A 43649-nucleotide genomic window follows, 5' to 3' on the forward strand; every position below is an offset into this window, starting at 1 on the left:
CGCGGCGGGTGCATGGCTCGAAGGCGCAGGCGAGGCCGACGCCATGGCGCTCGCGGGGCACGCGGAGGAAGGCGGAGACCTCGCGCGGGCCGCGCGGTTTTACGCAAATGCGGCCGCGGAGTCGCTCGGGCGGAACGATCTCCGGGAAGCGGCGCAACGCGCGTCGAAAGGGCTCGCCTGCGGGGCGGAGGGCCTTCTCCGCGGGGAGCTCCTCGCGGTCCTCGCTATCGCAAAATTCGGCCTGGGGGTGTGGCCGGAGTCGACCTCGCCGGGGCTCGAAGCGCTCTCGATCCTGCCGAAAGGGAGCTCGTGGTGGTGCCGGACGGCGGAGCGGATGATCCACGCCTTGCCGCAGATGAAGGCCCTCGATCCTTTCTTCAAGCTCGCGGAGGATGTGTGTCAGGTCGAGCCTCCTCCCGACGCGCTCCCCGCATTCGTGTGTGCGACCGCCAATTTGCTCTACATCGCCACGGCGCTTTTTCCGGTCACGCTCATCGAGGTACGTCGAAAGACCCGCGCGCGCCTCGGGCAGCTCCCGGCGCTCGAAGAACCCCGGGCGCGCGGCCTCGCGCTCATGTGGCAGGCACTCGCCGCGATGTACGTGGAGCCCTATCTGGAGCAGAACCGAGCGCTCGCCGCCCGGGGTGTGGAGGTGCTCGCCGAGGGGAGAGTATTTCACGAGCTCTGCATGGCGCACGTCCTCCACGGCCTCGCGGCGCGGGAGATGGGCGATCGGGATGCCGCCGAGGCGTATACGCGAGAGGCCCTCTCCATCGCCGAGCGAATCCAGGACGGGTATCAGATCGCGAACGCGGCATTTTATATGAGCGAGACCTTGCTCGAATGGGACGGCCCGTCGCGCCTGGAAGAGAGCGAGGCGTTCGCGCGGAGGGCGCTCGGCGCCCACGTGGGTGCGTTCTACGAGGCTGCCAGCTTTCGTGTCCTTGCGGAAATCGCGCTCTCTCGGGGCCAGGCGTCGCTCGCCGAGGCGCACGCGCGGCGGGCCGTCACCGCCGTGGGAGACGCGGGAAGCATGCTCATGTACTGGCACGGAGGCACACACCTGCGCGCGCTCGTCGCCTGCGGCCGCGTGGACGAGGCCCTCGCGACCGTGGAAAAGCGCCTGCCATCGTTTCTCGCGCTCGACGGGGCCGGCTATTTCGACGTCCCCTTCCGCCTCGCCGTCGCCGAGACATTGTTCGCCGCCGGGGACCCCGCGGCCGGCAGGGACGCCCTCGACGAGACGCGGAGGCAGATCACGCTTCGCGCCGAGAACATCCACGACCCCACGAGCCGCTCGCGTTACCTCGCCAAAAAGGATAACGTTCGTGTGTTCGCGCTCGCCCGCGAGTGGAGACGAAAATGAGCGGTCACCTCTTCATCGTGCACGGCGATCTCACGCTGCTCTCCTGCGACGCGTGGCTCGTGCCCTGCGACATCGACGCGATGCCGTCGCGGAGCTGGACACGTTCGTTCAGCCATCTCCAGGGTGGGTCCTTGCGCTGGGCCCAGCCGACAGAGGAATGGCGGCGCGGAACGCAACGCGTGCTCAAGGTGGTCGAATGGGAAGACCACCTACCACGCCCGTGGGTCGGCAACGTCGGGGCCGTCCCGAGCACGGACGTCTCGTGGTTCGTCGCGGGCGCCGAGGAGTTCATCGAGCGCGTGACGGACGACCTGCGCGCGAACGGGTCGCCTCCGCGCAATGGGCGGGCCAAGCATCTGCTCGCGCTGCCCGTCATCGGCACGCGGTACGGCGGCAAGCGGCACTGGACCGGGGACATCGTGCGCGCGCTCGTCCCGGTCCTGCAGCGGCTGGCCATTGCGAAGGACGTGGACATCGCGCTCGTGAGCAACGACGAACTCACGTATGCGTCCGCGCAGGCGCAACGCGGTGCGGATCCCTCGGCCTGGCCCGATCTCGATGAACAGCTATGGCGCACGGGGGAGCGTCTCGCGCACGTGGCCGCGAACGGCGATCTCGTGCTCTTCATCGGCGCGGGCGTGAGCAAGAATGCCGGCCTGCCGGATTGGGGAGGTTTGATCCGGGATCTCGCTCGGGATGCCGGGATGAACGAGGAGGAGCTCGGCGCCTTGAAGGAACTCGGCGCGCTCGATCAGGCCCGCGCCATCGAGCTGCGCATGGAGACGGGCATGCAGCCGCAGGCGAGCAAGCGCATCCTGGGGGCGCGAATCGCGGATGCATTTGCCCGTGTCCACGGGTATGCCCTGTCGCATGCGCTGCTCGCCGCGCTCCCCGCGCGAGAGGTCATCACGACGAACTACGATACGCTGTTCGAGCGCGCCTCGAACGCGGCCGGGATGACGGTCTCGGTGCTGCCCCACGAGCCCCATTCCGGGGCTTCGCGCTGGGTGCTCAAGATGCACGGGTGCGTCACGGATCCCGACAACATCGTCCTGACGCGCGAGGATTACATGCGATACGACCTCCGCCGGCAGGCGCTCGCGGGGATCGTGCAGGCGCTGCTCCTGATGCGTCACATGCTGTTCATTGGTTTCTCCCTGCGTGACGACAATTTCCACCGGATCGCGGATGCCGTCCGGCGCGCGCGTGTGCCCGCGAAGGCGGACGCGAGCTCGCCCGTCGGTCGGTTCGGCACGGCGCTCTCGCTGTTCTGGTCGCCGCTCGAGCAAAGCCTCTGGGGGAACGATCTCGACTGGGTGAACATGCAATCGACGCCGCCCCCGGCCGGGCGAAATGAGGAGAGCGACAAGGCATGGGCCGAGGCTGCACGGCGGCTGGAGCTCTTCCTCGACAGCTTGCTCGCCCGGACGGGGACGACTGCGTACCTCTTGCACCCGCGCTTCGAGGGCGCGTTGAGTGATACCGAGCGCGGGCTCGCTGACAAGCTGCAGCGATTCCTCGACGAGGTCGATCGGGACCCGAGCGTGAAATCGGCGCCGGCGTGGAAACACCTGGAGGCGCTTTTGCACCGGCTCGGGTGGCCGCGAACGCCCTGACGAAACGATCCATGACGGAAGCCTTTTGCAAGCTCATCGCCGCGCCGCCGTGGGTGATCCAGGTCGTCTTCGATTTTTCGAGGCACCTGCTCCTGCTCGGGGCCCTGGTCGTGGTCCTCGGGATGCTCTTTTACGATCTCGGGCGAGCGTTTGGCCTGCCGTACCTGTTCCGTGGACAATCCCGCAAGGCCCAGTTCGCCATCGGGCTCTCCATGGCGCTGCTCGCGAGCGAGCTCTTTTACGTGAGCTACCTGGTCTCGCCCGACGAGCTTCATCGCTCTCGCGGGCACGGCATTCCCCTCGACGTCCTGAATTACCTCGGCGCGCTCTGGGGCGTGCTGGCGATGGTCGTCGTCGCTTCCGTCGTTTCCCGCGTCCTCTACAAATGGAACGGGGTCCCGTGGAGCGACCCCAAGCGGATCTTCGAACGTCTCGGGACGTCCGTTTATACGCTGCTGGGAGCGGAGCTCGGCCTCGTCCTCACGCTGGGCTTCATTTTCGGCGGGACGAACGGCGCGATCCTTTCGCGTGTTCAGGGCATCGGTGAGCGCATCAGGCCGTGCATCCACGGCATCGGCCATTGCCTGTCTGCGGACTTTCGAGCGGACGCGCCCCGAGAGATGCTCCACGAGCATGTGTACGCGACGGCGTTTTTCGCGCTCCTCGCTGGGATGTACGTCGTGGCGAGCTGCCTCCCGGCGAGGAAGATTCCCGCGGCCGCGGGCCTCTGCGTCCTCTTCGCGCTGCTCGGCGCGATCGATGGCTTTTTCGTGTACTGGCTCGAAAAGTGGCATTCCATGCTGCTGGTCGGCGGAGCCGTCCTTTTGCTCTACGTGCTCGGCCGGAAACGATATCGGGCCAGGTTCGCCGATTTGAAGGACGTCTATCCGGCCCTCGAACAAGAGCCTTGCGAGCGCGGGTGCAAGGCGGCCGGGCATACACACCTCGCGGACTACGAGGCGACCGGCGCGAGCGGATCGGGCCTTTTGCCGCGGTCCATGGCCGAGTTCCGCTGGACGGACGAGAGCGGCCGGAAGCGGCCCCTCGTGCTGGTCTGCACGAGCGGCGGCGGGATCCGCGCGGCGGTTTGGACCGCGGCCGTCCTCCGCGAGCTCGAAAGACAGCTCGATCTCTCGGAGCGTCGAGAATTTCCTTATCACGTCCGCATGATCAGCGGCGCCTCCGGCGGCATGGTGGGCGCATCGTACTGGGTGGCGACCCTCGAAGGCCCGACGATCACTGCGGGTTCGTCCGAGTATCACAAAGAAGCAACGGCGGGAGAAGCCGCCCCGGACGCCGAGGGATCGGACTGGCTCGTCGCCAACGTGGCCAAGGAGTGCCTGTCGCGCGTGGCCGCGGCGCTCGTGTTCAGCGAGCTGCCCGCGCGTATCTGGGAGTGGACGAAACCCCTGGGCGAACGAGAGCTCCACGACCGGGGCACGGCGCTCGAAAACGCGTTCGTGGAGAACATGCCGTCCCTCGGCACGAAGCTCTCCCTGCTCGGGCCCGACGAAAGGGCCGGGTGGCGCCCTTCGCTCGTATGGAGCCCGATGCTCGTCGAGGACGGGAAACGCTTGCTGATCTCGAATCTCTGCCTCGACGCGCTCCTCGTCCAGCACGGGCCGGCGATCGGAGAGGAGGGCCAGCGCGTCGTGTACGCGCGCTCCGGGTACGAGCTCGGGCGGCTCTTTCCGGTGCAATCGAGGGACACCTTGCGCCTCGCGACGGCGGCCCGCATGAGCGCCTCCTTCCCGTTCGTGTCCCCCGCCGCCGTGCTGCCGACCGTGCCCCGCAGGCGCGTCGTGGACGCGGGCTACTGGGACAACTATGGCGTGAACCTCGCGTGTTGTTGGTTGGACGAGCTGCTCCGGACGAGCTGGATCGAAGAGAACGTGAGCGGTATCCTGCTCGTGCAGATCCGCGACGGCATCGAGCGGCCGGAGACCGCGGGCAACGATTTCAGCGCCCGGATCGCGCGGGCCCTCGAAGGCATGACGTCCCCGATTTCGGCGGTGCTCTCGGCGCGGGAGAGCGTGATGCGCTTCCGCAACGACGAGCAGGTGGAGGCCGTGGCGCGGCGTTTCCACCTCGACAAACGGTTCGGGGGGAGTTTTTTCCAGCAGGTGACGTTCGAGTTCTCGGGCGACGCGGCCCTGAGCTGGTACCTGACGCCCGAGGAGCGAAAAGGCCTCGAAGACGCGGCCAAAACGACCGTCGGCGCGGAGGCCACTGCGCTCCGGGCGTGGTGGGACGAGCGCCGGGCCGCCACGTCGCAGACGGCGTGACGCCGCGCGATCTGATTCCCGCGCCTGCCACCACGAATCCGCCTCTCATGTAGATATCGTCCACCGCGCCCCGTCGGGCCCGTCTTCGATCTCGATACCCGCCGCCGCGAGCCCCGCGCGCAGCGCGTCGGCCCGGGCATAATCGCGGCCGGCGCGGTGGCGCGCACGCTCCTCGAGGAGCAATGCAATCACCCGGTCGAAGCGCTCCGCATCCGGCGCGTCGCGCTCCTCCGGCAGGAGCCCGAGCACGCCCTCGCCGAGCGACGACACGAGCTCGAGCGCGTGGAGGATCGTGCCCTGCGGCACGGGACCCGCGAGCGCGGCCTGGAGATCGCGGGCCAGCACGAAGAGGGTCGCGAGGGCGGCGGGCGTGTCGAAATCGTCGTCCATGGCCGCCTCGAAGGCAGCACGCGCCGCGGCGAGGCGCGCTTCGAGCGCCTCGGCATGGCCTGGAGGCCCTCCCCCGGCGCGCCGCGCGAGCTCGCGCCGGAGGTCCCGCAGCCGACGGAGGCCCGAGGTCGCCGCCTGGAGCGTCTCCGCCGATACCTCGGCCGTCGCCCGGTAATGGCTCTGCACGAAGAGAAACCGCAGGAGGAGCGGATCGTGCTTCGCGTAAAAGTCCGCGAGCGTGGTGAAATTGCCCTTCGAGCGGGACATCTTTTCTCCGTTCACAGTCAGCATGTTCCCGTGCATCCAGAGCCGCGCGAAGCGTCGGCCCGCGCCCTCGGCCTGGGCGATCTCGGCCTCGTGGTGCGGGAACTGCAAATCGAGCCCGCCCGCGTGGATGTCGAAGCCCTCGCCGAGGTATTGCAAGCCCATGGCCGAGCATTCGAGGTGCCAGCCCGGAAACCCCTCGCCCCAGGGCGACTTCCAGCGCTGCACGTGGGACGGGTCGGCCTTCTTCCACATGGCGAAATCACGCGGATCGGATTTGTTCCCGCGCACGAGATCCCGTGTCCCGATGGCCAGCTCGTCGATCACCCGCCGCGAGAGCTTTCCATAGCCGGGAAACGCCGCGACCCGAAAGTACACCGACCCGTCCGCGACGTAGGCGAGGCCGCGCGAGAGGAGCTCCTCCACGAGCTCGATCTGCTGCGGGATGTGGCCACTCGCGCGCGGCGTGACGTCGGGCCTGCGCACGTTGAGCCGGCCCATCTCGTCGAAGTATTTCCAGAAATACCGATCCGCGATCTCCATCGGCTCGACCCGCTCGAGCGCCGCGCGTTCGGCGATACGATCGCGACCTTCGTCGAGCGCGTCCTCGGTGATATGACCGACGTCGGTGACGTTCGAGACGAATCGCACGCGGTGGCCGCGGTATTCGATCCATCGCCGGACGACGTCGAATGCAACGGCGGTCTTCGCATTGCCGAGGTGCGCGTCGCCGTACACGGTGGGGCCGCACAGGTACATGCCGACGCGCTGCTGCGTGTCCGGAAAAGCCGCCTGTTTCTGTCGCGAGAGCGTATCGAAAGTCTGGATCGCCATGGAACATCCTCCTCTGGGCATCGACGTACGAAACCAAAGCGGCAGCGCCCCGCGCGCGCATCACGCCGAAATGGCCCGCATGCATGGCGCCCCTTCGGCGCGCGAGCTTTGGCGTTATGCCCTCGTGCGGCGCTCCCGCGGCCACGAGGGCGCAGAGGCGCGCCGGATCCACGGGCGGATGTCCGCCCAGCGCGACGGCGCGCGCGTGCCTCTCGTAGGCCTATCTCTCAGGAACGCTTTTCAGCGACGACAACAGCGGCCGTCGCAACGGAGTGCGAGGGCAGCGAGCGGGTACGTGCGCCGAGAGCTTCGCATGAGGGCTCTACGTTACCGCGGAACCGCGGCCGAGGCAAGCGTCGCCTGCGCTCGGCCGCCGTTCCACCCGACGCCCTTCCATGATCATCGGCACCTGGCCCCGCGGCCCCATCGTGATGCCCCGGTGCACGTGCTCGATCGGGGCCGCGCTCGCGAGCCGCAAGTGATATTCGCGCAAGAGGACGGCGAGCACGACCTTCATTTCCACCATCGCCAGTGTCGCCCCCAGACAGCGACGGGATCCCCCGCCGAACGGGATGAACTCGAACGGGGAAAAATCCCGCTCCAAAAAACGCGTGGGGCGGAATCGCGCAGGCTCGGGATAAAGATCCTCGCGTCCGTGCACGAGGAGCGGAGAGGGGACGAGCGGTTCGCCCGGGGGAATGGTGTAATCGAGGAGGGCAAACGGCTTTCGAGGCACGCGCCCGACGCTGACCACAGGCGGCACGATACGCAGCGTCTCCAGGCAGACGGCCTCCAGGTAAGGCAAGCCGAGGAATTTTTCGGCAGGCGCCTCGGGCCCGAGGGCGTCCATCTCGGCGAGCGCCCGCGCGAGCGTGTCGGGCTCGCGGTGGAGCCAAGAAAAGGCCCAGGCCAGGGTGACGGCCGTGGTTTCGTGCCCTGCAAAAAGCAAAGCGCGGAGCTGATCGAGGATCTCCTGATCGCTGAGCCCTTCGCCGCCTTCATAACGCGCTTTCAGCATGAGCCCGAGCACGTCGGACCGGTCTTCACGCGAAGCGCGCAAGGCGCGGATCTCCTCGGACAAGAGCGCGTCGAGCGCCGCCGTGGCCCGGAGCATGCGCGCCCAGGGGCCGAATCCGCCGAAGGGGCGCCGGATCGCCGGCATGATGAGGACGAGCGGATTCATCGCGTGAATGAGATCGAGCACGGCCGCGCGGACGTCGCGGATCCGCGCCTCGCCCTTCACGCCGAACACCACGCGGATGACCACGTCGAGCGCGATGGATTGCATGGCCTCGAGCATCGAGAACGGCTGGCACGGCATCCACCGCGAGGCCTCCTCCCGCGCGACCTCGGCCACGACGGTTGCGTACGATTTCGCGGCGGCCGGCGCGAACGGGGGCGCGAGCAGCTTGCGATCCCGGCGATGGCGCGGCCCGGTCGAGACCACGACCGATGTCCGCCCGAAGATGGGCTCGGTCACCTCGACCGCGAACGGCTCGAACGTCTCGGGATCGGCCGTGTAAATGGCGCGGATCGCCGCGGGGTTGCCAATGAACGTGATCGGCCCGTTGAAGGTGCCGACGCGAAAGGGATCCCCATGCTGCGCGGCGAGGCGGCGAATGACGGGGGCCGGAGCCCCGAAGCTCGAGCGAAGCGTGTCGATCAGGCCGAGGTGCTCGGGTCCGGGCGGCAGCGTATGCATGCAATCCCCTCCCGCCGAGCCATAACCGGGCCGAGAGGCGCTGTCAATCGGAGTACGCTTCGAAACCTGGGAGCGGATCGTAATCCTCGTCCGGCTCGTCCTCCGCGCCTTCCGGCCACGCCGCCTCGGCGGGCTCCTCATCGAGCAGCCCGTCGAATGGCCCCGGTAGCGGCGCATCCTCGTCCTCTTCCTCGGCGAGAATCTCGTCGAGATCGAAGACGGTCCCGTCGGCCTCGTATTGCGCCCACGCCTCGGGGTGCTCCGCGCGGAGGAGCGCTTCGAGCGCCGGGATCTTGACGCGCTGAATGGGCTGACCGTCGGTGCTGCTGCGAGGTCGAAACCGCAATTCGCGCCTCTCGTAGACCGTGAGCTCCACCGGGAAAACGTCTGCGACGTGATGGTGCACGTATTCGCGGATCTGGCCGAACTTGAAGATGCTCACCCGCTCCCGCTCGAAGCCCCACCCGAGGCCCGCGAGGTGGCGCTCGAACGCGTCCTCGTCGTCGGTGAAGACCTGGATGTCGATGTCGCTGCCGCGGCGGATGTGCCCCGTGCTGACCGATCCGATGAGGCGCGGCTCGAAGGGGCCGAGGGCGCGCATCACGCGGAGGGCGACGACACGCATGGCGAAAAGCCGGCGCGTGCGCCGTTCGCCCTCGGCGAGCTCGGCCATGGCGAGCAGCGCGTCGCGGATCTCGCCGTTCGAGGGCAAGTCCTGGGGCCGATACCGCAGGTTTTTCCCGCCCGCACGGCCGAGCAGACGCCTTGCTGCCATCCGTTTGGCCGTGAAGTATTGCTTGACGCCCTCCTCGTACATGAGGCGCGCGGCTTCCGTGGCGATCCTGCCGCGGAGCCCTCCGGTTCGTTCGCTGCTCATGTGGGGAAAGGACGCGCCACGAGCGGCGCGAGGGCGTCACGGAGCTTGCGAAGCGCGCCGCCGACGGTGCGGCCGCCGCGCCCGGCGCCATAGATACGTTTTTGCACGACCTGCTGCGTGACGCCGAGACGGCGTGCGATCTCGCCCTGGGACAGGCCTTCGAAAAAATACGCCTCGACGACCTCGCGCTGTTTGTCCGTCAAGACCGTTGCGACGGCGTCGCGCACGGCGTCGTGGAGGCGGAGGCGCGCCTCGGAAACCTCGTCGTCGTGATAGAGGTGACGAGACGCGTCGATGTGATCGAGGCTCGCGACCAAGCGGGCGCGGTGCCTTTTGCCGTCAGAACAGCTCCTTTCGTGGGTCATGGATGGGGGCGGGCTCGCCGCCGGGGTCGAGGAGGGAGAGATCTCGGCCGTCGAGGAGAATCGACAGCGCGTCTTCGGGTGACATCACGGTGGCGTGAGGGGAGCGACCGAGGACGTCCCAGCGGCGCAGGCGCTGGAGATCGGCGAGCGCGGCGGTCCCGCGTAGGCGGCGCTTGGTGGGCCCAGGGTCGTGCAAAAGGTCGAGGTGGTGGCGCACGAGCCAGACGATGCGGGGCGAGACGAGGCCGTCGAGCAGATCGGCGCCCAGCGCGTCGTGGTCAGGCGAGGATATCGCCTTTCCCACGTCGTGCAAGAGCGCCGCGGCCCAGAGCGCGCGGTCGGCGCATGCGGCGCGCGCGAGATCAAAGACCTGAAGGGAATGGTAGAGAGCGCAGCCCTCGGGGTGATACGCGGGGTTCTGGCGTATTCCGTCGAGGGCGAGTAGCAGTGGGAGGAGCTCGTCGTACATCACCGGGGCGCGGCGCTGGTGATCACGCCGCTCACCCACGGGACACGGTCACACCCACCGGCGATGGTTTTCGTAGAGCTCGTCGCGCCACTTGACGAGACGAGCATACCGCTCGGCGAGGTCCGGGTTGCTCCAGCCCGCGCGACCGCCGGGGCCCGTGGGCATGAACCGCTTGTCGACCGGGCTCACAACCTGGAGCACGAGCGCCATCGCGATGTCCGCATAGGAAAACGTGTCGCCGAGCAGATACTTCTGCCCTTCGGCGAGCGCCTTGTCGAGCGTCTCGAGCCCCTCCTCGGCCACCGCGCGGTGGGCCTCCGCGCCGTCGCGCATTCGATACTTCGCGACGAAGAGCTGCATCGCGCCGCGGCCGATCGGCATGAGCAGCGGCACGATCGCCTCCGGGGTCCCGCGCGGCAGGGCGGCCCTTCCGAACGTCGGATCGTCGACGAACTTGAGCATCATCATCGCCCGGAGCGCCGCGAGTGTCGTCTCGCTGCGGCGGTTCCAGGCCTCGACCTCGGCCTCCCGGCCCGCGGGGAAGAGCTTCGGCCCCGCGCCGACGGCGTCCGCGTGACGGGCGATGTCGAACGAATCGGTGAGGAGGGCGCCGCGATCGTCGAGGATCGGGACGGTGACGCGCCCCGTCGGTTTGCGGAGGAGGATGCGCAGCCGGAGCTCGCCCGCGAAGGGGTAGTGCTCGACTTCCTCGTACGAGATGCGGTGATGGTCGAGCGCCCAGCGGGCCTTCTCGGACCAGGGGGAGAACGAGATGCTGTAGAGCCGGGTCTTTTTGTTTTCCATTGGGATGCCGAGCATCCTACAGGTTGGGCGGGACGTCGAGCGAACGAATTGCGCTTGCGGCAAAACGACGCAGCCCGAGGCCCGGAACGAACCGACCCACGCGGAGACAGTATTCAGCGTATCGCTCGCCGTGCGTCCGGTGGAGGTAAGGTTCCTCGACGACACGCACCTGGAGCTCCACGGCCACGAAAAGGCAGATCAGGGAGACGAGCGAGAGCACGTTCGGCAGGATCAACGCGAGCCCCGTCCCCGTGACGAGCATGCACGAGAAGATGGGGTTTCGAACGATCCGGAAGGGCCCGTCGCTCACGAGCTCCGTACGCTCCGCTTCCCGGACGCCGATGCGCCACGACTTCCCCATCGCGACCTGCGAGGCATACGTGGCCAGCGTCCCGACGGCGGCCAGGGCGACGGCGCACCAGAACGCCCACGGCGGGAGCGCCACGAGGCTCCGCACGACGCCGGCGAGCTCCAGCACCGGCGCGAGCGCCCCGAGGACGAGGGCGAGCACGAAGAGCACGCCTCCGAACCACGAGGCCGAGCCGGGCCTGCCGGAAATGCCCTGGAAGCCGGACGATCCGGTCGTCCGGAGGTGCTGCAAGGTCCGGAGCCCGAAGGCGACGGTCATATAAACGACGAATAGAACCAGAGCGACGAACGCGGGTTGCATGAGCGGGCCTAGGCTTGGGGATCCATCGACGGCACGTCAAGCGAAATGACATTGACAGTCCCTCCCTTTCTTGTTTCTTTTCCCCCAATGGACCCCAACCCCACGAGCGAAGGAACCATCGTCCTCACGGGTCTCACGTCCCGCGGAGGCCTTTCGAACTGGGTCTTTTTCTTTTTCCCCGCGGAGATCGTGCAGTGTGACCTCGGCATCATGCCCGCCGTGAAGGCGGGCGCCGTGGCGGGGATCCGCGCGAACCTCGACGTCGTCGGCGAGATCGGTGAGACGACGTATGGTCCACGAGGACCGAAGGGCGGGTCGGCCGAGGCGTGGTGCGACGAGCTCGTGGGCAAAGCCAAACGTGTCGAGCGGCTTCCTTGCGAGCACGTCCGCGGCATACGCCTGCATCTCACGGCCATGGCGCACGAGCTGTACGTCACCGCGGACGAGGACAAACCACGGATGTTCAGCCTCATGAACCGGAGCGAGGCCGGAGAGGTCCGCGGCTTGCTCGAGGCTCGGTTCGGGCAGCGGTTCGTCGTGACGAAGTCTGCCGTGTTTGCCTTCTTCGAGCGGCACGCGCCGTTCCTGATGCGGTGAGCACATTTCCCGCATTGACGTCGGGTGCGGATCATGGTTTGACCAGGAACCATCGTCTCCAAGGGAGGTACGAATGAAGGTCGAACCGACGAAAGAGCATCTCTGGCTGCAAAAGCTCGTGGGCGAGTGGACGTACGAGCACGACGCGGAGATGGAGCCGGGCAAGCTCCAGAAGTTCACCGGGACCGAGGTCGTGCGGTCGATGGGCGACATCTGGGTTCTCTGTGAGGCGCGCGGCGCGGTGCCCGGCGGATCCACGAACCAGATGATGTGGACGTTCGGCTATGACCCCGCGAAAAAGGCCTTCGTGGGGACGTTCGTCGGCTCGATGATGGAATACCTGTGGGTCTATCACGACGGCTCGCTGGACGCGGAGGAGAAGGTGCTGACGCTCCACACCGAGGGCCCGGACTTCTCCGCTCCGGGCAAGATGACGCCGTACAAGGACATCATCGAGATCAAGAGCAACGACGAGCGCGTCCTCCGGTCCGAGATGATGGGCCAGGACGGGAAGTGGTCCGAGATCATGCGGCAGAACTATCGGCGGACGAAGTGAGCCGAGGGGACGATTGCGCGATCGTCCCTTACCTATCCCCGCGCACTCTGGTATCGTCCGGCGTGCCGTGAGGTTTCGGTTTTCGCATGTTGGATTTCTCGGCCTGATCTGGCTGCCCCTCGCCGCGTGCAAGCCCCAGGCAACGAGCCACGACGAGCAGGCCGCCACGACGAGCTCCGCGGCGTCGACGGCCAGCGCCGCCGCGCCTTCGCCGAGCTCTGCATCTCCCGCGCCGCCCGCGGCCGCGACTGCGGAGGGCACGGCGGCCCCGTACTTGCCACCGCCCGAGGCTTCCGCCGCCGCAGCGCCGCCCGAGGCGCCGCGCAAAACGATTGGCACGTTCGACGACTGGGTGAAGGGGTATCAGGGGATCGGCGGACCCGAGGCCCACAAGAAGCCGCCGCGGCTCGGGCTCGTCAAGGATCTCGGCCTTTCGTCCGGGCGCATCACGTTCACGCGCTCGGGTGATGTGTTCACGTATGATTTCGCGAAAGGCGCGGAGGCGCAGCTCACGCGAAAGTCACAGCGCAACGAGGCGCCCGTGTTTCTCGGGGACGGTCGCCGGATTGCGTTTCTCAGCAACCGCGACGGGATGGTCTGGCGCGTCTTCCTGATGAATGCGGATGGCACGGACCAGCGGCCGATCACCCGCAAGTTCGCCGGCGCGTACGGTTATCAGCCGTCGTTCGCGATCACCTCGGACGGCAACCGCGTCGCCTACATCGCGGCGACGAGCGGGTCGCCCGACGGGCTGTCGGAGGAGCTGCACCTCGTCGACGTGGCGAGTGGCGAGGATCATCGCGTGGGCGAGCCGGATTCTCTCGGTCATCCCGCGTTTTCCCCGAAAGGCGATATGCTCTACCTCGTCGCGGGAGTGTTCGAGGCGGAGCATCTCGCCTCCGTGGACGTCGCGACGCGGAAGTTCCGCAGTTTCTCGGACGCCGGCAATCACATGTTCAGCGGTGCCCGGCGGCTCGGGGATCGATTGCTGTTCTCGGCGAGCCCGACGGGATCGTTCTGTTGCCAGCGCTCCTCGCTCTACACGACGACCCCCGACGGCAGCGGCATTCGAGGATTCGGCTCGTTCTGGGTCGCGGGCTCGCTGCATCCGGAGGTTTCTCCGAAAGGAACGAAGGTCGCCGCTGCATGGTCCGTGCGCGAAGGCGGGTTCGGCGCCGATTACCGAATCGAGATCTCCGTGCTCGATGCGAACGGCAACGCCGAGCGCGCGCTGACCGACGCCTTCCCGCGCCCATTTTACAGCGCCCTCGAGCCCACCTGGGCGCCCGACGATCATCACCTCGCCTTCACGCTCTCGTTATGCCCATACGTGGGCTGCGAGCCGACGATCCGGAGCGTCGTCGTGGTCGACACCCGGGACACGAAAGCCGTCCCCGCCTTCATCGCGTACGGCGGCGGCGCCTCGTGGAGCCCCGTTCCCTGAGGCGCTGCGCATGGCCGGCGAAACCCTCTCGTTCCCGCGTGTGTACCTCCTGCGCGCCTCGGAAGCGCCGCGCGCGCTCGCCTTCATCACACACCGCCAGAAGTGCTGGTCGCTGCACCTTTGGGACCTCGACGCCCACCACGTCGAGCCCGGGGCCATGTTTTTCGGAACGCTCTACCCGCGACGCTGCGCTCTCTCGCCGGACGGACGCTATCTGCTTTATTTCGCGATGAAAGCGCCGGGGGATCCCGATTGGCCTCATCAATTCAGCGGCCTTTCACGCGCCCCGTGGCTCACCTGTCTGCTCGCCTGGCGCGAGGCCGGGACCTGGACGCGGGGCATGTTCTTCTCGTCCCGCGCCTCCGGCCGGCCGGAGATCCACGCTCGCCAGGACCTGCATCATGGCGCCGATGTGGCGGACCTTTGCCCGTGGAACATCGAGAGGATCGACGCCATGCAGCTCGCGGCCGAGCGGCGAATCGGGTTTGTCGAGGCCGAGGATTCACCGCCGCGGGATCCACGCGACATCTGGGACCAGCATCGCCAGGCGGTGCTCCAGAAGCGGCGCCCGGTCGGCGGCGCGCGCGAGGTGCTGCGTGTCGTGCAGGGTGGCTTCGACCAGGACGAGGGGCGGGTCGGGCGGTATCGCAACCACTATGGTCTCGTCGGGAACGATGGGCGGGAGATCCCGCTTTCGAACCACGTGTGGCTCGATTGGCTCGATCGAGATCACCTCTACGGTGCGACGCTGGACGGGCGGCTCGTGGTGTGTGCGCTGCGGAGAGGTGAGCTCGTCGAGACGTGGTCGCACGAGTTCGAGCGAATGCCGCGGCGGAAGCCGGCACCGCCTTTTGCGCGGCACTTTTGACCTCAATCCCAGCGATCGAGCTTGTACACGACGCGCATGCCGCCCTTTGAGGCCACGCGGAAACTCAGGTTCCAGGTCGATCCCTTGACCAGGCTGATCCCGCAAGCCTCGGCCGTGTCCTTGCCTTCGACGACCGCGCTCTGCGCGTACGCCTCCATCGTGGCGCGAATCTCGTGGTATTCGCTCCGCAGGTAACTCGGGAAAAACCCGGCGCCCTGCTTGTAGTCCCGATCCCGCGCGTCCTTCAGGATGAAGATCACGCCCGTACCGTGGTGCGTGAGGATCTTTTTCGGATTCCACATCCAAGGCTGCAAGGCGATGGCCGTGACCGGATGGTACACGTTGGGCTTCAGGTTCCAGCGCGCAGGCGGCGAGCCGTTCGCGTACACGTACGAGCTGACGCGGTTTCGCCGATCCTCGAAGTCCCATTGCAAGAGCGGCGGCGCGTCCGCGTGCTTGGCCGTGACCATCCCGATGTACGACTGGTTCGTCTCCGGGACGAAAAACTCGATATTCTCCGCCTCGGGGAGGACGGTCCGCGCGAATTTCTCCCACGTCATGGTGACAGGCGGGACGTCCATGTCGACGGCAAGCTTCGCCGCGGGCTTGAGGTGGTCGAAGACGCCCGGTTTTTGCCCCTTCGGCCTGGGCTCCTTTGGAACCCACAACGTCTCGATGTCGCCGAGCCGGGCGAAGCGCCGCTCCATCGCGCCAGCGCTCTTCAGCGCTTCCACGATCTTCTCGGCGCGCGCGAGGTTTCCGGTCGTCGGCGCCGCCTGCGGGCGCTGGTACTGGAGCGGGTGCATCTTCGCGGCGAACCGGCTCTTGACCTCCGCGAACGGCATGCCAGCCGCGAGGTCTTCGAGCAAGGTGCCGATCATGCTGCTGCGCACGTGGCAGAAGCCGGCCGGCGCACGGGCGACCGCGAGCCAGGTGAGATTTTCCCGCGCGCGGGCGTTTTTCGCAGCGGCACGCGTCTCGTGCAGCTCGAGCAGCCATTTCGCCACGCCGAGGACGGTCTCCGATCGATAGAGCGATTCGGTGGAGACGAGCTTGTGCGCCTGCTTGACGACGTCGATCGAGAACGCCTCGAGCCCGCGGAGAAGCGTCTCGTGATCCTGGCGCTTCTCCGCCATGATCTGCGCATTCGTCTTGATCAAGGTGGGCTTGTGGAGGAGGTCCTTCGAAGGCGTGACCGCGATGTGCTCCCACGCGCCCGTCTGCGGCGTTCCCCAAACCGTCTCGTCCGAGAGAAAAACGCCGTCGATCGGCGCCTCGGCCACAGCCTTCGCGAGCGCCCGGATCGCGCTCGTGTAGGGCTCGGGCGCAGTCTCCGGATCCCAGAGCGCAGACCGCGCCCTTCCATCGGAATCGACGACCACGATGCCACCGTACCGATTCACGAAGTGCCGGCAAGCGGCGCAGGTGTTGGTCTGCCGTAGCTCGGCCGGGACCGCGTCGAGGAAGACCTGGTAAAGCGCCGGCGTGCGCGTGGTGAACAAGCTCGGTTTGTCTTTGGTGCGTTTTCCGAAGCGCGCGCGAATCGAGGCGAGCAGGTCGTCGTAGTGGTCGTCGATCGAAGGAGCCGCAGCCGTCGGAGGAGAAGGAAGATCGGGCATGGTCGCGCTCCTGATGACACCGCGGCGCTCCGCCAATTGCAAGGGGAGAGCGCCCAGGCCGCTCGAAAGCGGCCGGCCGGTTGACGCTGCCCAAAAGGCCGCCTACCGTCGTGGTTCATGCGGTGGCCGCTCCTCTTGGCGCTCTTCCTCCTCGGCTGCGGGCCCTCCCCCGCCGCCAACGGGGCCGAATCCTACGCAGGATCGATGCCTGCCTCGGGACGCGTGATGCTCCACGGCGTGACCGTGGCCCCCTGCAAACTCGGCGGCGAGATCTGGGACGGCGTAGGGCAAATCGAGCCGAGCCAGATCGACCTCCTCGGCAATCTCCTGCGCGGGCGCGTGCCCTACGTGGAGATCGCCAAAGCCCTCGCCGCACCCGCAAACGAGGCACTCGACAAACCCGACGTGAAAGGGCGCGCAAAGATCGTCGGCCCCATGGAAAGCGCGCCCGTGCGTCTCACAGGCCAGTCCGATAGCTTCACCCCGCAATTCCAAGGGCCGCCGACATTCGAAAACGTGCCCTTCGACGGGAGCGCACGGCTCGCCGTCGAGCTGCTCGACGACGACATGGTCGACGACGACCCGATTGGCTCCTTCCAACTCGGCCCCGACGAAATGCTAGAGGCATTCCGCGCCGGAAACGTGCATCAAGTCCGCGTCGATTCACAAACGAACGGACAAGTGCTGTTCGCCGCGATTTCCGTCCTGGCCGACTGACGCGGGGCGGGGCGGAGCGGGGCGGAGCGGGGCGTCGCCCCGCACCCCAGCAGGGGGCTGTCCGCCCCCTGCACCCCGGACCAGGCACGGCCTGGACCGAGGGCCGAGAAACCGCGCGATGCGCGGTTTCTCGGACGGGCCCGGGCAAGACCACGAGCGGCGTTGCCAGCGGAAACAGCAGCGCTGCCCCAGCCTCGAGCATACACGTCGGTGCTGCTGGCAAGCCCGTCGCGGGTCTTGCCTCGGCCTGTTCGATGAATTGCGCATCGCGCAGTTCATCGACCCCGGGTCCAGCGCTTGCGCTGGTCCGGGTCCAGGGGTGGACAACCCCTGGTCGGGGTCCGGGGTGAAACCCCGGCGCAACGCCGTCGCCCTTCAAAGCGCCGCTGCGAACTCGCGACCGAACTCTATGGGGGATGGGCGCTCGGCGGGATCCCGCGTGGTGGCGGCCCGCAGGAGTTTGGCGATGGACGCGGGGAAGATGCGGAGACGCTCGGCGTCGTCGAATGGATCGAGACGCATGTGCGCGAGGATGCGGTCGCGGCCTGTGAGCTCGTCGAAAAAGGAGCGGCTCGTGGTTACGTTGTAAATGGTGCCGGCGAGCGCGTAGACGTCCGAGCGCGGGTCGAGCTCCACGGGATCCAGCACCTGCTCGGGTGCGATGTAGCCGGGCGTGCCTGCCACGAAGCGGCCTCCGACCTCGGGCGGGACGCGGATGGCCCGCACCATGCCGAAATCGATGACCACGGTCGAGAGCGGAGGCACGCGCCCGGGATCGCGGTGCTTCTCCGGGTCGAACCGTTCCCCGCCGGCGAGCGGCAGGCGCAGCCACAGGTTGGCCGGCTTGATGTCGCGATGCACGAGGCCTGCGCCATGCAGCGCTGCGAGCCCGGCGCAGGCGTCGAGCACGACCTGCCGGAGCTCGAAGAGCGTCATCGGGCGCGCTGCGGCGTATTGCTTGAGATCTGCGCCGATGAGGTATTCGAGCACGAGGAACGGCGCGCCCTCCGAGACGCCGCGATCGATGATGTTCGCGACGTTCGGGTGATACAGCCCGGCGAGCGCGTTGGCCTCCTCGACGAACGACGCGAGGATGCCGGCGCGCTCGGTCTCGTTGGCGCTGGCGAGCGCGTCGGCCTTGGGGATCTTCAGCACGAAGAGGCGGTCGGCGCCGGGCTTGCGCACGAGCCAAACCGAGCCGATCCCGCCCTCGCCGAGCGGCTTGACGAGCTCGTAGCCCTCGATGAGCTTGGGCTCTTTTTTCTTCGAGGTTGGCGGCGGCGGCGGCGTCCTGCGGATCGCGCCACGCACCGCGCCTTCGAGGAGTGCGGATGCGACGGGGCCGAGCGAGGCGAACCACACGTCGAGCATGCTGAGCTCTCGCGCGCGGATGGCGCGGGCGACGAGTGCGGCCACGCGGGGCGCGTTCTGCGTCGTGCGCGGCGGGAGCGTGTCCTCGTCGTCTTCGCTCGCTGCGTGCAGCGCCTTCACGGGATCCGCGAGCGCGGCCTGCAATCGATCGCCGGCGAGGACGAGCTTGATGCAGCGGATCTCGAGGTCGGGCTTCGGGCCCGCGGCCTCGTTGAAGTCTTCGAGCGCCATCGCGAGCTTCGTGAGCGCGCGGGAAAGCTCGGTGTCCTCGGCGTGCAGCGCGACGAGCGCTTCCTCGGCTTGGAACGGCCAGCCTGCGTCGGTCTCGGCTGACGAGACGGCCGTGCGCAGCGCCTCGGCTTGCTCGCAGCAGCGCGCGAGCGCGCTCGGGGCCATCATCGGCAGCGAGGTCGCGAGCTGACGCAGCATCGCGGGCCGATCGATGACGAGCGCCCACCACGCGGCGAACGGGCCGAGCCAACGGACGTCGTCGACCTCGCCGAGCGCCGTGCCGCGCGTCGTGTCCACGAGCCGCCAGAGCAGCGCCGACAGTGCGTTCTTCAGGGCGGGCGGGAACTCGCGCGAGCCGCTTCCGAGGCCTTCCAGTTTGCGCAGCCAGAGACAGGTGTCGTGCGCGGTTGGCCCGCGACCCGGACCGAGATCGCCGTCTTCGCCGCAAGCGTCGAGCGCGTACCCGCCGAGACGAACTGCCACGACCTCGAGCGCGAGATCCTCGTGCACGTCCGTCTTCTCGCCGCGCCGCCGCTCCGCGACGAGATCGAGGATCTCCGCGGGCGAACGGGCCAACGTCTTCCACGTCTCCTCGAGCTCGGGCTCGTCCACGGGGACGCCCGTTGGCCGCGTGGCGAGCAGCGGCCGCCAGAGGCGCACCGCGAACGCCCGCGCCGAGGATTCGAGCGCGTTCAGCGCGGCCGCACGCTGCCGAAGTCGGCCCCACCCGAGCGCGATGCGGCGCGCTTCATGGAACGTCGCCGCGAGCGAGGACGCGAACCGCGCGGCGCGCGCATCCGCCTCCTCGTCGTCGTACTGCGCGGCGAGGCGCATCAGGTTCTCCAAACCGAGCTCGAGATCGAGCGGATCTCGCTCGGCCCGGTCGATGACGTCCGTCACCGCGATGACCTCGATCCACCGGCGCGTCTCATCGATCGACGCGGCGCGCACGTATCGCGCCTTCTCGCGGAGCGCGCGGAGCGTCGTCTCGATCTCGGGTTCCTCCACGCCACGACGAAAGAGCGTCGCGAGCCCACGCGCGAGTGCGCGCGCGGCGATCGCGCCCCCGTCCCCTTCGAGCACCCGCCGGGCGAGGCGATCCCAGAGCGTCTTGCGCTCGAAGAACAGGTACGGCGTCGCCGCTGCGACCGCGGCGAGCACCCAGGCTTCCTCCTCGCGCGAGTCGAGGATGGCCACGAGCTGGCTCGCGAGGAACGCAAGCCGCTCGGCCGGCAGCGAGGCAAACGCGGTCGTCGCGCGTTGCCGGAGGACCACCGATTCTCCGAACACCCAGTCGAGCAGCGTGCCCTGGAGCTCTTCCATCACGCCCGTGAGGCGGCCGAGCGCGCGCGCCGCGTGCACCCAGACGAGCGGCTCGGGATGCAGGAGCAAAGGCTGCAGCACCTGGAGCGTGCGGCCGATGAGCTCGGGATCGGCCATCCGGGGCATGCCGCGCACGCTGATTTCGAGGCATCGCGCGGCGAGGACGCGTCCACGCAGCGCGCCGTGCGCGGGCCCGCGGACCATGAGCTCGAACGTCTCGGGTGATCCCCAGAGCCATGGCCCGAGCTCGGGAACCTCCAGCGCGCTCGCGCCGGCCTCCCAGATCAGGATCTCCAGCCGCGCGCGCACCTCGGCGTTCTCCGCCGACGCGAGCGCTTCCCCGTCGCCGAGGAGCGGCGCGCACGAGAGCGCGTCGAGCAGCGGCCCTTCGACGACCCGCGCGCGTGCGGCCTCGACGATCCGATCGCGGCCGATCGTCTCGGCGAGCGCCACGAGGATCGGGGCCATGCGTACGTCGCGCCGGAACGCGCTCGCCGCGCAGAACGAGAGCAGGACCTCGCCGGCTGGATCGCCGTAGAGCGCGGCGAGCGCGGCGATCTCCTCGGCCGAACGCGAAAGCTCCGGGAGCTCGCGCCGGAGGAGCTGCGCAGCGGCGCGCGCGTCCTGGGGCAACGCGCGTCGATCGGCCTCGCTCTCGCCTCCCGCGCGAAAGTGCGCGCGCACCGACGCCTCGAGCTCGGGGTTCGTCGCGTGGAGGCGCGTCAGGGTCGAGAGCGCGATCTGGATGTCTTCGGAGAGCATCAGCAGCCGGCAGAATACTTCTTTACGGCGTTCCGTTCAAAATACACACGGCTTGGCCGGGTGAAACCTTGTTCCAGGAGTGCGTCGTTCGGAACCAGATGCGACGGCGGGAGCGCGGAGGCGGGACGGAAGGAAGGATCATCTGGAAGGAGACCGTCGTGACGGTCATTCGCACGCGGGGCCGCCCGAAACCCTCCTACCATGCGTGGTGCTCGCAATCGATCTCGCGCTCGCCGTGATCATGTGGTCTCATCTGGGAGGCGCTTCGCTGGGGCGTTGCCCCAGGCCCCACCCGGGGCTATCCACCCCGGGACCCGGACCAGCGCAAGCACTGGACCCGGGGTCGATGAACTGCGTTTCGCGCAGTTCATCGAACAGGCCGAGTCAAGACCAGCTACGACCCTGCCAATCAAAACAGCCGCGCAGCCATTTCGACCGGCATCGCCGTCCTTGGTCTTGCCACCGGCCCGTGGAAGAACTGCGCAACGCGCAGTTCTTCCATCCCGAGTCCAGGGCTTGCCCTGGTTCGGGTCGAGGGGCGAACAGCCTCCGCGGGGCCCGGGGCGGCGCCCCGGCGCGGCGGCCCCAAGAAGAGACTCTCGCCCCAAGGCGCGCGGGGGCGAGCGCGTCTCACGCGGAGGCCACGGTCCGGCGCTTTCGCCGCGTGGGTACGACGGAGGAGCGGCACATGCAGAGGGATGCATCGAAATCGGGCGCGAGACGCAGCATGACGATCGGAGCGGCGCTGCTCGCGGCGCTCGCGCTCACGGGGTGCGGCGCAAGCGTTCCCACGGCGCCCGTGACACCCGAACCCAATCCCCTCCTCCCGCATGCCTCGAACGAATCCGCATCCCCCACGACGGCCCTCCGGTTCCGCGATGGCCTGCTCGCGCTCGCCCGACAGGACGCCACGCAGACGCGCGACGAGGCGAGCTGCAGGGCCGCCGCGGCGCATTTCACGACCGCCGCCGACAGCCGCGAGAGCGCCTCGATCCGGGCCCGCGCCCATTACAACGCGGGCGTGGCCTACCAGCGATGCAAGCTCGATCGCGAGGCGCGCGAGCAATTCGCGAAGGCGCTCGCGGCGGAGCCCACGTTCCACCGGGCGCGGGCCGAGCTCGCGCTCCTGGATTTCGCGGCGTCGGGCGGAAAAAACTTCGACGCGGCGATCGCCGAGCTGACGCGGGCCGCCGTCGTCGACGCGCAGTTCAAGGACGCGACCTCGCTCGTGCACCTCGGCGTGCTGCACCTGAAACGAGGGCGCGAGACGCCCGACGCGGACGGGCTCACCGATGCGCAGCGCGCAAAGAAATACGCGCAGAGCGCGCTCGCGGTCGATGATCGCGCCTTGCCGGCGTACAACCTCCTCGCGCTCATTCACCTCGGAACGGCCCAACGCAAAGCCGAGGCGTCGCGGACGCGTGGCTCGCTCGACAAGAAGAAGCTCGACACGCAGGTGCTCGAGCTCGCGGCGCTCGTGTGCTCGCAGGCCATTCGCAAGGATCCGCGATATGCGCCGATTCACAACACGGCCGGCATGATCCAGGTCGAGCTCGGGGATTTCACGGCGGCCGCGCGTTCGTTCGACGAGGCGCGGAGGATCGATCCGTCGTTCTTCGAGGCGCACATGAATTTCGCCGCCGTAAACCTGCGCTTCCGCGGCTTTTCGCCGGCCGAACGAGCGTACCGCGCGGCGCTCGCCTTGCGGCCAGACGATTACGACGCGCGCATCGGACTCGCCCACGCGCTCCGTGGCCAGATCGACGACGGGAACATGACGCAGAAGGTCGCCGAGGTACAGCGCGAGCTCGCGAAGGCGAAGCAAAGCGCGCCCGAGCGGCCGGAGGCCTATTACAACGAGGGGATCCTCACGCAGGAATATGCGGAGATCGCGGGCTCGGAGCAGCCTGGGCTCGCGTCACGCAAGGCCAAGGAGCTCTTCGGCGTCTTCCTCCAGAAAGCCGGGACCGATCCGACCTACGCGGACGCGGCGCGGCGCGCGCGCGAGCGAATCGAGGAGATCGAGCAGATCGAGGGCTTCATGGGGCACGATCGGAGCATGACGGCGGCCGAGCGAAAGGCCGAGGAGGCCGAGCGAAAGAATCGAATGGCCGAGGAGGAGGCGCGCGCGGGGGAGGAGGAAGCGCCGAAGCCCGCGACGAACCCGTGAGGAATCAGCCAGCGCGATCAGGTCGAAGCCGCTGCGCTGGGGCGTTGCCCCAGGCCCCACCGGGGCTATCCGCCCCTGGACCCGGACCAGCGCAAGCGCTGGACCTTTTATGGAAGAACTGCGCATCGCGCAGTTCTTCCAAGGGGCCAGGGGAACTGCGTTGCCGGCTGAAAGGCCAGCGCTGCTGTCTTGATTGGCAGGAGCGCTCGTGGTCTTGACTCGGCCTGTGCGATGAACTGCGCATCGCGCAGTTCATCGTGCCGGGTCCAGCGCTTGCGCAGGCCCCGGGTCCAGGGGCGGACAGCCCCTGGTCGGGCCCGGGGTGAAGCCCCGGCGCGGCGCTTCCAGCTCGATACGAACGGGCCCACGTTCTTGACGCCCGCTGCAAACCAGCGGATGCTTCAGAAGCCGCATCATACGAGCCCAAGGTCCACCGATGAGCACGACCATTCGCCCCGTTCGCAGCGACAATCCCGGTGGGAGCTCGGAGCTCTCCGTGGAGGAGCAAAAAGAACGGCTGCGCGGCGAGAACAAGGTCTGGCACATTGGCCGCACGGGCCGCGACGACAACGATCCGATGGCCGGCCTGAACGGGAGCAAGGTCGATTTGACGCGCGTGCTGCGGGGTCGCAGGTTGCGCGGCGACCGTCAGCGATAACCACCTTCCCAGGCCGCCGCCGCGGCTTCCGTGAGGCGCGCCGCGAGGACCTCGGCGTCGAGGCCGGCCTCGTGCTCTGTCAGGATGAACGTCTCCCCTTCCCGCGTCGTCGCGACCCAGGGGAGCTCGTCACCGCCCACCACGTCGTCGCGGCTTCGCACGAGCACGAACACGCCGCGCCCGTCGAGATCCCGCGCGAGGGCCACGCCGCGCAGGATTGACGTGGGAACGTTGACGTCACGGCCACGGACGCGCAGCGAGACGAAATCGGCGGAGATGTTTTCGAGACGAATGGGCTGATCATGGCGGACGTCCGCGACGACCCCCTTGTCGTGCACGAATCCCACCGCCGCGCCGGCCACACCGGCGCCGAAGAGCATGAACCCGAGGACCACGAGCTCCGAACCGAGCGCGCCCACGGCGATCGCCCAGACCAGGGCCACGAGGACCAGAACGAACGCAAGGACGCGGATTGCCGCGCCGAGCCGGATCCGCCGCACGGTGCCGGTCTCCTCGATGGAGAGGCCCAGCATGACGAGCCCGAGGCCCACGACGGGCAGGCCCGGCGGGGACAGGATGAACGACAAGAACCCGCCCCGAGCCGCGGAAAACGCCGTCGCCGCGAGCCCGAAGGAGGAAAACGCGTACGAGAGGGCACGCCCCTGCGAGATAAGAAAAAAACGACGCACGGCGGGCCGAAGGTATCACGGCAAAGGTAGGGGGCGCGCTGGAATCAGCCTGGTTTGCCCTCGTCCGCGGCGGCCGCGTTGCGGAGGAGCCGAATCGCCCAGAACGAGAGCGCGAGCAGCACGACCGCGAGGCCCGCGCCGAGCACCGCCCGGTGCCGCTCCGTGAATGGCAGCGGCGCCGCGCGCTCCGCTTCTCCCAAACGAGGGTTTGGCAGGACAGGCCCCATCTTCGCTTCACGCGGCGCCTCGGCGCGATCGGCGCGATCGAGGATCGCAGCGAGATCGTAATACGGCGCGGTGGCGGTCCGATCGCCGACATAAAGCCGGTGCTCGCCGGGCGTCGCCGCGCGAAAGACGATCTCGCGGGCACGCACCTCGCCACGCGCGCCGCGGATCACGAGCGGCGGCGAGTCTTCGTCGTGGATCAGGAGGCGGAAATACCGCTTGCGGGTCTCCTCGATCGGGAGCCGCATCGACTCCAACACCACGCCCGGCCGCGGCGTGATCCGATACAGCACGCCGCCGCCCACGGCCGGCCAGACCTCGCGGAAGCTCGTCGCCGTGACGTCGACGCGACGGCGGAGCTCGGTCGTCCCCACGTCGAGCGTGATCGCCTGCATCGGTACGCCCTCCGCGCCCGCGTCGAGCGTGACGATCGTGGAGCGCTCCGCCTCGTCGCGCCGGATCTCCTCGATGCCGAGCGGCACCTCGGAGAACGCATTCGCGCCGTCGTTCGCGGACGGGCAGCGGAACGAGCCCCCCGCGATCGAGAGCCGCCCGCCGGCCTCGGCCGCGTCTGCGGGCAGGAGCGTCACACGCACGAGCCGCGCTTCGGACTTCGGGTACGGGATCTCCACGTGCTCGACCGTGCCGCGCTCGTGCCGGATCCGGTACACGTACGGCCCCTCCGCGACCACGCCGAGCGCATCGCGGCTATCACCCGTCTCGACGCGCACGCGCCGGAGAAACGTCTCGCCGGTGACATCGAGCAGGAGCCGACAATGCGGTGTCGACGCGGGCAGCCGAAACGTCGCCACCGCCGCGCCGCTCTGCAACCACGCGGGATCCAGAAGCTCGCCGGGCACGTACGGCGCGAGCCGATGCATCGGGATCTCCGACACGACCCGAGGCACCTCGCGGCCGGCTTCGTCCACGAGACGCACGTCCGCGAAGAGCTCGGCGGACGTGCTCGCGCGGTAGAGCGCTTCGTCCACCACGAGCCGATGATCCCCGGCGGCGTCGATGCCCGTCACGGCGCGCATCGACGCGTACTTGCCGACCGGGAGCAGCCGCGGCGCGAGCTCCTCTGCGTCCACGCGTGAGGCGACGAGCAGGATCACAAGCGCGGAGCTGCCCGTGCGCATCAGCGCGATCAGGCGATCGCTGAAACGCGCGTAGAGAAAGCCGCCGGCGACGAGGAGCGCGCCGACGCCGGTGAGCAGGAGGATCTGGTAGATGCGCTCGACGCTCCAGACGTCCCAGACCACGAGCTTGGCGACGGCGAGGAAAAACAAGGCGAGCCCCAGGTATCGATGAAGCGCGCTGCGGGCCGCGAAGCCGAGCGCGAGCAGCGCCGCGGCCGCGACCGAGAGCACGAGCGTGGTCGTCATGGCGAGCCTGCCCTGCTGAGACTCCAGCATGGCCGTGAGGCGCGCGGCAAAGGCCGCCCACTCGGGCGCGTCGAGAGGCACGGGCGGAGGCGCGGGGAGCGTGGTCACGGCAGTGCGCACCTCCAGCACGGCGAGTGCGATCCAGAGCGCATGGCCCCCGATCGCGGCGATCCCGGCGGCGAGGTTGAGCGACGCACGCGCCTCATCGTTTGCGGCCGCTGCACGCTTGACCCCCGCGGCGAGCAGGTACGCCGCGACGAGCAGCGAGAGGCTCGTGCCCGCGAGGCCCGTGGCGCGCGGGCTCCGGAGCAAGGGCACGGAGAGCACCCCTTCCCTGCCCTGCGTCTCGAGGAACCGCTCCATGAGCGCGTGCGTGCCCCACACGTCGAGGGCGACGAGGCGAACGAAGGTCGCGAAGAACAGGAGCGACGCGACCACGAGCCACCCCCACTCTCGCGAGCGCGCCGCGATCGCCGCCGCGACGCAGCCGAGCGCGGCCCACAGCACGGTGATCGTGGCGCCTTCGAGCCCGAACGCGAGTGCCGCTGCGAAGAGGCCGAGCGCGAGCCCCGCGAGCACGGACAGGCGCACGCTCGCCTCGGGCCTTCGGCGCATGATCCACGCGGCGAGCGCGAGATCCGCGGCGCCCGCTGCCGCCGTGATCAGCGCGCGGAACGTCGGCACCTCATCGCTCGTCGAGGCGAGCGTGGCCGCGACGAACGCGAGCGTGGCGAGCGACCCCGCCAACACAGAGCTCCAGCGGACGGGCTCGGCGGCGCGGAGCGCGGCGAACCCGACGGCCACGAGGTGCACGAGCCCGAAGACCACGAGCGCGCCGAGGAACGCCGGAGACAAGGGCAGCGCGGGCACCGCCTCTCGCACGACTCCTGCGGCGATCGCGATCATGAGCGACGCGAAGCCCACGGCGGCGAGGTGCAGCGCGCCGAGGCGAGCCCGCAGCGCGAGCGCGGCGGCGGCGGCGCTTCCGATCGAGACGAGCACGACGAAGATCGCGGGCTTCGCGGGCAAGAGCTGCACCGCGGCGAGCACGACGAACAGCCCCGCGGCGACGCTGCCCGCGATCGCCGCGCCGGCCGGCAGCGGATCCTGTCGGAGGACCTTGCGCACGAAGCCCACGACGTACACGGCCGTCCACCCGCCGAAGAGCGCGACGAGCCCGAGCCTTTGATCCGCGGGGACATCCTGGCTCACGACGAGAAAGACCACGAACGCCGCGGCCATGGGCACGGCGAGCAGCTCGGTCGCGCGGAGCGCGCCGAGGAGCGCGATCGCCGCGATCCCGAGCCCGATCGCGAGGACGGAGAGCACCCACACGTGATCGTGGAGCAACATCGCCGCCCCCGCGTGCGAGAGCGTGAGCGCGGCGAGCGCGAAGAGCTTCGCATCGAGCAATCGCTGCGTGCGGCGGTCGAGGTAGAGCGCGACGGCCGACCACTGCGCGGACGCGAGTCCAACGAAGACGAGCGGCGCGAGACGCGCGGTCAGGCCGTGATAGGGCCCGAAGCGCGCTTCGGGCGGCACGTCGCTCCACGCGGGCGCCGAACCGTGGATGTCAAAGTATTTCGCGTACCAGCCAAGGAAAAGCGCGGCCGATCCCGGCACGACGAGCGCGGGCACGAGGCGGAAGCCGCCGCGCAGCGCGACCCCGAGGGCCATGGAGCCGAGGAGGAGCAGGTAGCCGAAGAGCGCCGCGGGTCGGTCCTGTCCGGTCGAGAGCACGACGGGGTTGGCGAGGCCGGCGACGAGGACGAGGACGAGCAGCGACTCGGCGCGGTGGCGGAGCGAAAGCCCGGCGCCGAGCGCGAGCACGAGGGCCACGGCGACGAACGCCGCGGCCGGCGGGGCGAGCTGGTAAAGCGCGACGCTCGCCCAGAGCGACGCGACGAGCGTGGCGAGGCCGATGCCGGAGAGGGCGTGCACGAAGGCCGGGCGGGTCTTCGGCCGGAGAAGCTCCGCGGAGGCGAGGAGCACGACGCCGAGGACGGCGCCGAGAACGACGCGGCCAGTAGGCCCGATCCAGGCGTTGTCGACGGCGTACTTGAAGAAGAACAGGGCGCCGAGGAGGAAGGCCGCTGCGCCGATACGCGTGAGCCACGTGAGGCCGAGTTGTTCTTCGAGGGAGGGCGCGGGCTCCGTGGGAGGTGCGGAGGCGGGAGCAGGAGCGGAGGCGGCTTCCCGCGAGGCATCCGTCAGTCCTGACGGGTGGGCTGCGGCTTCCCGCGAGGCATCCGTCAGTCCTGACGGGTGGGCTGCGGCTTCCCGCGAGGCATCCGTCAGTTCTGACGGGTGGGCTGCGGATTCCCGCAAGGCGTCCGTCAGGTCTGACGGGTGGGCTGCGGCTTCCCGCAAGGCGTCCGTCAGGTCTGACGGGTGGGCTGCGGCTTCTCGCAAGGCGTCCGGCAGTTCTGACGGGTGGGCTGCGACCCGGTGCTCGACCGTTTCCACCCGCGCGAGCCGCCTCTCCAGCTCCGCGACGCGCGCCTCCCGTGCGTCGAGCCTCTCTTCGAGGTCCTTCACGCGCGCCTTCGCCTGCGTGGCCAGGAGCAACGCGAGGATCGGTGTGGCCAGGAACAACCCCACCAAGCCCAGGCCGAGCAGGACGAGGAGCGCCTCCATGAAATGTCCCTACCACGCCCCCGGCGCGCGCGGGTCCACGGTCACCTTCACACGCGCTTCACGAGCCTCCGCTTGGATCCCGGAGGCTCCCGGGTCAGAATCCAAGTTCGCGCATGCGCCCTGGGGACATCATCGGTGAGCGCTTCCGTGTCGAGCGCCTGGCCGGCGTGGGCGGCATGGGGGAAGTGTATCGCGCCGAGGATCTCCAGACCGGAAACGTCGTCGCCGTGAAGCTCCTCCGTGCGTCGGAGCGCTCGAACGCCGAACGGCTCGCGCAAGAAGCCCGCGTGCTCGAGACCCTCGGCCACCCGCACATCGTGCGTTATGTCGACCACGGCGTCGCCGACACGGGCGCCCCCTGGCTCGCCATGGAGTGGCTCGAAGGCGAGAGCCTCGCCGCGCGCCTCGGCCGCAAAGGTCTGCGCCTCGAAGAGTGCATCACCCTCGCCGTGCGAGTCGCCGACGCCCTCGCCACGGCCCACGCGCGCGGCGTCGTGCACCGCGACATCAAGCCGAGCAACCTCTTCCTCGAGCGCGGCGAAATCGATCGCGTAAAAGTGCTCGACTTCGGCGTGGCGCGAGACCGAGGGCGCGGCCGCTTGACCCTCACAGGGACCATCGTGGGCACGCCGGGCTACATGGCGCCCGAGCAAGCGCGCGCCGACAAGGCCGGCGTCGACGCGCGCGCGGACGTGTTCTCCCTGGGCACCGTGCTCTTCGAGTGCCTCACCGGGCAGCCCGCATTCGATGGCGAGCACGCGTTCGCGATCCTGGCAAGCCTCCTGCTCACCGAGGCCCCGCGCGTGCGTGACCTCCGTCCCGATGTGCCCGAGGCCCTCGACGATCTCGTGGCCCGGATGCTCGCGAAGGACGTGCAAAGCCGGCCCTCCGACGCAAGCGCGGTCGCGCGCGCGCTGCTCTCGCTCGGGCCCATGGAAGGCAACGCCACGGTTGTCCACGCGACGTCGGCGGAGGTCATCACCGACAGCGAACGGCAGCTCCTCAGCATCGTCGCCGCGCTCCCGCCCTCGCTGCCCGATGGCAAGGAGGCGCCGTCGCGGTTTTTGCCGCGCGACCGCATCGCGGCCATCGAGCAGGAGATCGCGCCGCTCGGCGCCCGCGTGGAGGAGATCGAAGGCGGCGCGCTGCTCATCGGCCTCGTCGGTCGCGGCAACCCCACCGATCAAGCCGCCCGCGCGGCCCGCGCCGCGCTCCGCCTGCGCGCTCTCGCCCCCGAGGCCCGCATCGTGCTCGTCACTGGGCGCGAGGAGACCTCGCAAGGGCTCGCGCTCGGCTCGATCTCGAAACGCGCCGCCGCGCTGCTCGACCTCGGCGAAGAGGCAGGCGCCGTGCGGATCGACGCCTCGACGCAGGCCCTGCTCGACGTGCGCTTCGACGTGAGCGCGGGCGCGGACGGCATCTTCCTCCGCGGCGAGCGCGAAGTCGGCTCGGGCACGCGCACGCTGCTCGGCAAGCCGAGCCCCTACCTCGGCCGCGAGCGCGAGCTGCGCAGCGTGCGCGACTTCCTCGAAGAGGGCCTCGACGAAGGCAAGCCACGCGTCGCCCTCGTGCTCGGCCTCCCGGGCATGGGCAAGTCACGCCTGCGGCACGAGCTCGTCGAGCAGCTCCGCCGCGGCGCCGTGGAGCCCGCGGTCGCCATCGGCCGCGGCGATCCGATCGGCGCGGGCTCGGCCTTCTCCATCCTCGGCTCCGCCATCCGCACGATGGCCCAGATCGGCATCGGCGAGCCCGTCGCCTCGCGCAGGCACAAGCTCGAAGCGCTGATCGCGACGTACCTCGCCGGCGATGATCTCCCCCGCGTCACGGCGTTCCTCGGCGAGATGGTCGGCGCGCCCGCCAGCGACGACCGCCCCGACCTCCGCGCCGCGCGCCAGAACGCCGCGCTCATGGCCGATCGCATCCGCGAAGCGTGGCTCGACTTCGTGGAGGCGCTCTCGGTCGTGCGCCCGCTCGTCGTCGTCCTCGAGGATCTGCACTGGGGCGATCGCGCCTCGATCAAGCTCGTCGACGCGGCCCTCGCGATGCAGGGCGAGCGCCGCTTCGCCGTGCTCGCGCTCGCGAGGCCGGAGCTGCACGATCTCTTCCCGAAGATCTGGGCCGATCGGGAGCTGCTCGAAGTGCGCCTCGGCGAGCTCGGGCGCCGCGCGGCCGAGCGGCTCGTCCAGCATTTCCTGGGTGAAATCATCTCCGAGGAGGAGATCCAGCGCCTCGTCGATCGCGCCTCGGGCAACGCCTTCTACCTCGAAGAGCTCATCCGCGCCGTGGCCGAGGGCCGCGGCAGTGATCTGCCCGAGACCGTGCTCGGCATGGTCGAGGCGCGCCTCATGTCGCTCGACCCCGAGGCGCGGCGTGTCCTCCGCGCGGCCAGCGTCTTCGGCCAGTCGTTCTGGTGGGGCGGCGTCGCCGCGCTCATCGGCGACGCGTCCATGCCGAACGGCCGCGTCGGCTTGCTCGATCGCCTCTGCGAGCGCGAGCTCATCGTGCGCCGCCGCGAGAGCCGCTTCCTCGGCGAGGAGGAATACGCCTTCCGCCACGCGCTCGTACGCGAGGGTTCGTACGCGATGCTCACCGAGCGTGATCGCCGCCGTGGCCATGCGCTCGCCGCCGAGTGGCTGCTCGCGTCGGGCGAGACGGATCCGACGATCCTCGCCGATCACTTCGAGAGCTCCGGCGACAAGGAGCGTTCGGCCGAGTTCTTCGCGGCCGCGGCCGAGCTCGCGCTCTCGGCCGGAGATTTTTCCGCTGCCGTGAGCTTCACGGAGCGTGGCCTCGTGGCGAGTCCGCGCGCGGACGTCGTGGCCCAGCTCCGCGCGATCCGCGCCGACGCGTTGAACTGGACGAGCTCCTCCGCGACGGCCTACGAGGCGGCCATGGAGGCGCTCGACAGCGCGAGGCCCGGTACCAAGGAGTACGCCCGCGCGCTCGGGGCCGCCCTGGGCAGCGCTTTGCTCCTGCGCAAGAAGGACGCTCTCGCCTCGCTCATGGACGAGCTCTACCGCATGGAGCCCGTCGAGGACGCCGTCCCCGCGGTCTCGTTCGCCTACAGCTCCGCCGTCATCTCGCAGCTCGTCATGGGCCAGCGCGCCATGGCCGAGCGCTTCTTGCACCGCATGGAGCAAGTCTTCGGCCCCTTCTTCGCCCGCGATCCGTCCGTCGCCGGCTGCTTCGGCTACGCCCGCGGCTACTGGCACAGGGTTGCCGAGCAGGATCCGTACATCGCGCTCGGCATCGAGCGCGAGGCCATCGCGAACTTCATGGTCTCGGACGATCGCCGCTTCTTGCCGCTGCTCCGCGCCCACGTGGGCCTCGACCTCGTCCTGCTCGGCGCGTACGACGAGGCGGAACGCGAATTTGATCTCGCCCTCGCGGCCGCGCCGGCCGACAGCGTCTCCGCGCTCCTCGCCGGCTGTTTCCGCGCTGCGCTCTTCCTCGAACGTGGCCGGCTCGAAGAGACCATCACGCTCGGCACGGCCGTCGCGGACGAGGCCGCCGCGCACAGCGAAGGTGTGATCGGCGTGAGCGTGCAGTACTTCGTGCTCGAAGCGCACCTGCGTCGCGGCGACCTCGACGCGGTTCGGCGCCTCCTCACGGCCGTCGCGCCCCTCGTCGAGATCCTCCCGCTCGGGCAGATCTGGTCGCTCGCGGGCCATGCCGCGGTCGCGCTCGCCGAGGGCCGCCTCGAGAGCGCCCTCGAGCTCAGCCGAAGCGCACTCGCAAGGACGGCCGAGATCGACATGAAACACACGAGCGCCCACGCGCGCATCCTGCTCACGCGGGCCGAGGCGCTCTGGGCTGCCGGCAAGCACGGCGAGGCCCGCGCCGCCATCGAAGACGCCCGCGCCGAGCTCCTCGCCCGCGCCGCGCGCATCCCGGACCCGGCTTACGCACGCACCTTCCTGGAGGCCGTCCCGCTGCACACGCGGCTCCTCGACCTCTGGAAGGCTTGGTGCGGCGTCTAGAAACGGCGCCCGCATTGCGTCCGCACTGGCGCCCGGTACCTTCGTGGTATGCGCCGAAATCTCTTGCCCCTTCCCCTTGCTTTTGCCCTCGTCTCCCTCGCCTCGCCGGCTGCGCGCGGAGGCGAACCGCCAGGCTGGGTGCCCAGCGACACCGCCGAGGACCTCCCGCCGCCGCCGCCTGCGCCGCCGCCCCCGCGCCCGGGGCCCACGACGTACACCATCGAGCAGAGGGAGCTCTCCGAAGGTCCGACGAAAATGGCGAGCCCGCCGGCGTTTTACGTCGGGACGATCCTCGCCGGCGTGGGCCTGCTCGGCATCGTCACGGGCCTCGTGATCCGGGCGGATCTCCCGGAGACCGAATGCACGAACTGCCCCGCCGAAGAGAAACGTTCTGCCTCGCTCGGCCTGCTCATCGGCGGCGGACTCGGCATGTTGATCGGCATCCCGATCGCCGCGGTTGGCGGGCGAAAGATCCCGGACGAACCGTCGTGGGCGCGCCCGAAGGTGTTCATCTCTCCGCGCGGCGGCGCGCTCCAGTGGACGTTCTGAACGTCGCTCCGCCCTCCGATTGGTGAATTCGTCTCTACGTCTCCGCCGCACCTCGAAATGCCTTTGCACCCGGGACGTCGCGCCCCGGGACGAACCCAAATGCCCGAAAATGCCCGTCTCTCCGGGACGTCGCGGCTGGATGGGGTGTGCATGCCGTACCCACGCCGACCGATGGAATCTTGCTCGCATGCAATGCATGCACGTCGACAATCGCCTCGCACCGAATTTCCCGTCCGTCTCTTGATTTCCTGATGTCCTGATCGACGACGCTACCCGGCATGGCGCGTGCACCCGCGGGGGTGGGCGACCTAGACGCTTTGCCTGGTTGTCGAAAGGCTCTCACGTGCTTCAAGCCACGCAGGAACAAGGGATTCGATACGACATTGGTTCGAGCCGGATGTGCTTCGAGCCGCCGGATACATGCTTCGTGACCTATGTCGGGGACCTCGACGCCGACGTCGTCGCGCGGATGAACGCCGCGCTCGAGGAGACGGTGCGGCAGCGGAAGTCCGTCGATTTGCTCGTGGATCTGTCTCGTACGGGACAGGTGACGGAGCTCGTCCGGCGCCACGCCGTTGGCGGCATGCTGGCCCTGAACCCGCGCGCCACCGCCGTGTTCGGCGCCGATTTCCACCTCCGCGTGGTCGTCTCGATGATCACGAAGGCCATTCGATTGCTCCACGTGGATCTGCGCGGGCAGATCAAGTTCTTCGAGCACGAAATGGACGCGCGCGCCTGGCTTTCCGATGTCAAACGAAAAGAGCTGATGCAACGCAGCGCTTGAGCGCTTTTCGGGGAGAGCGGTCATGCTTGCAGCGATCGAACGGCCCGACGAGACCATCACGGTTTGTCCTGCCAGAGAAATCACGGCGCCTCGCGCGCCCGACCTCGCGCTCGGGATCCCGCGCCACTGGTGGCCGGATCCGCTCGTGAACGTGCACGCGGCGCGGATCGAAGAGGAGACGCTCGCGTGGTTCCGCGAGCTCGGCTTCGGCGAGCGATCGATCTGGATCGTCCGCACCTTCGCGCCGGCCGATTACGCGGGCATGCCGTTCCCGCTCGCGGAGCCGCGCGAGCTCTTGCTCCTCGCCAAGTACCTCTCGCTCTGGCTGCTCTGGGACGACGTCGACGTCGAGGGCCGCGAGCGCACCTTCCCGTTCCGCGGCCCGGCCGTCCTCGAGCCGAGCGCCTCCGGCGTCACCACCCTCTTCGGCGCCACCTGGTCGGCCCTGCTGCGCGAGCTCGCCGAGACCATGAGCCCCGGCTGGATGGAGACCGTCTGCGAGGCCATGGACACCTGGAGCACGGCCGCGCTGAAAGAAGCGCGCACCTCGAAGCAGCGCCGCGCGGGGCTCGCCCGCGTCTCGTACGAAGAAGCCCTCCGCTCGCGCATCGACACGATCGGAATGGCCGCGACGGGCTACCTCCTCGAATACGCGCGCGGCGTCGAGCTCCCACCCGACTTCCACGCGCACGAGACCGCGATCGCCTTGAAGACCCTTTCCGGCAAGATCGTCGGCCTCGGCAACGAGATCTGGAGCCTCGGCAAGGACTGGGCTTCGGGCTACGTCAACGTCATCCTCGCGCTGCGCGAGGAGCGCGGGCTCTCCATGATGGAGGCCGTGCGCCGCATCATCTGCGATCACGACGAGGCCATCGCCGAGTTCGATCGCATCGCCCGCGCGCTCCCGAGCTTCGGCGCGAACTGGGACGCGCACATCGCGACCTGGGTGCAGGACCTGCGGCACGCCTCCCTCGGCTTCACGCTCTGGGAGTCGCGCGCCCCGCGCTACGCCGCGTTCAAGATGCTCGTGAATGGCACGCCGATCGATCCCTCGTTCATCGTGCCCACGTCGCTCGCCCCGCGCGCCGCCGCAAAGGCCGCGTCCGCTTACGCTCCGCACCCTTGACGCCCCTTCGCGGCTGGCATCACGTGCGTCGCGATGCCTGCGACCTCCACGTCCACGAACCCCCTCGTCAGCGATCGATTCGTCGACTTCCTCCTCTTCGAGGTGCTCGACCTCGAAGGCTTGCTCGCCCTTCCTGATTTTGCCGAGCACACGCGCGAGACCGTGGGCATCTACCTCGGCACGGCGCGCAGGCTCGCGCGCGAGCTCCTCTTCCCGGCCTACAAGCCGATGGACGAGGCCCCGCCGCGCCTCGAAAATGGCCACGTGCGCGTCCACCGCGCCATGCACGACATCTATCCGCGCCTCGTCGAGCTCGGCGTCCTCTCGGCCACGCGCCCGCCCGAGGCGCACGGCCAGATGCTTCCGCTCACCGTCGCGAGCCTCGCCACGAGTTATCTCATGGCGGCGAACCTCTCGGCGTACGGTTATATCGGCCTCACCACGGGCGCAGCGCGCCTCCTCGAATCCTTCGGCTCGGACGAGCTCAAGGAGCGCTTCATGGGGCCCCTTTATCGGGGCGAGTGGACCGGCACCATGGCCCTCACCGAGCCCCAGGCCGGCAGCAGCCTGAGCGACGTCGAGACCCGCGCCACGCCCACGGAGCGCGGCCATTACCTCCTCAAGGGCTCGAAGATTTTCATCTCGGGCGGCGATCACGACCTCACCGAGAACATCGTCCACTTGACGCTCGCCCGCATCGACGGCGCGCCGCCCGGCATCAAAGGCGTCAGCCTCTTTGCGATCCCCAAGCTCCGCCCCGAGCGCGGCGCGCTCGTCCCGAACGACGTCGAGGTCGCGGGCGTGATCCACAAGATCGGCTGGCGCGGCCTGCCGAGCCTCGCGCTCAATTTCGGCGAGGCCGGCGATTGCCACGGTTACCTCGTCGGCGAGCCTCACCGCGGCATTTCGTACATGTTCCAGATGATGAACGAGGCCCGACTCATGGTCGGCATGAATGGCGCCGCCACCGCCTCGGTCGCGTTCCACGAATCGCTCGAATACGCCAAGACCCGGCCCCAGGGCCGCAAGCTCGGCGACAAGGATCCGCGCGCCCCGCAGATCCCCATCATCGAGCACGCCGACGTCCGCCGCATGCTGCTCCGCCAGAAGGCCATCGCGTGGGGCAGCCTCGCCCTCCTCGGCCTCACGGCACGCCTCTCCGATCTCGCCGAGCATGCCCAGGACGAGAGCTCCCGCGCGCGCGCCGCCATGCTTCTCGACCTGCTCACGCCCATCGCCAAGAGCTTCCCGGCCGAGCGTGGCTTCGAGGCCAACGCGCTCGCCGTGCAGGTCCTCGGCGGCTACGGCTACACGAGCGAGTACCTGCCCGAGGCGTGGCTCCGCGACCAGAAGCTCAACAGCATCCACGAGGGCACGACGGGCATCCAGTCGCTCGACCTGCTCGGCCGCAAGGTCCCGGCCGTGGGCGGCGCGGCGTTCGGCGCGCTGCTCGAAGAGATCGCGGCCACCTGCGACGGCGCGCGGGACGCGGGCGTGAACCCCGATCTCATCCAGCGCGTCGAGGGCGCGGCGATGGCCATGCGGCAGGTCACGCTCCACCTCGGCGCCCTCGGCGCGCAGGGTGACGTCCGAGGCATGCTCCTGCACAGCGCCGATTACCTCGACCTCGCGTCCACCATGGTCATCGGCTGGACGTGGCTCCGCCTCGCGGCCACGTCGCAAAAAAACCGCGCGGATCGCCCGCAGGATCACGATTTCTACGAGGGCATCGCGTCGGCGGCCCAGTACTGGATTCGTACCGAGCTCCCGCGCGTCGGCTACCTCGCCCAGCTCTGCCGCTCCGGCGAAGATTCATACGAACGCGTACGACCGGAGTGGTTCTGACGTGCAGGAATTCGACGACGACGGTACGTGAGCCCCGGGCCGTCCTCGGGCTCTCGGGTGAGCCCGGGATCTTGTCTGGATCACGCGGCCCATGGTAGTGTCCGCGGCAGTGCCGCGGAGTGCGGCGCGAAGGCCGACGGTGCCATGGAACTCAGACGAATCCTCCTTGCTTCAGTCGCCCTCCTCGCCGCGATGGCTCCTCGGGTCGCGAGCGCCGCGCCGGTCACGATCCCGGAAGGCGTGTCGGACCCGCTGCCCGGCCTCGGCACGGGCCTCTGCGCGGCTTCTGCGATCTCGACGAACTCCACCGCCGATTTCGGCCTGCTCAACCCGGACAACTACAACGGCGCGGTCAACTCGTTCATCGAGGCGCACGCGGTCGATCGTGTCGAGCAGACCATCCGTACGCTGCTCGACCTGTCCAACAACAACGCCTCGAACCAGGCGCTGAGCTACGGCGACTTCCTCGATGCCGCGCTCGATCAGGGGTGCAAGACCGGCGGCTGCGACTTCTTCGTGAACGACACCACGACGTCGTTCGGCAGCCGCATGCGTGGCTTCCTCAACGTCCCCGCGGAGTGGGTCAATCAGCCGATCCATTTCGGGTTTTACGCGGACGATGCCGTCAGCCTGACGATCTACGACAGCAGCGCCGCCGGCTACTCCGTGGTGTTCCGTCCTCCGGCGTTCGGCGCGCCGACGTACCGCCTGACGAACCAGGTCACCTTCCAGAAGGCCGGTCTCTATCCGATCGAGATCCTCTTCGTCGAGATCACCGAGCACGCCGCACTCGAGATGTCTTACTTCATCGGCAACTTCGCTGACTTCGAGCGTCCCGCGAACGCGCCGCCGATCGTGAAGCTCAACGACGCGGGCTTCACGCTCTTCCCCTCGACCATGTTTTTCCAGACGCTCAGCGGCACCCCCGCGTTCCCGGACCTCGGCGTCTGCAAGCAGTGCAAGCGCGAGTTCATCAACCAGCCCGGCAACAACGGCTGCGACCCGGGGTACTACTGCAACGAGGCCGCGCTCTGCGCCCCCTGCGACACCGACAATCTCTGCGGCCCGAGCTGCGTGCAGTGCGGCGGCGACACGCCCTTCTGCGTGAACATCAACGGCAACGTCCAGTGCGGCGCATGCGATACCGACGCGGACTGCGAGGGCGGCTTCACCTGCAACCCCGACACGAAGACCTGCGACGAGTGCAACGACAGCTCCGACTGCCCCAAGGGCGCGGCCTGCATCGAGAACAAGTGTGAGCCTTGCTCGACGAGCGCCGAGTGCGCCGGCGCCTCCTGCAACTGCTGTCCGGACGGCGCGAGCGGTCAGCAGATGAAGTGCGCCCCGCTCGAGCCGAACGGCAACCCGAGCTGCGTCGAGTGCACGACCGACGCCGAGTGCGGCGGCGGCATCTGCAACCTCTCCGTCGGCCGCTGCCAGGGCACGCTCCCCGAGAACAACTCGCCGACGTGTTGCGGCGACGGCTGCGTCAACTGCACCGCGCTCGAGACCATCGTCGTCAACGGCACCGCCCAGCCGCGGTATCCGTTCTGCTTGCCCGGCCCGGTCGGCACCGCGTGCGCCGAGTGCCGCCACGACATGGATTGCGGCGAAGGCGCCTTCTGCTTGAGCGGCACCTGCACCCCCTGCACCCGCGACAAACGTTGCGGCCTGCGCTGCGACAGCTGTGGCGGCAACACGCCCTTCTGCTTCGGCCAGAATGCGGCCGTCGCCGCGTGCGTGCGCTGCGTCGACGACTCGCAATGCGGCGACGGCTCCACCTGCGACACGACGACCCACACCTGCTCGGTCACCGCGGGCTGCATGATCACGTGCGCCGCCGACACGCCTTATTGCAACGGCGAGAGCTGCGTCGCTTGTTACGCCGACTCGCACTGCCCCTGCGGCGGCACCTGCAACCTCTCCACGAACACGTGCACGCCCTCGTGCAAGACCAATGTCGACTGCCTCGGCAGCGACCACTGCCGCTGGAACGAGGCCGAGACGGCGAAGGAGTGCGCGCTCGGCCCCATGCCCGACGGCGTCGATTGCGGTGGCACACTGGCCACGATATGCTCTGCAAGGCCCGGTCGACATGGAGGTGGCGCGCCCGGAGCCGCATTGCTCGTCCTCTCCGTCCTTGGCCTGCTGGGCCGCCGCCGCCTCCGTTCAATCTCCCGAGGTGAGCCGTGAAGCGATCCATCTCGTTCTTGCTCTCGCTCGCGACGCTCGCCGCAGCGCCTGCTCTCGCAGAAGCCGCCGAAGAAGGCCGCTTCGACGCGCAGACCTTCCGCCCCTCCGCGGCGCCGCGTGATCTCGTGATGATCCAGAAGTCCGAGGTCGTCGGCCACCTCTCGCCGACGTTCGGCATCTACACGGACATCGGCCTCGATCCGCTCGCCGTCGCGGCAATCACGACGGGCCAGGAGATCCGCGCCGTCGGCGCGCGCCTCCAGGTCACGGGCCTCGCGGGCATCGGCTTCTTCGACGTCTTCGACATCACGATGGCGATGCCGTTCGTCGCCTGGCAGATGTCCGACAACCTGAGGCCGCTCGGCTCCGAGGGTGAGATCTCGCCGAACGCGCTCGGCGATCTTCGTTTCAACACCAAGATTGCGATCCCGTATCTGAACCGCAAAGCCCAGATCAAAGAGGGCTTCGGCATGGCGCTCACGGGCAACTTGAACCTGCCCACGGGCGATCAGGACGCGTTCGCCGGCGACGGCGCCGTCTCCGGCGGCATGGGCCTCGTCGCGGATTACCGCTTCAACTTCGGCCTGCTCGTCACGGCAAACACCGGCATCTGGTTCCGGCCCGACCGACAGTTTGCCGGGACGAAGGTCGGCGACATGGCGAACTTCGGCATCGGCGCGGAGATGTACGTCGTGCAGCGCTGGGGTTGGTCCGTGCTCGGCGGCGTGTACGGCAGCGTCTCGCTCGTGAAGTTCCCCGACAGCCCCTCGCAGGTGCCGGCCGAGGCGCTCATGGCGATGCGCTGGCAGTGGGCGAGCGGCTTCGGGCTCACGGTCGGCGGCACGTTCGGCGCGAACTGCGGGTTCGGCGCGCCCGTCTTCCGCGCGTTCGCGGGCCTCACGTGGCAGCCTTCGAAGTCGCGCGAGCAGCAGGAGATCGATCGCTTGAAGCAGATCGACAGCGAGGATCCCGATCACGACGGCCTCATCGAAGATGCCGATCATTGCCCCGAGCTGCCCGGCGTCCCGCAGAACATGGGCTGCCCCGACTCGGACTCCGACAAGGACGGCGTCCCCGATCGCGACGACAAGTGCCCGATGATCGCGGGCGGCCGCGGCGGTTGTCCCGGCGCGTACGTCAAGAACGACGAGATCGTCATCCTCGATCAGGTCCACTTCGCGACGGACAAGGACATCATCCTCGACGATTCGAAGAAGGTGCTCGACGCGGTCGTCACGGTCCTCAGGGACAACCCCGAGATTCGCTCTGTCGAGATCGAGGGCCACACGGACGCGCGCGCGGGCGACGTGTACAACCACAACCTCTCGCAGCGCCGCGTCGAGAGCGTCCGGGAGTACATGATCCAGAAGGGGATCGATCCCTCGCGCGTCACGGCGAAGGGGTACGGTCACACCAAACCCATCTACGACGACTCGCAGTGCCTCGGGAAGGACGAGGAGCTCTCGGAAGACTGCAAGTTCATGACCGCGACGAACCGCCGCGTCGTCTTCCGCATCAAGGGCCAGGGCAGCGCGCCCGGCGCGGCCGTGGGCGGCGGCGACACGGTCCTCTCGCCAGGCGACAAGCAGCTCGACGGAGAGGGCGTGATCAACGGGAGCGGCGTGCTGAATGGCGGCAGCACCTTGCCGAGTGGCGGCATTCTGCCGAAGGGGAACGGCGTGCTCGACAAGAAGGATCCGACCCTTCCTGGCAGCACCCTCCCGCGCTCCGGCGAGCAACTGCAGCCCGAGGCGCCGAAGGAGGAAGGCGCGGACAAACCGGCCGACGGCAAGGACAAACCTGCAGACAAACCGGCCGACGGCAAGGACAAACCCAAGCCCGGCGCCGCGCCCGCGCCCACCACACAGAAGCCCGGCGCCGCGCCCGCGCCCACCACACAGAAGCCCGGCGCCGCACCCGCGCCCGCGAAGCCCACCGCGCCGCGCTGATCCCCGAGGCCTCGCTCCGACGAACGGAGCGAGGCCCGCGCCTCCCCCGCCCTCCCCTACATCCTCACGCATCGCGCGCCGCGTCTCCGCGGCCGCCGCGATTTCCTTTGGTGCACAAACGAGACGAGGCCGCGGGCGATCCTCCCCTCGCGGAGGACTCGCGCGCGACCTCGTCTCGGAACGCCCCGCGGCGGGCTACTTCTTCGTCGTGGTCTTCGTCGTGGTCTTCGTCTTCGTCGTCGACGTCGACGACGTCGTGGGCGTCGGCGCCGGCGTCGTCGTCGCCGCGGCCGTGGGCGTCGGCGCCGTCGTCGCCGCTGCGGTCGGCTGCGGCGGCGGCGACTTCACCTCGACCGCCGTGTTCAGCGGCGTCGCCTCCTTCGGCGGGTTCGGATCGGCCGCGGGCACCGGTTCCTGGGCCTTGTCCGCCTCGGTCTTGGCGCCGAGATCGAGCGGCTTGGACGAGACGCCTTCGCGCCGGATCCAGACGATCGCCGTCCCCGTGGCGACCTTGCCGTACGAGGCGTCGGGCAGGCGAATCTCCTCCTCGATCGCCTCGATCACGGCGTCGCCGCCAGCCATGCAGGCGGCCTTGCGGAGCGACCGCAGGCGCTCGGGCTCGGTGCGCGCCCCGGGCTCGCTCTGCACCGGCTCCAGGCGGTGGAACTCCCTGTCGGGCTGGGTCTTGCCCGCGAAGATGGGCATGTCCGTGCAGAACTCGCCGGACGGCGTGCGCATGTCCTGGAAACGCGGAGGAGCCGCGCAGGCAACAAAGATCGCGGCCGTCGCGGCCGAGAAGAGAACGACACGTTGCATGGCTATTTTCTTACCAGTTTCTATGCGCGTCGTGCAAACGTCGCGTCGAGGCAAAAGACACGGCGTGAACGTCCGTCCGAGGTCGGACGGTTTTCCGGCTGGCCTGCGCCCGCCCATGGGGTAGAGATGGCGCCCCCGAACGAGGACGCGCCATGACCATGCCTGCCCCGGCCGAGCTCCCCCGCGACACGATCCAGGTCCTCCTGCTCGAGAACATCCACCCGAGCGCCACGGAGACGTTCAACACCTTCCGCGAGGGGCGCTCTTACGCCATCACCCGGAAGAGCAGCGCGCTCAAGGAAGACGAGCTCATCGCGGCCCTGCCGGGCGTGCAGCTCCTCGGCATCCGCAGCAAGACCCGGATCACGGCCCGTGTCCTCGAAAACGCGCGCGACCTGCTCTCCGTCGGCTGCTTCTGCATCGGCACGAACCAGGTCGACCTCGTCGCCGCCAACGCCCGCGGCGTCCCCGTCTTCAACGCGCCGTTCAGCAACACGCGCAGCGTCGCCGAGCTGATGATCGGCGAGATCATCCTCCTCGCCCGCCAGCTCGGCGACCGCTCGCGCGAGGTCCACGCCGGCGTGTGGAAGAAGGTCGCCGCGCATTGCTACGAGGTCCGCGGCAAGGTCCTCGGTATCATCGGCTACGGGCACATCGGCCGTCAGCTCGGCGTGCTCGCGGAGGCCGTCGGCATGCGCGTGCTCTACCACGACATCGCCGCGCGCCTGCCGATGGGCAACAACCGCTCGGTCCCCTCGCTCGCGGCTCTGCTCGCCGAGTCCGACTTCGTGTCGCTGCACGTCCCCGAGACCCCGGAGACGCGCAACATGATCGGCGCGGCCGAGCTCGCAAAGATGCGCAAGGGCAGCTACCTCCTCAACGCGAGCCGCGGCACCGTCGTGGACATCGCGGCGCTCGTCGCGGCGCTGAAGAGCGGGCATCTCGCGGGTGCGGCGATCGACGTCTACCCCGAGGAGCCCGAGTCGAACACGGATCAGTTCAAGACCGATCTCCAGGGCTTGCCGAACGTCCTGCTCACGCCGCACATCGGCGGCTCGACGGAGGAGGCGCAGGAGGCCATCGGGCGCGAGGTCGCAGCGGTGCTCAGCAAATTCGCGGCAATGGGAGCGACGACGGGCTCGGTGAACTTCCCGCAGGTCGAGCTCCCGCCCGTGAAGGGCACGCACCGCATCCTGAACGTGCACAGGAACGAGCCCGGCGTGCTCCGCGACGTGAACCGCGTCGTCGCCGATCTCAACGCGAACATCGACAGCCAGTTCCTGGCAACCGAAGGCGCGATTGGTTACCTCATCATGGACCTCGAGCAGGACGTCTCCGCCGAGGTGAGCCGCCGGATCGAGGCCCTGCCCTCGAACATCCGGACGCGCGTCGTGTACTGAACCGTGGAGCCGGGGCGCTGCCCCGGACCCCGCGGGGGCTATTCGCCCCTCGACCCGAACCAGGGCAAGCCCTGGACTCGGGGTGGAAGAACTGCGCGATGCGCAGTTCTTCC

At 69.0% G+C, this 43649-nt stretch carries 30 protein-coding genes (1 of these 30 only partly in view); 18 read left to right on the forward strand and 12 right to left on the reverse strand.

The genetic code is table 11. The features are described 5' to 3' along the window. The 3 genes in view from KEG57_RS39140 to KEG57_RS39150 are tightly spaced (at most 11 nt apart) and all read left to right on the forward strand, a layout consistent with a single transcriptional unit that may run on beyond the window. On the forward strand, positions 1-1366 hold the end of the coding sequence (locus KEG57_RS39140; RefSeq protein WP_272459448.1) for a serine/threonine-protein kinase. 2531 nt of this gene lie to the left of the window's left edge; only the last 1366 of its 3897 coding nucleotides appear in the window; the start codon falls outside the window, past its left edge; its stop codon occupies positions 1364-1366. Further along, a complete protein-coding gene (locus tag KEG57_RS39145; RefSeq protein ID WP_272425233.1) occupies positions 1363-2982 on the forward strand; it encodes an SIR2 family protein in 1620 nt (539 codons plus the stop codon). Before KEG57_RS39140 ends, KEG57_RS39145 begins: the two co-directional genes overlap by 4 nt. An 11-nt stretch (positions 2983-2993) precedes the next feature. Beyond that, positions 2994-5267 carry a patatin-like phospholipase family protein gene (locus tag KEG57_RS39150; protein WP_272459449.1) on the forward strand — a complete coding sequence of 758 codons (2274 nt, stop codon included), beginning with the start codon at positions 2994-2996 and terminating at the stop codon, positions 5265-5267. 45 nt (positions 5268-5312) lie between these two features. Here KEG57_RS39150 and cysS read toward each other — a convergent pair whose 3' ends face one another. The 7 genes from cysS to KEG57_RS39185 form a co-directional block, all read right to left on the reverse strand. Continuing rightward, positions 5313-6755 carry a cysteine--tRNA ligase gene (cysS, locus tag KEG57_RS39155; RefSeq protein WP_272425227.1) on the reverse strand — a complete coding sequence of 481 codons (1443 nt, stop codon included), beginning with the start codon at positions 6753-6755 and terminating at the stop codon, positions 5313-5315. A 322-nt stretch (positions 6756-7077) separates the two neighbouring features. Next, positions 7078-8457, reverse strand: coding sequence for a cytochrome P450 (locus KEG57_RS39160; protein ID WP_272425226.1), 1380 nt, complete (start codon positions 8455-8457; stop codon positions 7078-7080). A gap of 43 nt (positions 8458-8500) precedes the next feature. Continuing rightward, complete coding sequence (locus tag KEG57_RS39165; RefSeq protein WP_272425225.1) at positions 8501-9334, reverse strand: nucleotide-binding enzyme; 834 nt, start codon at positions 9332-9334, stop codon at positions 8501-8503. Beyond that, entirely contained in the window at positions 9331-9699 is a 369-nt protein-coding gene (locus KEG57_RS39170) for an RNA polymerase sigma factor (protein ID WP_272425224.1), read from the reverse strand. The genes KEG57_RS39165 and KEG57_RS39170 overlap by 4 nt, the downstream gene beginning before the upstream one ends. Then, positions 9674-10207, reverse strand: coding sequence for an HD domain-containing protein (locus tag KEG57_RS39175; RefSeq protein WP_272459450.1), 534 nt, complete (start codon positions 10205-10207; stop codon positions 9674-9676). The genes KEG57_RS39170 and KEG57_RS39175 overlap by 26 nt, the downstream gene beginning before the upstream one ends. A 9-nt stretch (positions 10208-10216) precedes the next feature. Then, complete coding sequence (locus KEG57_RS39180; RefSeq protein WP_272425222.1) at positions 10217-10972, reverse strand: glutathione S-transferase family protein; 756 nt, start codon at positions 10970-10972, stop codon at positions 10217-10219. Positions 10973-10988: 16 nt separating this feature from the next. Next, positions 10989-11642: a methyltransferase family protein gene (locus KEG57_RS39185; RefSeq protein ID WP_272425221.1), complete on the reverse strand. Its 654-nt coding sequence runs from the start codon at positions 11640-11642 to the stop codon at positions 10989-10991. Between the two features lie 87 nt (positions 11643-11729). Here KEG57_RS39185 and KEG57_RS39190 point away from each other — a divergent pair, with 87 nt between their 5' ends. From KEG57_RS39190 to KEG57_RS39205, 4 genes are all read left to right on the forward strand, one after another. Next, a complete protein-coding gene (locus tag KEG57_RS39190) occupies positions 11730-12239 on the forward strand; it encodes a hypothetical protein (protein WP_272425220.1) in 510 nt (169 codons plus the stop codon). 73 nt (positions 12240-12312) lie between these two features. Beyond that, the gene (locus KEG57_RS39195; RefSeq protein ID WP_272425219.1) at positions 12313-12795 is read left to right on the forward strand and encodes a DUF1579 domain-containing protein; all 483 of its coding nucleotides are present in this window, start codon (positions 12313-12315) and stop codon (positions 12793-12795) included. A 67-nt stretch (positions 12796-12862) separates the two neighbouring features. Further along, complete coding sequence (locus KEG57_RS39200; protein WP_272425218.1) at positions 12863-14239, forward strand: TolB-like translocation protein; 1377 nt, start codon at positions 12863-12865, stop codon at positions 14237-14239. Positions 14240-14249: 10 nt separating this feature from the next. Continuing rightward, positions 14250-15107, forward strand: coding sequence for a hypothetical protein (locus KEG57_RS39205; RefSeq protein ID WP_272425217.1), 858 nt, complete (start codon positions 14250-14252; stop codon positions 15105-15107). 2 nt (positions 15108-15109) lie between these two features. Here KEG57_RS39205 and KEG57_RS39210 read toward each other — a convergent pair whose 3' ends face one another. Next, positions 15110-16726: a DUF8224 domain-containing phage-derived protein gene (locus tag KEG57_RS39210; RefSeq protein ID WP_272425216.1), complete on the reverse strand. Its 1617-nt coding sequence runs from the start codon at positions 16724-16726 to the stop codon at positions 15110-15112. Between the two features lie 204 nt (positions 16727-16930). Here KEG57_RS39210 and KEG57_RS39215 point away from each other — a divergent pair, with 204 nt between their 5' ends. Then, positions 16931-17443 (forward strand): hypothetical protein, encoded by a 513-nt coding sequence (locus tag KEG57_RS39215; protein WP_272459451.1) that lies wholly within the window; start codon positions 16931-16933, stop codon positions 17441-17443. A gap of 375 nt (positions 17444-17818) precedes the next feature. On the opposite strand, the gene KEG57_RS39220 is transcribed toward KEG57_RS39215, so the two are convergent. After that, positions 17819-21130, reverse strand: coding sequence for a serine/threonine-protein kinase (locus KEG57_RS39220; protein WP_272425213.1), 3312 nt, complete (start codon positions 21128-21130; stop codon positions 17819-17821). 727 nt (positions 21131-21857) lie between these two features. Between KEG57_RS39220 and KEG57_RS39225 the strand changes: the two genes are divergently transcribed. Further along, positions 21858-23300 carry a tetratricopeptide repeat protein gene (locus KEG57_RS39225; protein WP_272425212.1) on the forward strand — a complete coding sequence of 481 codons (1443 nt, stop codon included), beginning with the start codon at positions 21858-21860 and terminating at the stop codon, positions 23298-23300. Between the two features lie 436 nt (positions 23301-23736). Continuing rightward, a complete protein-coding gene (locus KEG57_RS39230) occupies positions 23737-23958 on the forward strand; it encodes a hypothetical protein (protein WP_272425211.1) in 222 nt (73 codons plus the stop codon). Here KEG57_RS39230 and KEG57_RS39235 read toward each other — a convergent pair. After that, on the reverse strand, positions 23949-24647 hold the full coding sequence (locus KEG57_RS39235) for a hypothetical protein (protein WP_272425210.1): 699 nt from the start codon (positions 24645-24647) through the stop codon (positions 23949-23951). The genes KEG57_RS39230 and KEG57_RS39235 overlap by 10 nt on opposite strands. 44 nt (positions 24648-24691) lie before the next feature. Beyond that, positions 24692-28894 (reverse strand): DUF2339 domain-containing protein, encoded by a 4203-nt coding sequence (locus KEG57_RS39240; RefSeq protein ID WP_272459452.1) that lies wholly within the window; start codon positions 28892-28894, stop codon positions 24692-24694. Positions 28895-29007: 113 nt separating this feature from the next. Between KEG57_RS39240 and KEG57_RS39245 the strand changes: the two genes are divergently transcribed. From KEG57_RS39245 to KEG57_RS39275, 7 genes are all read left to right on the forward strand, one after another. Further along, entirely contained in the window at positions 29008-32874 is a 3867-nt protein-coding gene (locus tag KEG57_RS39245; RefSeq protein WP_272459453.1) for a serine/threonine-protein kinase, read from the forward strand. Between the two features lie 48 nt (positions 32875-32922). Continuing rightward, positions 32923-33423, forward strand: coding sequence for a hypothetical protein (locus tag KEG57_RS39250; RefSeq protein ID WP_272459455.1), 501 nt, complete (start codon positions 32923-32925; stop codon positions 33421-33423). Between the two features lie 343 nt (positions 33424-33766). Further along, positions 33767-34207 (forward strand): SpoIIAA family protein, encoded by a 441-nt coding sequence (locus KEG57_RS39255; RefSeq protein WP_272425204.1) that lies wholly within the window; start codon positions 33767-33769, stop codon positions 34205-34207. 22 nt (positions 34208-34229) lie between these two features. Then, positions 34230-35333 (forward strand): terpene synthase family protein, encoded by a 1104-nt coding sequence (locus tag KEG57_RS39260; RefSeq protein WP_272425203.1) that lies wholly within the window; start codon positions 34230-34232, stop codon positions 35331-35333. Between the two features lie 33 nt (positions 35334-35366). Then, on the forward strand, positions 35367-37178 hold the full coding sequence (locus KEG57_RS39265) for an acyl-CoA dehydrogenase (RefSeq protein WP_272459456.1): 1812 nt from the start codon (positions 35367-35369) through the stop codon (positions 37176-37178). 192 nt (positions 37179-37370) lie between these two features. Then, positions 37371-39371 (forward strand): outer membrane exchange protein TraA family protein, encoded by a 2001-nt coding sequence (gene traA / locus KEG57_RS39270; protein ID WP_272425200.1) that lies wholly within the window; start codon positions 37371-37373, stop codon positions 39369-39371. Continuing rightward, a complete protein-coding gene (locus tag KEG57_RS39275) occupies positions 39368-41320 on the forward strand; it encodes an OmpA family protein (protein WP_272425199.1) in 1953 nt (650 codons plus the stop codon). The genes traA and KEG57_RS39275 overlap by 4 nt, the downstream gene beginning before the upstream one ends. Before the next feature lie 195 nt (positions 41321-41515). On the opposite strand, the gene KEG57_RS39280 is transcribed toward KEG57_RS39275, so the two are convergent. Further along, positions 41516-42136 (reverse strand): hypothetical protein, encoded by a 621-nt coding sequence (locus KEG57_RS39280; RefSeq protein WP_272425198.1) that lies wholly within the window; start codon positions 42134-42136, stop codon positions 41516-41518. A 152-nt stretch (positions 42137-42288) separates the two neighbouring features. Here KEG57_RS39280 and serA point away from each other — a divergent pair, with 152 nt between their 5' ends. Beyond that, a complete protein-coding gene (gene serA, locus KEG57_RS39285) occupies positions 42289-43536 on the forward strand; it encodes a phosphoglycerate dehydrogenase (RefSeq protein WP_272425197.1) in 1248 nt (415 codons plus the stop codon). Positions 43537-43649 lie beyond the last annotated feature (113 nt).

The organism is Polyangium jinanense, assembly GCF_028435365.1.

What these genes read in the sequence shown, in the direction of transcription:
- KEG57_RS39145 (WP_272425233.1), top strand. Translation starts at nt 1,363, where the DNA reads ATGAGCGGTCACCTCTTCATCGTGCACGGCGATCTCACGCTGCTCTCC.
- KEG57_RS39150 (WP_272459449.1), top strand. Translation starts at nt 2,994, where the DNA reads ATGACGGAAGCCTTTTGCAAGCTCATCGCCGCGCCGCCGTGGGTGATC.
- cysS (WP_272425227.1), bottom strand. Translation starts at nt 6,755, where the DNA reads ATGGCGATCCAGACTTTCGATACGCTCTCGCGACAGAAACAGGCGGCT.
- KEG57_RS39160 (WP_272425226.1), bottom strand. Translation starts at nt 8,457, where the DNA reads ATGCATACGCTGCCGCCCGGACCCGAGCACCTCGGCCTGATCGACACG.
- KEG57_RS39165 (WP_272425225.1), bottom strand. Translation starts at nt 9,334, where the DNA reads ATGAGCAGCGAACGAACCGGAGGGCTCCGCGGCAGGATCGCCACGGAA.
- KEG57_RS39170 (WP_272425224.1), bottom strand. Translation starts at nt 9,699, where the DNA reads ATGACCCACGAAAGGAGCTGTTCTGACGGCAAAAGGCACCGCGCCCGC.
- KEG57_RS39180 (WP_272425222.1), bottom strand. Translation starts at nt 10,972, where the DNA reads ATGGAAAACAAAAAGACCCGGCTCTACAGCATCTCGTTCTCCCCCTGG.
- KEG57_RS39185 (WP_272425221.1), bottom strand. Translation starts at nt 11,642, where the DNA reads ATGCAACCCGCGTTCGTCGCTCTGGTTCTATTCGTCGTTTATATGACC.
- KEG57_RS39190 (WP_272425220.1), top strand. Translation starts at nt 11,730, where the DNA reads ATGGACCCCAACCCCACGAGCGAAGGAACCATCGTCCTCACGGGTCTC.
- KEG57_RS39195 (WP_272425219.1), top strand. Translation starts at nt 12,313, where the DNA reads ATGAAGGTCGAACCGACGAAAGAGCATCTCTGGCTGCAAAAGCTCGTG.
- KEG57_RS39205 (WP_272425217.1), top strand. Translation starts at nt 14,250, where the DNA reads ATGGCCGGCGAAACCCTCTCGTTCCCGCGTGTGTACCTCCTGCGCGCC.
- KEG57_RS39210 (WP_272425216.1), bottom strand. Translation starts at nt 16,726, where the DNA reads ATGCCCGATCTTCCTTCTCCTCCGACGGCTGCGGCTCCTTCGATCGAC.
- KEG57_RS39215 (WP_272459451.1), top strand. Translation starts at nt 16,931, where the DNA reads ATGCCTGCCTCGGGACGCGTGATGCTCCACGGCGTGACCGTGGCCCCC.
- KEG57_RS39220 (WP_272425213.1), bottom strand. Translation starts at nt 21,130, where the DNA reads ATGCTCTCCGAAGACATCCAGATCGCGCTCTCGACCCTGACGCGCCTC.
- KEG57_RS39225 (WP_272425212.1), top strand. Translation starts at nt 21,858, where the DNA reads ATGACGATCGGAGCGGCGCTGCTCGCGGCGCTCGCGCTCACGGGGTGC.
- KEG57_RS39230 (WP_272425211.1), top strand. Translation starts at nt 23,737, where the DNA reads ATGAGCACGACCATTCGCCCCGTTCGCAGCGACAATCCCGGTGGGAGC.
- KEG57_RS39240 (WP_272459452.1), bottom strand. Translation starts at nt 28,894, where the DNA reads ATGGAGGCGCTCCTCGTCCTGCTCGGCCTGGGCTTGGTGGGGTTGTTC.
- KEG57_RS39245 (WP_272459453.1), top strand. Translation starts at nt 29,008, where the DNA reads ATGCGCCCTGGGGACATCATCGGTGAGCGCTTCCGTGTCGAGCGCCTG.
- KEG57_RS39250 (WP_272459455.1), top strand. Translation starts at nt 32,923, where the DNA reads ATGCGCCGAAATCTCTTGCCCCTTCCCCTTGCTTTTGCCCTCGTCTCC.
- KEG57_RS39260 (WP_272425203.1), top strand. Translation starts at nt 34,230, where the DNA reads ATGCTTGCAGCGATCGAACGGCCCGACGAGACCATCACGGTTTGTCCT.
- KEG57_RS39265 (WP_272459456.1), top strand. Translation starts at nt 35,367, where the DNA reads ATGCCTGCGACCTCCACGTCCACGAACCCCCTCGTCAGCGATCGATTC.
- traA (WP_272425200.1), top strand. Translation starts at nt 37,371, where the DNA reads ATGGCTCCTCGGGTCGCGAGCGCCGCGCCGGTCACGATCCCGGAAGGC.
- KEG57_RS39280 (WP_272425198.1), bottom strand. Translation starts at nt 42,136, where the DNA reads ATGCAACGTGTCGTTCTCTTCTCGGCCGCGACGGCCGCGATCTTTGTT.
- serA (WP_272425197.1), top strand. Translation starts at nt 42,289, where the DNA reads ATGACCATGCCTGCCCCGGCCGAGCTCCCCCGCGACACGATCCAGGTC.